This is a genomic window from Psychrobacter glacincola (genome assembly GCF_904846215.1).
GTDB lineage: Bacteria > Pseudomonadota > Gammaproteobacteria > Pseudomonadales > Moraxellaceae > Psychrobacter > Psychrobacter glacincola.
Genome location: NZ_CAJGZK010000015.1, coordinates 1 through 57,671, shown reverse-complemented (window position 1 = coordinate 57,671; position 57,671 = coordinate 1). Strand labels below are relative to the sequence as shown.

General features: G+C 42.4%; 45 protein-coding genes (1 of these 45 running past the window's edge). 23 read left to right on the top strand and 22 right to left on the bottom strand.

Annotated features, from left to right (window positions below; translation table 11 throughout):
- The 7 genes from JMW90_RS09525 to JMW90_RS09495 form a co-directional block, all read left to right on the top strand.
- Positions 1 to 422 carry the 3' portion of a class I SAM-dependent methyltransferase gene (locus JMW90_RS09525; RefSeq protein ID WP_201563567.1) on the top strand. The gene continues 283 nt to the left of window position 1, outside the view, so 422 of the gene's 705 nt are visible here — the last part of the coding sequence; its start codon lies off the left edge, out of view; the stop codon is at positions 420 to 422.
- Between the two features lie 2 nt (positions 423 to 424).
- The gene (locus JMW90_RS09520; RefSeq protein WP_201563565.1) at positions 425 to 1,531 is read left to right on the top strand and encodes a DegT/DnrJ/EryC1/StrS family aminotransferase; all 1,107 of its coding nucleotides are present in this window, start codon (positions 425 to 427) and stop codon (positions 1,529 to 1,531) included.
- Between the two features lies 1 nt (position 1,532).
- On the top strand, positions 1,533 to 2,774 hold the full coding sequence (locus JMW90_RS09515; protein WP_201563563.1) for an O-antigen translocase: 1,242 nt from the start codon (positions 1,533 to 1,535) through the stop codon (positions 2,772 to 2,774).
- Positions 2,775 to 2,845: 71 nt separating this feature from the next.
- Positions 2,846 to 4,252: a hypothetical protein gene (locus JMW90_RS09510; RefSeq protein WP_201563561.1), complete on the top strand. Its 1,407-nt coding sequence runs from the start codon at positions 2,846 to 2,848 to the stop codon at positions 4,250 to 4,252.
- A gap of 26 nt (positions 4,253 to 4,278) precedes the next feature.
- On the top strand, positions 4,279 to 5,214 hold the full coding sequence (locus JMW90_RS09505) for a glycosyltransferase family 2 protein (RefSeq protein ID WP_201563559.1): 936 nt from the start codon (positions 4,279 to 4,281) through the stop codon (positions 5,212 to 5,214).
- The gene (locus JMW90_RS09500) at positions 5,215 to 6,030 is read left to right on the top strand and encodes a glycosyltransferase (RefSeq protein ID WP_201563557.1); all 816 of its coding nucleotides are present in this window, start codon (positions 5,215 to 5,217) and stop codon (positions 6,028 to 6,030) included. It begins immediately after the preceding gene.
- 138 nt (positions 6,031 to 6,168) lie between these two features.
- Entirely contained in the window at positions 6,169 to 6,681 is a 513-nt protein-coding gene (locus JMW90_RS09495; RefSeq protein WP_201563555.1) for a pilin, read from the top strand.
- Between the two features lie 122 nt (positions 6,682 to 6,803).
- Here the strand turns inward: JMW90_RS09495 and fdxA are convergent, their stop codons facing one another.
- Complete coding sequence (fdxA, locus tag JMW90_RS09490) at positions 6,804 to 7,127, bottom strand: ferredoxin FdxA (RefSeq protein ID WP_201563553.1); 324 nt, start codon at positions 7,125 to 7,127, stop codon at positions 6,804 to 6,806.
- Between the two features lie 92 nt (positions 7,128 to 7,219).
- A complete protein-coding gene (gene mutS / locus JMW90_RS09485) occupies positions 7,220 to 10,351 on the bottom strand; it encodes a DNA mismatch repair protein MutS (protein WP_201563551.1) in 3,132 nt (1,043 codons plus the stop codon).
- Between the two features lie 278 nt (positions 10,352 to 10,629).
- On the opposite strand from mutS, the gene secA reads away from it, so the two are divergent.
- Complete coding sequence (gene secA / locus JMW90_RS09480; RefSeq protein WP_201563549.1) at positions 10,630 to 13,410, top strand: preprotein translocase subunit SecA; 2,781 nt, start codon at positions 10,630 to 10,632, stop codon at positions 13,408 to 13,410.
- Between the two features lie 345 nt (positions 13,411 to 13,755).
- Entirely contained in the window at positions 13,756 to 14,283 is a 528-nt protein-coding gene (locus tag JMW90_RS09475) for a hypothetical protein (RefSeq protein ID WP_227691926.1), read from the top strand.
- A 95-nt stretch (positions 14,284 to 14,378) separates the two neighbouring features.
- On the opposite strand, the gene JMW90_RS09470 is transcribed toward JMW90_RS09475, so the two are convergent.
- The 5 genes from JMW90_RS09470 to JMW90_RS09450 all read right to left on the bottom strand — a co-directional run bounded on the left by JMW90_RS09470 (position 14,379) and on the right by JMW90_RS09450 (position 20,310).
- The gene (locus tag JMW90_RS09470; RefSeq protein ID WP_201563547.1) at positions 14,379 to 15,047 is read right to left on the bottom strand and encodes a YsnF/AvaK domain-containing protein; all 669 of its coding nucleotides are present in this window, start codon (positions 15,045 to 15,047) and stop codon (positions 14,379 to 14,381) included.
- Between the two features lie 201 nt (positions 15,048 to 15,248).
- Positions 15,249 to 16,097, bottom strand: a complete 849-nt coding sequence (locus JMW90_RS09465; RefSeq protein WP_201563545.1) for a DUF2382 domain-containing protein — start codon at positions 16,095 to 16,097, stop codon at positions 15,249 to 15,251.
- Between the two features lie 557 nt (positions 16,098 to 16,654).
- On the bottom strand, positions 16,655 to 17,836 hold the full coding sequence (locus JMW90_RS09460; protein ID WP_201563543.1) for a thiolase family protein: 1,182 nt from the start codon (positions 17,834 to 17,836) through the stop codon (positions 16,655 to 16,657).
- Positions 17,837 to 17,894: 58 nt separating this feature from the next.
- Positions 17,895 to 19,241: a homoserine dehydrogenase gene (locus JMW90_RS09455; RefSeq protein ID WP_201563541.1), complete on the bottom strand. Its 1,347-nt coding sequence runs from the start codon at positions 19,239 to 19,241 to the stop codon at positions 17,895 to 17,897.
- Between the two features lie 211 nt (positions 19,242 to 19,452).
- Positions 19,453 to 20,310, bottom strand: coding sequence for a DsbC family protein (locus JMW90_RS09450; RefSeq protein ID WP_201563539.1), 858 nt, complete (start codon positions 20,308 to 20,310; stop codon positions 19,453 to 19,455).
- Between the two features lie 574 nt (positions 20,311 to 20,884).
- Here JMW90_RS09450 and JMW90_RS09445 point away from each other — a divergent pair.
- Positions 20,885 to 21,808 (top strand): DUF808 domain-containing protein, encoded by a 924-nt coding sequence (locus JMW90_RS09445; RefSeq protein WP_201563537.1) that lies wholly within the window; start codon positions 20,885 to 20,887, stop codon positions 21,806 to 21,808.
- Positions 21,809 to 21,903: 95 nt separating this feature from the next.
- On the opposite strand, the gene JMW90_RS09440 is transcribed toward JMW90_RS09445, so the two are convergent.
- Positions 21,904 to 26,262 (bottom strand): Rne/Rng family ribonuclease, encoded by a 4,359-nt coding sequence (locus JMW90_RS09440; protein ID WP_201563535.1) that lies wholly within the window; start codon positions 26,260 to 26,262, stop codon positions 21,904 to 21,906.
- A 495-nt stretch (positions 26,263 to 26,757) separates the two neighbouring features.
- Positions 26,758 to 26,898, bottom strand: a complete 141-nt coding sequence (locus JMW90_RS09435) for a hypothetical protein (protein ID WP_201563533.1) — start codon at positions 26,896 to 26,898, stop codon at positions 26,758 to 26,760.
- 616 nt (positions 26,899 to 27,514) lie between these two features.
- Between JMW90_RS09435 and JMW90_RS09430 the strand changes: the two genes are divergently transcribed.
- Entirely contained in the window at positions 27,515 to 28,531 is a 1,017-nt protein-coding gene (locus tag JMW90_RS09430; protein ID WP_201563531.1) for an RluA family pseudouridine synthase, read from the top strand.
- Between the two features lie 286 nt (positions 28,532 to 28,817).
- Positions 28,818 to 29,534: an HAD-IA family hydrolase gene (locus tag JMW90_RS09425; protein ID WP_379607199.1), complete on the top strand. Its 717-nt coding sequence runs from the start codon at positions 28,818 to 28,820 to the stop codon at positions 29,532 to 29,534.
- A gap of 105 nt (positions 29,535 to 29,639) precedes the next feature.
- Here JMW90_RS09425 and yihA read toward each other — a convergent pair whose 3' ends face one another.
- Positions 29,640 to 30,440 carry a ribosome biogenesis GTP-binding protein YihA/YsxC gene (yihA, locus tag JMW90_RS09420; RefSeq protein ID WP_201563529.1) on the bottom strand — a complete coding sequence of 267 codons (801 nt, stop codon included), beginning with the start codon at positions 30,438 to 30,440 and terminating at the stop codon, positions 29,640 to 29,642.
- A 410-nt stretch (positions 30,441 to 30,850) separates the two neighbouring features.
- Between yihA and JMW90_RS09415 the strand changes: the two genes are divergently transcribed.
- The 4 genes from JMW90_RS09415 (at position 30,851) to JMW90_RS09400 (ending at position 34,125) form a co-directional block, all read left to right on the top strand.
- Positions 30,851 to 31,186, top strand: a complete 336-nt coding sequence (locus tag JMW90_RS09415; RefSeq protein WP_201563527.1) for a c-type cytochrome — start codon at positions 30,851 to 30,853, stop codon at positions 31,184 to 31,186.
- 335 nt (positions 31,187 to 31,521) lie between these two features.
- Positions 31,522 to 32,190 carry a c-type cytochrome gene (locus JMW90_RS09410; RefSeq protein ID WP_201563525.1) on the top strand — a complete coding sequence of 223 codons (669 nt, stop codon included), beginning with the start codon at positions 31,522 to 31,524 and terminating at the stop codon, positions 32,188 to 32,190.
- Between the two features lie 227 nt (positions 32,191 to 32,417).
- Positions 32,418 to 33,560, top strand: coding sequence for a hypothetical protein (locus tag JMW90_RS09405; protein ID WP_201563523.1), 1,143 nt, complete (start codon positions 32,418 to 32,420; stop codon positions 33,558 to 33,560).
- 253 nt (positions 33,561 to 33,813) lie between these two features.
- A complete protein-coding gene (locus tag JMW90_RS09400) occupies positions 33,814 to 34,125 on the top strand; it encodes an RnfH family protein (protein WP_227691925.1) in 312 nt (103 codons plus the stop codon).
- A 55-nt stretch (positions 34,126 to 34,180) separates the two neighbouring features.
- On the opposite strand, the gene JMW90_RS09395 is transcribed toward JMW90_RS09400, so the two are convergent.
- Positions 34,181 to 34,597: an outer membrane protein assembly factor BamE gene (locus tag JMW90_RS09395; protein ID WP_201563521.1), complete on the bottom strand. Its 417-nt coding sequence runs from the start codon at positions 34,595 to 34,597 to the stop codon at positions 34,181 to 34,183.
- Positions 34,598 to 34,921: 324 nt separating this feature from the next.
- Here JMW90_RS09395 and fur point away from each other — a divergent pair, with 324 nt between their 5' ends.
- The gene (fur, locus tag JMW90_RS09390; protein WP_201563519.1) at positions 34,922 to 35,356 is read left to right on the top strand and encodes a ferric iron uptake transcriptional regulator; all 435 of its coding nucleotides are present in this window, start codon (positions 34,922 to 34,924) and stop codon (positions 35,354 to 35,356) included.
- Positions 35,357 to 35,465: 109 nt separating this feature from the next.
- Here fur and JMW90_RS09385 read toward each other — a convergent pair whose 3' ends face one another.
- Positions 35,466 to 36,587: a PilT/PilU family type 4a pilus ATPase gene (locus JMW90_RS09385; RefSeq protein ID WP_201563517.1), complete on the bottom strand. Its 1,122-nt coding sequence runs from the start codon at positions 36,585 to 36,587 to the stop codon at positions 35,466 to 35,468.
- A gap of 73 nt (positions 36,588 to 36,660) precedes the next feature.
- Entirely contained in the window at positions 36,661 to 37,713 is a 1,053-nt protein-coding gene (locus JMW90_RS09380) for a type IV pilus twitching motility protein PilT (protein ID WP_201563515.1), read from the bottom strand.
- 315 nt (positions 37,714 to 38,028) lie between these two features.
- Between JMW90_RS09380 and JMW90_RS09375 the strand changes: the two genes are divergently transcribed.
- The gene (locus tag JMW90_RS09375) at positions 38,029 to 38,793 is read left to right on the top strand and encodes a YggS family pyridoxal phosphate-dependent enzyme (protein WP_201563513.1); all 765 of its coding nucleotides are present in this window, start codon (positions 38,029 to 38,031) and stop codon (positions 38,791 to 38,793) included.
- Positions 38,794 to 38,959: 166 nt separating this feature from the next.
- Here the strand turns inward: JMW90_RS09375 and paeA are convergent, their stop codons facing one another.
- Together paeA and JMW90_RS09365 are read right to left on the bottom strand one after the other, a co-directional pair.
- On the bottom strand, positions 38,960 to 40,237 hold the full coding sequence (gene paeA / locus JMW90_RS09370) for a polyamine export protein PaeA (protein WP_201563511.1): 1,278 nt from the start codon (positions 40,235 to 40,237) through the stop codon (positions 38,960 to 38,962).
- 376 nt (positions 40,238 to 40,613) lie between these two features.
- On the bottom strand, positions 40,614 to 42,317 hold the full coding sequence (locus tag JMW90_RS09365; RefSeq protein WP_201563509.1) for an NAD+ synthase: 1,704 nt from the start codon (positions 42,315 to 42,317) through the stop codon (positions 40,614 to 40,616).
- Positions 42,318 to 43,091: 774 nt separating this feature from the next.
- On the opposite strand from JMW90_RS09365, the gene JMW90_RS09360 reads away from it, so the two are divergent.
- From JMW90_RS09360 to epmA, 3 genes are all read left to right on the top strand, one after another.
- Positions 43,092 to 44,231, top strand: coding sequence for an AI-2E family transporter (locus tag JMW90_RS09360; protein WP_201563507.1), 1,140 nt, complete (start codon positions 43,092 to 43,094; stop codon positions 44,229 to 44,231).
- A gap of 105 nt (positions 44,232 to 44,336) precedes the next feature.
- A complete protein-coding gene (locus JMW90_RS09355) occupies positions 44,337 to 45,491 on the top strand; it encodes a 4-phosphoerythronate dehydrogenase (protein ID WP_201563505.1) in 1,155 nt (384 codons plus the stop codon).
- A 39-nt stretch (positions 45,492 to 45,530) separates the two neighbouring features.
- Positions 45,531 to 46,553, top strand: a complete 1,023-nt coding sequence (gene epmA, locus JMW90_RS09350) for an EF-P lysine aminoacylase EpmA (RefSeq protein WP_201563503.1) — start codon at positions 45,531 to 45,533, stop codon at positions 46,551 to 46,553.
- A gap of 247 nt (positions 46,554 to 46,800) precedes the next feature.
- On the opposite strand, the gene JMW90_RS09345 is transcribed toward epmA, so the two are convergent.
- From JMW90_RS09345 to JMW90_RS09320, 6 genes are all read right to left on the bottom strand, one after another.
- Positions 46,801 to 47,439: an NAD(P)H-binding protein gene (locus tag JMW90_RS09345; RefSeq protein ID WP_201563501.1), complete on the bottom strand. Its 639-nt coding sequence runs from the start codon at positions 47,437 to 47,439 to the stop codon at positions 46,801 to 46,803.
- A 188-nt stretch (positions 47,440 to 47,627) separates the two neighbouring features.
- Positions 47,628 to 48,077, bottom strand: coding sequence for a YaiI/YqxD family protein (locus JMW90_RS09340; protein WP_201563499.1), 450 nt, complete (start codon positions 48,075 to 48,077; stop codon positions 47,628 to 47,630).
- Positions 48,077 to 49,432, bottom strand: coding sequence for a 5-(carboxyamino)imidazole ribonucleotide synthase (locus JMW90_RS09335; RefSeq protein ID WP_201563497.1), 1,356 nt, complete (start codon positions 49,430 to 49,432; stop codon positions 48,077 to 48,079). The genes JMW90_RS09340 and JMW90_RS09335 overlap by 1 nt, the downstream gene beginning before the upstream one ends.
- 241 nt (positions 49,433 to 49,673) lie before the next feature.
- Positions 49,674 to 50,234: a 5-(carboxyamino)imidazole ribonucleotide mutase gene (gene purE / locus JMW90_RS09330; RefSeq protein ID WP_201563495.1), complete on the bottom strand. Its 561-nt coding sequence runs from the start codon at positions 50,232 to 50,234 to the stop codon at positions 49,674 to 49,676.
- Between the two features lie 103 nt (positions 50,235 to 50,337).
- On the bottom strand, positions 50,338 to 51,309 hold the full coding sequence (locus JMW90_RS09325; RefSeq protein WP_201563493.1) for a metallophosphoesterase: 972 nt from the start codon (positions 51,307 to 51,309) through the stop codon (positions 50,338 to 50,340).
- 74 nt (positions 51,310 to 51,383) lie between these two features.
- Complete coding sequence (locus tag JMW90_RS09320; protein WP_201563491.1) at positions 51,384 to 51,992, bottom strand: rhomboid family intramembrane serine protease; 609 nt, start codon at positions 51,990 to 51,992, stop codon at positions 51,384 to 51,386.
- Between the two features lie 316 nt (positions 51,993 to 52,308).
- On the opposite strand from JMW90_RS09320, the gene JMW90_RS09315 reads away from it, so the two are divergent.
- Entirely contained in the window at positions 52,309 to 53,814 is a 1,506-nt protein-coding gene (locus JMW90_RS09315; RefSeq protein WP_201563489.1) for a hypothetical protein, read from the top strand.
- Positions 53,815 to 54,411: 597 nt separating this feature from the next.
- A complete protein-coding gene (locus tag JMW90_RS09310) occupies positions 54,412 to 56,013 on the top strand; it encodes an OmpA family protein (RefSeq protein WP_201563487.1) in 1,602 nt (533 codons plus the stop codon).
- 255 nt (positions 56,014 to 56,268) lie between these two features.
- On the opposite strand, the gene nagZ is transcribed toward JMW90_RS09310, so the two are convergent.
- Positions 56,269 to 57,354 carry a beta-N-acetylhexosaminidase gene (gene nagZ / locus JMW90_RS09305; protein WP_201563485.1) on the bottom strand — a complete coding sequence of 362 codons (1,086 nt, stop codon included), beginning with the start codon at positions 57,352 to 57,354 and terminating at the stop codon, positions 56,269 to 56,271.
- Between the last annotated feature and the right edge of the window lie 317 nt (positions 57,355 to 57,671).

Genomic DNA, 57,671 nt, shown 5'->3' with positions numbered 1-57,671 from the left:
AGTTTGACAATATTATTCTAGGTCATGTTCTAGAGCATGTTGATGACCCTGTATTTGTCTTATCTCATATTAAGAAATTTCTTAAAACAGACGGTTTAATTTTTGCTGCTGTTCCAAATGCTAGATCTATTCATAGGCAGGCAGCAGTTATAATGGGTATTCTTGAAAACGAATACTCTCTTAACTCTCTTGATATACATCATGGGCATCAACGTGTTTTTAATCCAGAGTCATTTCGAAGCGTATTCATTAAGGCTAACTTACCAATATCTATATTTGGTGGATATTGGTTGAAACCACTCTCAAACGGACAAATTGAAGCCGACTGGTCAGAAGAAATGCTTGATGCCTTTATGGATATGGGTGAAAGGTATCCAGATATATCAGGAGAAATATATATAGTCTCATACTGTGATAGATAGCGATGATTCTTTTCCTCGATCTCAAAGCAATTAATGCTCAATATCGTGATGAGCTTATCGAGGCCTGTACTCGGGTCATAGATTCGGGATGGTATATTGGCGGTCAAGAGCTAGCGCAGTTTGAGCAGGATTTCGCTGACTATTGCGGTACTCAATTTGCCATCGGTGTCGCGAATGGACTTGACGCTCTGACTTTAGTGTTACGAGCGTGGATAGAAATGGGTAAACTTAAAGAAGGCGATGAAGTCATCGTCCCTGCCAATACCTATATCGCGAGTATATTAGCCATAACAGAAAATAATATAATCCCTGTATTGGTCGAGCCTGATATCGCCACCTACAATATAAATCCTGATAATATTGAAGCATCTATTACAGATAAGACCAAAGTGATACTGCCTGTGTATCTATACGGTCAGTTGGCTGATATGCCAGCTATCATGGATATAGCCAAGCGTCACAATCTGTTAGTGCTGGAGGACGCAGCCCAAGCTCATGGGGCCAGTCTAAATGGTCAGAGAGCAGGAAGCTGGGGTGATGCGTCAGGATTTAGCTTTTATCCCGGCAAAAACCTAGGCGCATTGGGCGATGCAGGAGCGATCACGACGAATGATAGCGAGCTAGCTGATACTCTGCGCGCGCTACGCAATTATGGCTCACATGAGAAGTATAAAAATCTCTTTCAGGGCGTAAATAGCCGCCTAGATGAAATACAAGCGGCTATGCTAAATGTGAAGTTAAAACATATTAATGATGAGGTAGATAAGCGACGGTGCATAGCGCAGTACTACCTAAACCATATCGACAATCCCTCAATTCAGTTACCTACAGTATCTGCTAACCAAGAGAGTCATGTCTGGCATTTATTCGTTGTCAGGCATGCTAGCAGAGATAAGCTTCAAGCTTATCTTACCGAACAAGGTATTCAAACACTGATACATTATCCTGTTCCTCCGCACAAGCAGACGGCTTACCAACAATGGAAAGACCTGTCTTTACCGCTTACAGAGCAGATCCATGCTGAGGTATTGAGCCTACCTATTAGCCCTATCCAATCGCTTGAAGATACCCAAAAGGTAGTAAGCGCCTGTAATAGCTTTACCTTCTAAATTGAAACTGCTATCGACCAGCCTTTTGAATGGCATTGCCGTTTTGGTCAGAACGGCAATCTCCTTTATTTTGAATAAAATACTTGCGGTATACGTAGGACCGTCTGGATATGCCGCCATCGGACAGTTTCAAAACTTCATTCAGATCATCATCAGCTTCGCAGGTGGCGCTATTCATACAGCAGTCGTCAAATATACGGCAGAGTATTACGATGATGAACGACGGCAAATCCTCGTATGGCAAACGGCTGGCACGATTGTCTTACTGTTCAGCTTACTACTGACTGTCATTATTTTGGTATTCCAAAAGCCTTTGTCGATTTATCTATTTCAGAGCTTAGCTTATCAATCCGTATTTGTCTGGTTTGCCTTATCGCTGATATTCTTTACTTTTAATACGCTATTTTTGGCTATCTTAAATGGCAAAAAAGAAATCAAAAAGCTGGTCGTTGCTAGTATATCAGGTAGCGTGTTTTCTCTAGTCGTGACCGCTATACTTGTCATTAAGTATCAGCTACTTGGCGCGTTGATTGCCTTGTCCGTCTATCAGTCGATTTCATTCTTGGTGACTTTTGCATTATGTGTACGCTCTCCTTGGTTCAAAGTAGCGTATCTGTTTGGCAAGATAGATAAAAAAGTCTCAAGAAATTTTTTAAATTATGCCGCGATGGCATTGGTCAGTGCGATGTGTGTACCTGTATCGCAGATACTCATCCGCAATCATGTCATTAGTAAATTCGGTGTGGACTATGCAGGCTATTGGGATGCGATGACCCGACTGAGCGGCGGCTATCTCATGCTCGTGACTACGACACTTGGGGTCTATTATTTGCCTAGGCTGTCGGAGATAAAAGACAAGCATGAAGTCATCGCAGAGGTGATACTAGGTTATAAGTTCATCTTACCGTTTGCTATAATCAGTAGCACGCTCGTCTATATATTTAGATTTGAAATCATTACGGTACTATTCACTCGCTCTTTTTTCCCTATGGATGAGATATTCTTATGGCAACTTATAGGTGATGTCCTAAAGATAGGAAGTTGGATACTGGCTTACTTAATGCTTGGTCGAGCAATGACTAAGCTGTTTATTATTACTGAGATTTTATTTACCGTCTCATTGCTAGTACTCACTTACTTGTTTTCAGAGTATTTTGCATTTGAAGGCGTAGCGATAGCGTATATGGTCAATTATGCTATATATTGGGTTTTGATGGGGTTTCTAGTGTTTAGAGCTATATAAATTTAAGATAATTTAGTAAACGAAAATTTAAATGACAACTTGAAGTATTTTGAGAATGGAAAGATTTAAAAATGAAAGAAGTAGAAGAGATAAAAAACCTAATATTTAATTCTGAAATTCATCAAAGTATAGAATTAGCAGCTTCTTTAATTAGAGATATAAATGCTAGCGACTACTACGACCTCAATGTGACCGATATTGAAAGAGCTTTGATTAAAAAATTTGATAAAACGAATGGTATATTGGTTGAATTTGAAGGAAAAACCTACGACAGCGCTCTTTTCGTTATATCTGAAGGGTATGCGACAGGAGGTCATACTCGTTTGATGGAAAACCTAAGTCAAATGATACCTAGCAGACCTACCTTACTCGTCACAAGACCAACTGAACAAAGTGTGATAACAAGATTTGAAAGATATTTTGAGCAAATAATAACTTGTTTTAATAACAAGAATAATGTCAATTATATTAATAGATTAGCGAAAGAAATTGTCAAATATAATAAAGTAATATTAAATATCCATCCAGATGATCTGCATACCGTCATAGCTTGCGATATCGCTAAAAAATTGAATAAAGAGCTCCAAGTCTATTTTGTAAATCACGCCGATCATATAGCAACTTATGGCGTAACAGTCTCTGATATATGGTATGAAATTAGCTTAAGCGGTCATCAATTAGATAAGTTTAGAGGAATACTATCAGAGACTAAAATTAGCTTTTTAGGTATTCCAATAAACAAACCAAAAAGTAGTTTTTTTGAAAAAGTGAACTATAACTATAACCCTGATGGAAATAGGTTTTTAACGGCTGCATCAAGCAATAAGTATGAACTCGAAGATGATGCAACTATGATACCCTTACTTGATGAAATCCTCACTATGAACTCTAAAAATCGAGTTTCTATCATAAGTTCTGGTATAGAATTTAATCCTTTTTTTAAAAAATTAAAGAAGGAATATCCAAACAGAGTAAGGTTTCATTCCTCGCTACCTTATGATGAATACATTAAATTATCTGAGGATACAGACTTCTATATCGACAGCTATCCAATGCCTGGTGGCACAGCGTTTGTAGAGCAGTTTTTACATGGTAAACCTTGTATAGGGCTTCAAACCAAATTTTATGGCTATACACCTTTAGAGCTTGTCAAACGAAACACAGCTGAAGAAGCCTTGGAGCTATTGACGACAACTCCAAGTGACAGCTTCCTCAATGAGCTAAATTCAAAAATATTTGAAGTACATGGTTTTGACAAAGTAAAAGAAAGGTTTTTATCTAATTTATATGATAATATTTTATTTAAAAATCCTATGAATAACTATATAGATTTTAGGAATATAAGTAAAAAATATAATATTTATTTTTCTTGGGATATACTTAAAAAGATACTAAAATTTAGCAAGTTAAATTTTATTAATTTGATTTTATCAAAACACTTCTTAAGGTTGATCTTAAATAAAATTAAGTCATTTTAAAAATAAAATATCATTGAGGCTTCTTTTTGACTTCACATAACATCGACATTCTACTAGCAACCTATAATGGCGAAAAATATATATCTCAACAGATATATTCGTTGCTCGCTCAAACTCATAAAAATTGGAATTTATATGTAGCCGATGATGGCTCTACAGACAATACCATAGACATAATCAAATCAATTATGTCTAACGACGATAGGCTACATATTATTGATTTTAAAAAACCTGTTAAAAGTGCGGCTAAGAATTTTTGGCGTTTACTACCGTACTCGAAAGCAGATTTTGCAATATTTTGTGACCAAGATGATGTATGGTTAGACTGTAAGCTAGAGTTGTTATTGAAGAAGTCAGAGAAATGGATTAATAAAGACCTACCAAATATAGTTTTTTGTGATGCATACATATATAGTCAGAAAGAATCTAAGATAGTATCAGATACTCTTTATCCTTACTTATATTTATCTTTTAAAGACTTTATATTTCATAACGGTGGGTATCAAGGCTCATCTACATTATTTAATAAGGTTCTTAAAGAAAAGCTGCTAAATTACACGCCAGATTTCTATATTCATGATGAGATAGTCGCTTTAACTGCGCATGCTTTTGGAGAAGTCTTATTTTTATACAAGCCATTGATGCTATACAGAATTCATGAAAATAATATAATAGGGGTTAGAGAAAATACTTTGCTATCTAAGTTGAATATTATACTTAATAATAAAAGCTACATTGTATTACCTGAATCAAAAAATTCAAAAGTAAGTTTCTACAATTTTCATCGAGATAATTTTTCTAAATCTAGTGATGTTGTGTTTAGTGATTATTTCAAATTTATTGAATCTAATATTTTTATCAGATTATGGATAATTTTGAATAGTAAAATGACTAAATTTAGATTTTATTTGTTATTGAAAACTTCTATGGTTAAAGTTTATCCGATAGACAGGCTTTTATAAATGTATGTTTCCTTAGTCCTCTACCAGCATACCCTAGCAGACATCCAAACCACGCTAGACAGCTTACTGCACACCGATAGCGTAGATAAAGTCATACTAGTGGACAATGGTGGATGCAACTGGGCGGATCATTTAGGCCATACCAAAATAGCCTATATTAAAGCTGAGAGAAATGGCGGCTTTGGCTATGGTCATAATTTAGCTATACGTAAATATACCCGTTTAAGTGATTACTTCCTCATCTGTAATCCAGATATCGACTTTGACCCTAAAGAGTTAGAGAAATTGCTTGAAGTCGCGAAGTCATCATCAGCAGGGCTCTATTCACCGAAGATAATCTACCCTGACGGCACAGACCAGTACGGTCAACGACTACTGCCTACACCACTTAACCTATTTGCCAGACGTTTTTTACCTCAGTACTTCTCCGATAGGCTTGATGATAAATATCTGCTCAAAACCTTGACGGTACATCTGACATTGAATAAGCCAGCTCCTGTACCGAGTGTGTCTGGCAGCTTTATGCTGTTTAAATCTAAATGCTTACTAGCGTTAGGCGGGTTCGATGAACGCTATTTTATGTATATGGAAGATATGGACCTATCACGTCGGTGTGCTGTGAGATTTGGTGTGCTCTACGTGCCCAGTGCTTGCGTCATCCATGAGCATCAGCAAGCGTCTTATAAAAACAAAGCCTTACTCAAAGCGCATATTATCTCGGCTGTCAAATATTTTAATAAGTGGGGATGGGTTTTCGATAAACAAAGAAGGCAAATTAATAATGAGACTTTGTCTACACTAAAAGAAACAGACTAATAAATAGTTCATGTAAGATGAACGGTACATTAAGCGCAAATGATGACTATAACCTAAAAAAATAGAGGTTGTGATTATGTTTACATTGGCATGATATATGCAATATTAGAATTGCCATTCATAACTAAGCTAAATATCATGTTATTGTTTATACAAAACAATGAGACTAATTCTCAATCTGGCTTCACTTTAATCGAGCTGATGATAGTGATCGTTATTGTTGGCGTTCTCTCTGCGGTCGCGTTACCTACTTATCAAGACTACATCACCAAAACCAAAGCCTTAGAAGCAATATCGGCAGCTAATTCTTGCCGGATATCTGTAGTAGATGTTGTGCAACCTTCATCAGCAGTAGACGTGTCTATAGCTTTAGCGAGTGCTTGTGACCACTTTGTCCCTACGAAATATGTAAAGAGTGTTTCGGTGAGCATTGATGGTATTATTACTGTTTTGGCTGATGAAGCTAATTTAACAGCGTTAACTGCTACAAGTAATGCATTGACGCTTGCACCCATTCAAACTGGTAGCAATGCATTAGTGGGTATCACGGATGGTGGCAAAACTATTGCAGGCTGGCGCTGTGGTTCAGTAGCAGATGGTACGACCATTCCTGCCAAGTACTTACCTAGCTCATGCCGAGGTGCTTACTAATTATTTGAAAATTAAAATATAGATAAGCGAGTTTTCAATCGCCCCATATGACTAGATAACGAAAAAGGCTGAAGTGATGACTTCAGCCTTTTTCGTTAATCATACTTTATTGAAATTTAAACCTACTTTTCTAAATACTGAATCTTACCTTCCACACCATCCCACTTTTCAGATTCTGGCAATTGACCTTTCATCTCAGTAATGTTTGGCCACTTTTGTGCCAGCTCAGCATTCAGCTCAGTGAACATCTCTTGGCCTTTTGGCACTTCATCTTCTGAGAAGATCGCATTGGCAGGGCATTCAGGCTCGCATAGCGCGCAGTCGATGCACTCATCAGGATCGATGACGAGGAAGTTCGGTCCTTCATAAAAGCAGTCCACAGGACAGACTTCCACACAGTCGGTGTATTTGCAAAGAATGCAGTTATCTGTAACGACAAAGGTCATAGTAATGTCTACCTGTTATTGGATTGGGGCAAAATAGAATAGTGGAAAATTAGGCATATTTTAGCGCTTTTACCACTATTTGACAATTCCCTTTAATGACTAATGATTTTCTTAAGCTGATATATCAAGTCATGCGCTTGCTTGGGCGTTAGGCTATCAGGATCAATGGCGTTTAGCTCGTCTTGTAAGCTAAACAGCTGATTTTGCTGTGGATTATCATTTATATTTTTGGTTTGATTATAGCTGCTGTCGTTTGCTTGTTTTGTTCCGTCACTATAAGTCTGATGGCGTTTATCCTTTACTGACTTAGCTAATTCATTTTTGTCATCAACTTTATCAATAACAACTTTTTCATTTTCTGCTTTTAGGGTGTCTATTTTTAAGTTGTCTACTAAATAGCGCTTGGCATCATTGAGCACTTGTGTCGGAATACCAGCCATTTTAGCCACATGTAATCCAAAACTGGAGCTTGCAGCACCCTCGCGGATTTGATGTAGTAGTAACAGTTGACCGTCGATTTCGCTGGCAGCAACATGGACATTGCGGATGTTGCTGTGAATATTATTGGTGTTTTCTGCCAATTGCGTCAGCTCAAAGTAATGGGTGGCAAATAATGTCAGGCAGCCAATCTCTAGCAGTCGATTGACACAAGCATGAGCAATCGCTAGCCCGTCTGTCGTTGCTGTACCGCGCCCAACCTCATCCATGAGCACGAGCGATTTATTCGTCGCTTGATTGAGGATATTAGCGGTTTCAATCATCTCTACCATAAAGGTTGATTTACCACCTGCTAAGTCGTCGGCTGAGCCAATACGGGTAAAGATACGGTCGATATCACCAATATAAGAACTACTTGCTGGGACAAAGCTGCCGCAATGAGCCAGTAGGACAATCAGTGCTGTTTGGCGCATATAAGTAGATTTGCCACCCATATTAGGGCCGGTAATCATTAATAATCGCTCAGGATTTGCATTACTGCCTAACGCGCAATCATTGGCGACAAAATGGCTCGCAGGTTGAGGATTGTTGCTTTTATTAATGGTGTTTTGGATATTGATTGGATTTAATACCGCTTCGACTACCACATGGCGACCTGCTTTGATATTGATACTGGTTTGGCTGTCATCTTTCGATTGATTATTGTCTTTGGGTTCATTACTCATTACTGGGCGTTGCCAGTGATAAGTCACGGCGAGCTGTGCCCAATTGCTGAGAACATCTATTTGCGCAATAGCTGCGCTCAGTTGTTGCAGTTCGGCTAAATGGCTACCTAATATGGTTAATAGCTCATTATATAGCTGCTTTTCGCGAGTTAATGCTAAGGTCTGCGCGCTGAGATACTCAGTCTCGACCTTTTTTAACTCATCAGTAATAAAGCGCTCGCTGCTCTTTAGCGTCTGCCGTCTGATAAAGTGTGCCGGTGCATTTTTTGCCTGCATTTTTGGTAATTCAAAATAAAAACCGCTGACTTTATTAAAGCCAACTTTGAGGCTAGGCAATTGGCTCTCTTGACGAGCACGCTCTAGCATCTCATCTAATGTCGTTTGGATATTGTCATGCAGATGAGTGAGCCGATCAAACTCTTCATCGTAGCCAGCGGCAATCATGCCGCCATCGCGGATATGGGCAGGTGGTTCTGCGATAATGGCACGCTCAATCAGCTCGGCTACGGATTGTACCGCAGGTAACTGATTGGGTAATTGCTGCATCAGCATTGGTAACAGTCCTGCCCGCTCATGGCTAATACCAAACTTCATTAATAGCCTAGCAAGTTCGGTGCTACTGGCGATACCATCGGCAAGTTTACGTAAGTCGCGAGGCTTAGCGCTCATCAGCCCGATACGGCTACTGATACGCTCAATATCACCAATGGCATTTAAGGTTTCACGTATATTTTGTACTAATGAGTTACTTTCTAATTTTTGTTCAGACGGTGTTGAGTGCTTGTCCGTCTGCAAAAGACTGGTGATGGCATCTAAGCGCAAATTAATACGCGCATGCTGACGCAGCGGACGCTTCATCTGCTGCACCAGTAAGCGTCGTCCCATTGGCGTTTGACAATGATTGAGTACGGATATTAAAGACGTACCGTTACTACTAACAGGCGTAAATAGCTCAAGATTTTGCTGACTATTGGCATCAATGATCAGATAATCGCCACTATATTCGACGATAAGCTGATTGACTTGTGGCACATGGCGTTGCTGAGTTTGCCGTGCATAATGTATCAATGCTGCACAGCTAGATTGCGCTAATGGCGCATTGCTAATACCTAAACCATCGAGACGTTGCACCTCAAATTGTTGGCACAAAGTTTCGCTGGCATGGTCACGATGAAAGTCATTGGCAGCCACTTCGATAATAGGGCAGTCAAGATTTTGACGTAGCCAAAGTAGCCAGTCTTCTCCGTTACTATTGTTATTACCATTACTGCCACTCAGCGCTTCGCTAATGATACATTCGCTCGGGGCGAAGCGCGCTAACACCGTCAGCATTTGAGTTTGTAAACCTTCTATATCATTGTTATCTGCTGTTAGGCATTGCGTCGTCAACGTGCCCGCAGCTAAATCCATTTGACTAATGGCTGCTTGCAACGATTGTTTACTGTTCGATTTAGGGATTTCGATATCAATAGCGACGACAGTCGGGGTATGATTGGGCGCAATGAGTGCATCATCGGTAATCGTCCCTGCCGTCAGCGTTTTGACCACTTCACGGCGCATAATACTGCCAGCTGCCGATTTACTGGTATCTTTCTTTTGCTTGTCGCCCATCGTAGGTGTATTGGACGGATTATTCGCATTGCTAGTGCTATTATCATTAAAGGTTTCGTCAATTTGCTCACAGACTACTACCGTCTGCCCAGCCGCAATCAGCCGTGCCATATAACTATCTGCAGCATGAAATGGTACGCCTGCCATGGCAATGGTGTTGCCTGCTTTATCCGTACCACGGCGAGTCAAGGTGATGTCCAATATTTGAGCAGCACGCTTGGCATCATCAAAAAATAACTCATAAAAATCGCCCATCCGGTATAGCAGCAGCGCTTGTGGATAGTTGACCTTCATAGTCAGATATTGCACCATCATCGGTGTATGATCTGCCAAGTGATAGATGGCGTCACCTATGACCAATGAGTCAGAAGCCTCTATCACAGATTTTGAAGTGTTTTTTGAAGTCGATTTTATGGTCTTATTGGTTTGAGCAGAGGGTTTGACTGGCATGCGGGATCTCTTATATTGCTTTTGTCTTTCTTAAATAATCTAAGCTTATAAGCACTATTTTAACACGTCCTACTGTGTTTTTACGTCGACAAATATCTACTTACTGCCCTTGTATCCATTGCCGTCATAACCATATATAATGACGTCACACTGAATTGGGCGATACTTCATTAGGCGATACTTCATTGTGTCGCACTGAGCCAGATGATGAAAAGGCGACGAGCAAAACGTTGGCTAATTCGCACTAATTATCGAATATTTCCATAGGTCAAAAAATTATGTTATCAAAGATTATAGGCAGTGTCGTTGGCACCAAAAATGAGCGTGAACTCAAGCGCATGCGCAAAGTGGTCAGCAAAATCAACGCATACGAGGCTGCAATACAAGCCCTATCTGATGAACAATTACAACAAAAAACAGCAGAATTTAAAGCAAGACACCAAGATGGTGAAAGTCTAGATGCCTTATTGCCAGAAGCGTTTGCGGTTTGCCGTGAAGCGTCGCTGCGTGTCACTGGTATGCGTCACTATGATGTGCAGCTGATCGGTGGTATCACCTTACACGAAGGCAAAATAGCTGAGATGAAGACCGGTGAGGGTAAAACCTTGATGGGTACCTTGGCGATGTATTTGAATGCCATCAGTGGTAAAGGCGTGCATTTGGTGACGGTCAATGATTATTTGGCGGCACGTGATGCGGAATTGAACCGTCCCTTATTTGGCTTTTTGGGCATGACAGTCGGGGTGATTTACTCGCAGCAACCGCCCCAAGAAAAAGTCGATGCTTATCAAGCCGATATCACTTACGGTACCAATAACGAGTACGGTTTTGATTATCTGCGCGATAACATGGTCTTTAGTTTAAAAGAGAAAAAGCAGCGTCCATTAAACTTCTGTATCATCGATGAAATTGACTCGATCTTAATTGATGAAGCCCGTACGCCGCTGATTATCTCGGGTCAAGCTGAAGATTCATCGCGTATGTATGCGCTCATTAATACCATTATCCCCGTGCTGATTCGCTCAAAAGACGAAGAGGCCAATAAGAATAATGAAGAAGAAGATTTCTGGATTGATGAGAAAAATCGCCAAATTGAGATTAGCGAAAAAGGCTATGAGAAAATTGAGCGCTTCTTAATCGAAGTCGGTGAGCTTGGCGAAAACGAAAGTCTTTATAGCCCAAGTCGTTTGCCATTATTGGCTCACGTACAAGCTGCGATTCGCGCCCACCATGTCTTTGTCAAAAACATCCACTATATCGTCGATGATGGCGAAGTGGTTATCGTTGATGAAAACACCGGGCGTACCATGCCGGGTCGCCGCTGGTCAGAAGGTCTGCATCAAGCCGTTGAAGCCAAAGAAAACGTCGAGATCCAAGCCGAAAACCAAACACTTGCAACCACGACGTTCCAGAACTTTTTCCGTCTCTATGACAAGCTATCTGGTATGACAGGTACCGCTGATACCGAAGCGGCAGAATTTAAATCAACGTATGACTTAGACGTCATTGTGATTCCAACGCATGAGCCGATTGCTCGTATTGATATGGATGACCAAATTTTCTTAACCAAGTTAGGCAAATATAAAGGCATCATCCGCGAGATTCAAGAGATTCAAGCCAAAGGCGCGCCAGTATTGGTCGGTACGGCAACGATTGAAGCCAGTGAAGAATTGTCTTATCTGCTAGACCAAGAAGGCGTCAAGCATAACGTTTTAAATGCCAAGCAGCATGAGCGTGAAGCAGAAATCATCGCGCAGGCAGGTAGCCCAAAATCGGTCACGATTGCCACTAACATGGCAGGTCGTGGTACCGATATTATCCTTGGCGGTAACTGGCAGTCATTTATTGAAGATATTGATTCGGTCAGCCCCGAAGAAATGCAGCGTCTAAAAGCCCAATGGCAAATCAAGCATGACCAAGTCGTTGCGGCTGGTGGTCTCCATATCGTCGGTTCTGAGCGTCATGAATCACGCCGTATTGATAACCAGCTGCGTGGTCGTGCGGGTCGTCAAGGTGACCCTGGAATGTCGCGTTTCTTCTTATCACTCGAAGATGACTTGATGCGTATCTTCGCCGGTGACCGCGTCGTGAATATGATGCGTGCCATGGGTCTAAAAGAAGATGAAGCCATTGAGCATAAGATGGTCTCAAAATCGATTGAAAATGCTCAAGGTAAAGTAGAAAGCCGCGATTTTGATGCGCGTAAGAACTTGCTTAAGTATGATGACGTGGCCAATGATCAACGTAAGGTTATCTATGGTCAGCGTGATGATTTGTTGGCAGAGATGGATTTGTTAGAGGCCATTAAAATCATGCATCAAGAAGTCTATAATGCCATGATTAACCAGTTTATTCCGCCAGGCTCTATCGATGACCAATGGAATGTTGATGGGTTAGAGGATGAGCTTGAAAATGAATTTAAGATTGCAATGCCCATTAATGATTGGCTTGATGAAGATCGCCGTTTGGATGAAGAAGGGTTACGTGCCAAAGTCATCCAAACTGCCTTAGATCGTTATCACAGTCGCCGTGAGCAAATGGGCGAAAAAGATGCTGCCCAGCTTGAACGTCATTTTATGCTTCAGAGTCTAGATAAGCATTGGAAAGAGCATTTAACCCAGATGGATCAGCTGCGTAAAGGCATTCATCTGCGTGGTTATGCGCAAAAAAACCCTGAGCAAGAGTATAAACGTGAGTCATTTGAGCTGTTCCAGATGATGCTAGGTGCGATCAAGTCTGAAACGGTACAAGACTTATCACGTGTGCATATCCCAACCAAAGAAGAGCTAGAGGCGTTGGAGGTTCAGCAACGTGAAAATGCAGCCCATATGCAAATGCAGTTTGAGCACAGTGATATCGATAATATGGATGGCGGTTTGGAAAGAGCGGCAGTGCAAAGCCATAATGTCGTTGGCGCTGCTACTGGTGCTGGCGTAGCAGGTGCTATGGCGGGCAGTGGCAATGATGCAGACCCGTACGCTGGTATGAACATCAGCCGTAACGCCCCATGCCCATGTGGTTCCGCACTTAAGTACAAGCAATGTCATGGTAAAATCTAAAATGAGCTGACCAAAATTCCTTGATCAAAAATTCCTTGATCAAAAATTCCTTGATCAAAAAGTCCTTATCGGAATAGATAGGGACTTTTTTATGGGCTAAACAATGTATGGCTTAATAACATTATCATCTATAGTCAGTGAAAAGTAATATCGACACATTATGTACTACTGGTATCAATTTTTCTTGCTTGCTGTGCCCATGCAGACAGAGGCTGCAAAAAATTTGTACCAGCAGTAGCGTTTTTAGAGTATTTTGACTATACCTTGTATTGATTACTTACAAATTCAACGTAGGCGCGCATTTGTGGACACGCTATAGTGTTTAGCATAATTATTTGGGAGAGCATGATGAATGTAGCATTATTAAAACAGTGGCGTCACTCTTTAGTTGTTACGGCATTATTGGCAGGAGCCTTGTCTGTGACTGCCTGTCAGCCAAAGCAAGAAACAGAGCCCAGCCTAGAAGAGAGCATCAGCGAAGAGCAGGCGGTGCCCATGTCTGCTGAACCTGCCGAGCCAAGCGATGTGGTCGTAGATGCCCCCGCTAGTGAAGTCGCAGATGATACCGTGGCTACGGTCAATACTGGCGTCAATCAGATAACGTATTTGTGCTCTCCTGAACTAGAGGTCGAAGCGACCTATAAAGATGCCGATAGCCAAGTGGTGCTTGCAACTGCCAAAGGCACTGTCACGTTGACAAAAACCAACGATGCCAGCAATCCTGAAGTATTTGAGGGCGCAACGGCTATCGATGGTACGGCAGGCTCTATACAGTGGCGCGTCGCTCATCAAGATCGCGAAACGGGTGTGATACGGACTGCTGGTACAGATGCCGCAAATATAAGTACTTATGAATGTAAAAAGACCCAATAATAGCTATAACGTTTATAGATAAGTTAATATAAAAAAAGCAACGTTCTCGTTGCTTTTTTTGCTTCTGATTTCCAGAAAATTTAAAATTCAACAGCTTATCTTTTATGAGCCGTATTTTGCTCATGTGCCAAAAACCCTTCCTCAGTCACGTCGAGTTCTTCATGTTTAAGTTCGACCTCGATACTGTCAGTATGCGTATGCGTGGTTTTTTCAATGGCTACTTCTTGGATAACGTAAGTGTCTTTGGTAATGGTTGCGATTTGACGCGATAAAACAATCTCAATGGGCGCATCACCAATCTCAACTTGCGTGCCATTGATAGTGACGACGGCTTTACTATCTAATGATGGCTCCAGATGACGCACTATGTCTTTATCATCATAGTTCCCTGATAATAAATCCTGACTTTCGCTATCCTGATAATCAGTGCGTACTGTGATGTACTCTTCTACCAGCTCAATAGGTACTTGAATGGTTTTGGTTCGAAAATGCTTGGTGACGGTTACTTTACCCACATCCAAGCGCTCTTTATTGACCACTGGGCGCTCTTCTAATAATTCTAGATAACCACCATTACTGTTATCAGTCGCTGTTAGATTTTCTAAAAGACTACTCTTGTGATTGTCTGTTATCGCTTGCTTCTGACTATCGTCAGGTAACGATAGCTCAGATGAGGTTAAATCATCTGGCGTGCCGCTCGCGGTATTCGCGGTAAAATCAGGATAGTTGGTATTAGGATAGTTATTTTCATTATTAGCATTCATGGTCATTTCCCTTATTATTGTATATAAAAAAAGACCAGAGACGAGCTCTGATCTTATTTACTGAGTAAATCACTCAGTTACTAATGGCTGTCGTATAGTATTGATTTAAATGGTGTTGACTTAAATGGTATTGATTTAAATAGTATATAACAAAACCACAAATACCATTCAGATTATAAAACCATACGAATGCCTAGCATATTACATACCACGAGCGCGGCGTACATCATCAGCAGTGATATCATCACGGCTAAATAAATTACCATCACGATCAATCACGTTGCCATCATTATCGATATCTAACTCTTCACGTTGAATGGTTTCTACGATCGTTTCAGTTCGATGCTCTGTCGTTTTACCAACGTTTACTTCTTCCGTAACGTAAGTTTCTTTGCTGACGCGAGCACGTTCAGCTTCTAGCTCAACTTCGATAGTTTCATTACCATTGACATCACCAATACGGCGGTCAGTTGGACGATTGACATTGGTGCGTTCAATATTGGCATGCTCTTCTTCTAAGTCAATATTGACGTCACGCTCTTCAGTAACGACGTGCTTACCGACTTTTACCAAACCTGCCACAATGCGATCTTTATTGACGCTCAAACGCTCTTCTAACAGCTCCAGCGTATCTGGCGCATTGTAATTATGGTCGGCAATCTCCATACGCTCAGCTTCTGGAATGCTGTCAGCGACAAATGCCTGACGGTCTCTTTCATACTGTTCTTTGTAGCTATATTGGTAGTCATGGTCATAAACTTCCATCGCTTCGACTTGCGATTTAGTCAAGCTATCGAAGAATACGTCATCACCGACGATACGTGCCAAGCCCGCTGGTACCAATACTTCTTTTGAGCTAAACCAGCCGCCTGCATCGACGATTAAGTAGCGGATACGACCAGTGGTGTCTTCTACCAATGCACCTTCGATTTTACCGATTTTTTCTTCATTGACGCCAAAAGCAGTCTTGCCAGTTGGGTCATAATAGTCATCACCGATCAGGTCACGGTGCGTTGCTTGAATGTCTCTTAAACGAATAAGTTGGCTCATTATTATCTTCCTTTTGTATGAGTAAATTTCTTTTTATAAAATGGTTTGTTAATGTTATTAGATGAACGGTTATTAGATAGACTGTTGTTCGATGAACGCTTTAAGCAATAGCATTTATTATAGCCAGTCGCTATCTCGACTTGTTATTATCCTAACAGGACAATTTTGCACGAGATATATGAGCAAGGTAGCAAAGTGTTCGCTTGGCGTAATCCTGTGTAATAGGCTGTAAACGGCACAATCACTATATAATCTTAAGTTAAAGCATTCTTACGCAAATACACCTATAGTCAATGAAAAGTAATATCAACACATTATGTACTGCTGATATCAATTTTTCTTGCTTGCTGTAGCTAGCCGACAGAGGCTGCAAAAAACTTGTACCAGCAGTACCGTAGACCATAGACCGTAGACCGTAGCGTTTCTAGAGTATCTTGACTATAAATAGATTGTTGGTAATATTTGGACATAAAAAAACCGCATTGCTCACAGCGATGCGGTTTTCAATTCTAAAGATAAGCCAAAAATTTATGTTATACAACTCATTTTAAAATAGCTTAAGCAAGCTCAATCGCCACTGCTACCGCTTCACCGCCACCGATACATAGGGTAGCAACGCCTTTTTTGCCACCGGTACGCTTTAGAGAGTTGATAAGCGTAACCAAGATACGAGCACCTGAACAGCCAACTGGATGACCAAGCGCACAGGCACCGCCTTCAATGTTCACTTTAACATGTTCGATATTTAACTCATCCATCGCTGCCATAGTGACCATGGCGAATGCTTCATTGATTTCCCATAAATCGACATCAGCCACTGACCAGCCGGCATTTGCCAATACTTTCTTAATCGCACCAACAGGGGCGATGGTAAATTCGCTTGGGTGACGAGAGTTAGAGGCAGTCGCAATGATACGCGCTTGATACGCTAGCCCTTCTTCCTTGGCTTGCGACTCTTTCATCAACACAACCGCTGCCGCGCCGTCTGAGATAGAGCTAGCGTTTGCCGCTGTGATAGTACCGTCTTTGGCAAAGGCAGGACGCAAAGTAGGAATACGCTCAGCATTGGCTAGGGCAGGCTGCTCATCGGTATCAACCGTTTCCTCACCTTTACGGGTCTTAAACGTGACTGGCGTAATCTCATCTTCGAAATGACCATCTTTGATAGCGGTAAGCGCACGGTTTAATGACTCAATAGCAAAATCATCCATTTGCTCACGGGTATAGCCTTTTTCATTTGCCATTTCTTGCGCAAATTGACCCATCAGCTTGCCGGTATCGGCATCTTCTAGACCATCTAAGAACATATGATCTTTGATTTCTTTATGTCCCATACGGTAGCCACCACGCGAACCTGGCATGATGTAAGGCGCATTGGTCATCGACTCCATACCGCCCGCAACGGCGACATTAAAGCTGCCCGCTTTGATACCGTCGTGAGCTTGCATAACTGCTTTTAGACCTGAGCCACACAGCTTATTGATGGTAACTGCGCCCGTTGCATCAGTCAAGCCGGCTTTGCGCATGGCTTGACGCGCAGGACCTTGACCCAAACCTGCGGTTAAGATACAGCCCATAATGACTTCATCAATCTTATCGACAGTAACACCCGAACGCTCAACAGCCGCTTTGATAGCCGCTGCGCCTAAGTCTGTGGCACTTATGTCGGTCAGTGCGCCCTGAAAGCCGCCCATTGGGGTACGAGCGCCGTTTAAAATTACAATTGCATCATGTGACATCGTTGTTTCCTTTTTTAGGTATTTTGATCCAAAATATTTGACTGATTAAAGCATATATTTACGTCAGCTCATCTAAGCGTATGCGTACCACTTTATCAGTAATGGTGTCTAGCTTCTCAATTTTTTCGATGGCAAGATTCATCTGAGCCTCAACCACTGGCAGCGTCAGGATAATCACCGGAACTTGCCCAAGTTTATGCGCAGGTTTTTGCAAAATAGCATCGATATTGATACCGGCATCACTCAAGATACGGGTGATATCTGCCAACACCCCAGGACTGTCATAGGCATGTACCCGTAGGTAATATCCGCTAATCATCTGTTCAGCGCGCAATATCGGCGTATCTGATAACTTTTCAGGGATAAAAGCTAAGTGCGGCACATGATGACCATTGCTGTTTTGTTGGTCAGCATCTTTACATCCCAACACACGCACCAAATCCATCACATCTGCCATCACCGCAGAAGCCGTCGCACCGGCACCAGCGCCGTCACCGCAATATAGCGTTTGCCCTAGAGGGTGAGAGTTTACCAATACGGCATTTTTGACGCCATTAACATTGGCAAGCAAAGCGTTTTGTGGAATCAGCGTTGGGTGTACACGCAGCTCAATACCAGCGCTGTCGTCTCCGCTGCCATTGCCTGCACGGCGAACCGCAAAACCTAAGTGTTTGATACGATAACCAAGCTCTTCAGCGTAATTGACGTCCTGCAAAGTAATACCGGTGATGCCTTCACAGTAGACTTTATCAAACTGTAATGGAATACCAAAAGCGATAGAGGCAAGTAGTGCCAGCTTGTGCGCGGCATCAATGCCTTCAACATCAAAGGTAGGGTCAGCTTCAGCATAACCAAGTGCTTGTGCCTCGTTCAGTACATCAGCAAACGGGCGACCTTTATCACGCATTTCTGTCATGATAAAGTTGCCTGTACCATTAATGATGCCCGCTAGCCAATCGATTTTATTGGCAGCCAAGCCTTCGCGCATGACTTTAATAATCGGAATACCGCCTGCTACGGCTGCTTCATAGGCGACATGGACATTATGCTGTTCAGCAAAGGCAAAAATCTCATTACCATGCTCAGCCAGTAGTGCTTTATTGGCCGTCACGACATGTTTGCCATTTTTGATGGCGTGCATAATGACATCTCTGGCAAGGGTCGTACCGCCAATCAACTCGATGACAATATCGACATTGTCACTGGCAGCGGTTGCCATCAAATCACTGGTTTGCATAATGTTAGGATCGATATCATCACGCTGACGACGAACACCAACTTCGGTAATCACAATGTCGCGTCCGCTACGACGTTTTAGTTCATCTAAATTGTCATTGATTAGATTGACCACACCCGTTCCGACGGTGCCTAAACCAAGTATCGCTAGTTTGATGGATTTGCTCACAGGATCCTCAAGAGATTAAATAGTGGGATAAAAAACGCTGCTACGAAAGGATTTAAAACCACAAGAATCACTAACATAAAGAAGCGCTTATACGGCGCTATTGCCTAGCGCTTTATCGTATCATACCGACAAGCGCTTGTGGCGTCTACACAATGTCGCCACCGTCACGGATATCACAGATATCACAGATACTTAAAATATCTGGCCATTTTTAGTTAACGCCAACTGCTTCTGCCAATTGAGCCGCAGGTAAATAGCCGCCTACTTGCTGTCCTGCTTCAGTAAAGATAGCGGGCGTGCCTCGCACACCAAGTCTTGCACCTAATGCCATTTGTTCTTGTACAGGATTGGCACAGCTAGGCGCTTGCACGTTGGCACCTGTTTTCCCCTGATCCATAGCCGCCTTACGATCTTCACTACACCAAATGGCTTCCATTTTTGGCACCGATTCTTGGCTGCGTGGCCATGCCAAATAACGCACCTCGATGCCACGTGCATTAATATCATTCATCTCTCCATGCAATTTACGGCAATAACCGCAATCTGCATCAGTAAAGACGTAAATTACTGCTTTAGTCGCGCCTTTTGCTGGATAGATAACCATGTCTTTTTTGTCGACTGCTTTTAGCGCTTCTTGGGCGGTACTGGCTACCAACGCGGCGCTAATATCTACAGGGGCTTTTGCACCAACAGCAATGATTTGCCCTTGAATAATATGCTTGCCTGCCTTATCCGTAAAAAAAGAAGGCAATCCTTCAGCCGTCACCCAATAAATACCAGCCATATCCGTTGGTACCGCTGAGAGGATAGTATCTTCAATACCAGAGGCCTTTAAATTGGCTTGCAGCGACTTCACTACCTTAGCATCACTTTCCTTAGAGACCGCAGCAGTACCGGTCTTGGCTTTGGTGCTATTAATAAGATCTGTATTGCTGGTCGCGTCTGCGGCATTATTAGAGCAGCCAGCTGCTACGATGACCAGCAAAGCAGCACTCATTACGCGCGCGAGATGACTGCGAGAGAATCTATCACGGTTGAGTATGGTTTTAGAAAAAGGCGCTAAGAACATAGGGTTTTTCCTTTAGGCGGTCATGCCTAATCAAGATTTTGGTAGCAAAAAGGTAATAAGTAACTTGTGGAAGTTTGATCTAAAATGATAACTAGCTAGAGTGATAAGCGGTGATAGATTTGAATCGTTTTTTACAGTTTATTGATAATAAAAGATAAGTAATAATCAGCCCTATATTAGCATATTTTTATAAATAACCGCGAGAGCCTATATAACCGTCTTATTAAATACACAATTTGTAGCTATTCGTTAAAAAAATATAAATAAAATACATTTGTGCTATTTCATATCATTTTAAGTCTAGGTAGGCTACTGCTTATCATTGTATAGTCAGTGAAAAGTAATATCGACACATTATGTACTGCTGGTATCAACTTTTCTTGCTTGCTGTGCCCATGCAGACAGAGGCTGCAAAAAATTTGTACCAGCAGTACCGTAGCGGTTTTAGAGTATTTTGACTATATGTTGTACTATATTTTTGACTGAGCATAGTTTATGACAGAGCCATATTTTATGAAGAGCCATCTGTTATTTGAAAATTACTTATTGAACAATGTTAGCTTAAGGAGCAACTATGGCAGGTGCCAGTTTATTAACCTTACTCGATGATATCAGTGTGATATTGGATGACGTCTCAGTCATGACCAAAATTGCCGCCAAAAAAACCGCCGGGGTGTTGGGTGATGATTTAGCGCTTAACGCTGAGCAAGTCTCAGGCGTCAAAGCAAATCGTGAGCTTCCCGTCGTTTGGGCGGTTGCCAAAGGCTCATTAATTAATAAGCTTATTTTGGTGCCAGCAGCGATACTCATTAGTGCTATTTACCCGCCATTAATTACATTTTTATTGATGTGTGGTGGGTTGTTTTTGGTGTATGAAGGTGCTGAAAAAGTCATTCATCGCTTTTGGCCGCATGCTTTGCCGCATGATGAAGAGCAAGAAGCCCGTCGAAAAGCCAATGCTGATGAAACGATAGACTTGGTCGCTTTTGAAAAAGAAAAAATCAAAGGGGCAGTACGTACCGATTTTATTTTATCAGCAGAAATTATTGTGATTGCGCTGGGGGCAACTGCTAGCGCAACTTTGCTAGAGCGCAGTTTGGTGCTGTCTATTTTAGCGATAAGTATTACCGTCGGCATTTATGGCTTGGTCGCAGGTATCGTCAAGATCGATGATGTTGGTTTGCATATGATGGAAAAAGAAGGCGCATTTACCCAAAAGGTCGGTAAGGTCTTATTTACCGCAGCCCCTAAATTGATGAAGTTTTTGTCTCTCGCTGGTACCTTAGCGATGTTCTTAGTCGGTGGTGGTATCTTAGTGCATGGCGTTAAATTTTTATACCAGGGCGTTGAAGATATTGCCCATCTGACCGGTATCTTTGAAAGCTTTACCACTGCGCTGCTAAATGGCGTTATTGGTTTTATCATTGGAGCGATTATCGTTGCACTTTTGACCGTAGTGAATAAAATACGCCACAAGGATAAATCTGCTGCTCATTAATGGCTTTAGTTATTCATCACAATATTAATGAAGATAGAAGACATAAAAAAGCCCCAACGTTGGGGCTTTTGCTTTTTAGATAAAATAACTCATGATTAGCTTTCGCTATCTAAGTTATCCGAATTATCTGACTCTGCTTTTTCAGCTTGCGTCGGCTTTTTATGCTCAGCTTTTGGCTTACGCGTGCGAGCCTTTGGTACTTTAGGCGTCGTTAAGTTAAACATACCTTTTTGTGGTAGTAATTGCTCAGCCACATTTTCGATCATGTTCTTATAACTGGCTATTGTCGTTTTTGATTTGGCTGCTTGACTGTCGTCTTTGAGAGAGGGCGCTACCATTGATTCAGCATCTTGCGCAGTATCGCTTTGCTCGACAGTAACATTTGTCACCTCAGCATCGACTTCAGTCGCTTTGATTTCAGCTGCAGCATTCTCAGTACTTTCGATATCTGGACTTTCGATATCTGGACTTTCAACATCAGTGCTTTCGATATCAGTGCTTTCGATATCAGTGCTTTCAATATCAGATTGCCCGTCATCTACTTCTGCTAATGTTTGCTCAGCATCTAAAAGCTGCTTGCTTTGGTCACTAACAGCGTCCGATTGAGCTTGATTTACCAGAGCATCGGCTTCTATTTCATGCGCGTCAATATCGATATCCGTTTGAACGGACTCGTTATTTGCCGCGTCAACAACAGTGGATGAAGCTGATTCTTTATAATCAGGATGCTGACCACGTGGATCGTTGCTGGCACGTTTGCTGATAGCACGGGCTTCTACTGCAGTTTTACCTTGGGCAGCTGCAAATTGACTGACGGCTTGCGTCATTGACTCAAAGCGTATCAGGTAATCCGCTGCTAAAGGCTGATAACCGTAGTTGCTAAAGTCAAAGTCGTTATGAGTATTTTCTTTGGCAACCACTTGATGCTCATTACTGCTTACCGCGTTATTGTCAGTTGCAGCTTTAACTTTTGCCTGCTCTAGATGCATAGCGATAGCAGCATTAAAGCAGCTGATGACACCGTCTGTCGCTAAGCGATTTTCTGCTTCTGCTAAGGTTGCACGGATAAACTCGCCAACCGTACCACGAATGGTTGGGGCGCTTACAACGACTTGCGCATCCTGCTCATGTGTTTGCGACGCTTTAGTAACTGATGATTGCACTTGCTGACGACGTACTAAGCGTGGATCGTTAGTGGCTTGACCAAACTTATTTGCCGTAATGTAGCGTTTGGCAAACAAAACGTCGCGGGTAAGCTCAAGAGTTGCTTCACTACTGCTATTCTCAGTAGCAACTTCGTTAGAATCCGCGGCAACGTTTTCTTCGGTAGTTATAGCAGTAATATCAGCCTGCTGAGTGGTTTCGGTTGGTGCGATATCTTCTGCTTGTACCGCTACTGCTTCTTGAGTTGGCACAGTATTCTCGGCTTCACTGTCCGTACGGCTTTTTGTATTAGCTTGCTCAGCTACAGCAGACTTCTTATCATCGCCTTTATCACCCTCTATAGAGGCAGCTTTTTGCGCGTTGTCATCAGTAGTGTTTTTTGCTACCTCATCGACTTGGGCAGTGCTTTTTTCAGCAGTCTCAGCCTGTATGCTGATTTCTGGTGTTTCATCAACTGTGCCGCTGCTGAGATTCGTAGGCTTAGCCGTTTGCTCTACTGACTTTTGCTTATCCGCACGCTGTTGAGTGTTAGTCGCTGGATGCTCTTTTTCGGCATCAGAATGACTTTCAATGGTTGCTTGCTTGTGGGTCGCTTGGCGTGCTGCAGACTTACTGTCATCTAACGACAAATGTACCACTTCTGGTGATTTGAGCTCACTGGCAGCTTCATTCACCTGTAATACCACTTCATTAGGGTCCTGATTGCGGCGTGCATTAGATTGGCTTTTGCTAGCGTTAGCTTCTTTAGGTGCTTGCTGATTATTTTGCTTAGGGTCAGCTGCTGTTAATGTTTCACCGCGCTCAAGCTTGCCACGTGATCCACGTTGGCTGTTTGATTTGCGCTTAGTGCGAGTTTGCTCTTCTGCTACGTTATCAGAGCTGTCAGAACGACTGCTATCGCTGGTATTGGTTGCATTAGCACTGGTCGTATTAGCGTTGTCTTCAGTGGTATTGCGATTGTTGTCTTGACGGTTGTTGCGATTGCGATCGCTATGACGTCTATTATCCTGCTGACGTTTATCTTGATTGTCGGTTTTGTCATCAGTGCCAGTTGCGCTGCTGTCAGTCGTATTGCTAGCGGTGCTGTTGCCAGTTTCATCTGCCTGCTCTTTTCTTTGGCGCGGCTTAGATGGTCTTGACTTGCGCGGCTTACGTCTTCTTCTCTCTTCAGCGTCGCTGCTATCGTCAGTACTACTCTCAGCAGAGCGAGTTTGTTGACTATCCTGCTCATTCGCACTTTGCTGGTTGGTTGATGGCTGTGCTGCTGCGGCTTTTTGGCTGTTATCAGTATTCAATAAAGCCGCGTTATCCACTTGTCCAAACGAGCCTAGGCTTTGTGCACCGGTATTTACCAGCGCTTCAATAGCTTCTGCAGCGTCTCGACTACTGACACTTGATGTGATTTGAGCTTGTGGTGCTTGCGCAAATAAATTAGACAACCAAGCGACTGCTTGCGGCTGGGCAGCAGTAATGGTATTGGTTTGAGGTGTTGCTGAGGCTGATGGGGTTACAACATTCTGAGCGCTTTGAGTCTCTTGAGCCTGCGGCGCACGCGCTGATGTCACATTGTTGCTGTTACTATTATTGCTGCGATGTTCATTGCTATGGCTGGTGCTATTTTGTTGCTGCTGCGTAGGCGCATTTTGCGGCGCATTAGGACGAGACGGCGCTTGACTGCTACTATTGTTATCCACAACTTGACGAGGTTGGCGGGTTGGCTGCTGCTCAGGTCGCTCTTTTTCAGCCGTTTGCCAATCAACGTTATAACCAAGCTCGCTATGTTCTTGCAGCTGAGTATCTGTAATACGCTCATAGCTTGATGGTGCAAAGCCATCGCGGTTGAAGTGAAGTTTGAAGTTGGGCGATTCTAAATGCGCATGAGGTAAAATGGTGATACGCGTACCACTGTCTTGCTCAAGATAAACTAAGGCGTCGCGTTTTTCATTTAGCAAGAACGCTGCGATATCAGTTGGTACTTCAGCTTGTACTTCGCCTTGACGCTCTTTTAGCGCGATTTGCTCAATCTGACGCATAATAGATAACGACAATGAGCGCAAGTCACGAATCATGCCGTTACCATGACAGCGTGGGCAGATATAGCCAGTTGACTCTTCTAGCGATGGACGCAAACGCTGACGGCTCATCTCCATCAAACCAAATTTCGAGATATCACCAAACTGGACACGTGCGCGGTCATATTTGGTCGCATCAATCAGACGTTTCTCGACCTCTTTTTGATGCTTGTTGTCATTCATGTCAATAAAATCAATGACAATCAAACCGCCCATATCACGTAGGCGTAACTGACGGGCAATCTCATCGGCTGCTTCTAGATTGGTATGATAAGCAGTTTCAGCAACGTCTGAGCCTTTGGTTGATTTTGCTGAGTTGATATCGATAGACACCAATGCTTCAGTCTGGTCGATAACAATTGAGCCACCTGATGGCAGACGCACTTCACGCTGATAGGCCGTTTCAATCTGCTTTTCGATATTAAAGCGCGAAAACATGGGCTCATAATCGGTATACTTGCGCAGTTTTTCAGCCTGTTTTGGCATGACCGCATCGATAAAGCCCGCCGCTTCAATATAAGCGTTTTCGTTATCAATCCAAATCTCTGCAATATCATCACGTAGGTAGTCACGCACAGCACGCGTAACCACGCCGGCTTCTTGATGAACCAAGCGCGGTGATGGATATTTTTGGTTTTGTTCTTGGATGGCTTGCCAGATATTCAGCAAATGATTTAAATCGTGTTGCAAATCTTCTTGTGTCTTACCAATACCGGCAGTACGAATGATGACGCTCATGCCTTTTGGCAAAGCAAGACTGCCTAGCATACGTTTCATATCTTCGCGCAATTTACCTGAAATTTGACGAGAGATACCACCACCGCGAGGGTTGTTTGGCATCAATACCAGATACCGTCCTGCTAATGACACATAAGTCGATAGGGCAGCGCCTTTATTACCGCGCTCTTCCTTTTCAACTTGGACGATGAGCTCATCGCCTTCTTTGATCAGTTTTTTGATGTTTTCGTCACGCGGATTGCCACTCAAGTATTCGGCAGAGATTTCACGAATCGGCAAAAAACCTTGGCGCTGTGAGCCATACTCGACAAACACCGCTTCAAGCGATGGCTCGACACGGGTTACATGACCTTTATAAATATTGGATTTTTTTTGTTCGCGGGTACGGTTTTCAAGATCGAAATCATACAGATGATTGCCTGTGCAAAGGGCAACACGAATTTCTTCGTTTTGGGTAGCGTTAATTAAAATGCGTTTCATAATAGTATCCTATGAGTACGCACAACAACGACGAGACAGGCTTTAGGGCTAAGTGGCAAGCGCTGCTAATGGCAACATTAGCGTGAGCAGATGCTAGTTAACGAGAGAACGTAAAGCAGAGTAATAAAGCATAGTAATGCTTTTCAAAAGCTTAACTCTGAACCAGTGGTATTAACATCAATATAGAGGGTATAGGGTGTAAGACTATGTCTATATCTTAATATAAGCAGGCTTGTCATAAAGATTAATGTATAAGCAGGTCAGTGATTGTTTATCATCAGTATTTTGAACCAGGTGGGTGGTCAGCGCACTTTGTCATTTCGTCATAGCGGCGGCTGGTTACTGATATATAAAGGCATTACTGATACCAAAAAAGCATCGTGCTGTCACATAATCAATCAAGGTCTAGCAATCATATCGCTGTCGATTATATATAAAATGAAATCATATAAAATAGTAACGTTCAGCGGTTATCCATCCAGATTAAGCAATTGGTCATTCTTTATTTATCGTTCTTTTGTATATCACGTTAATAATATCTTGGGCGTTTAAAAGCGAGTTCTTGCTGCGTTCGTCATCAGCGGGGCGTACTTGGCAAACAGAATAAATGACCGGCTTATCGGCACGGTGTCTCATGTTTATCCTACTTATCGTCCTCTGTTTGACCGCCAATACTCAGGCAGTTATCGAGATACATGGTGTTGATTCTCGATTGCGCTCTTAACGACCCATACTTGCTCAACTGCACGCGGCTAAAAAACTGTTAGATAATAAATCATCAAATCAAGTCGTTATCATGCGGGTAGTGAGTAAAGGGTGTATGGTTGATCATCGCTTAATAAAGGGCTAATGCCATTTCTATCAAGTCGATGCTATCTATCTGTTTTGCTATCTATTTTATTGTCACAATATTCTGTAAGACATACTTTGTGAGAATAAATAGTTTTTACTAAAAAATAATTTTTTACTGATAAATATCAGCTAGGTTCTTTCAATTCATTAGGTATTATAAAGTATATCTGTTGTTATAATATCCTTAAAATCAGATGAAACACAGAGTCTGCGCAGGATATGTAGCTTAATCAGTCTTGCTTAAACGTCATTAGCAAGCCGTAAAATCGCGATATGCTACCCAAAACAACAATCAATTAGCAATGAATTATTGTTTCAGTCTCTGCTTAATTGGTGCTCAACATGCTAAACTATAGCAAATCTTTGTGTAAATACCTAACTAAAAATGACGAACTCAAAAATGACAAAAGACGAACCTATCCACGAAGCGCCAGCTATCTTTAATAGCAAAACGCGTCCACAAAGTGCTGACGACGAGATTAGTGATTTCGGCAAGGTCAATTACCTTGAAGTCACGCGTCATCAGCACGACCAGCGCTTGGATAATTTTTTACTTAATCGCTTAAAAGGTTTGCCAAAACCGCATATCTATAAAATGATTCGCTCAGATGAGATTCGAGTCAATAATAAGCGCTGCAAGGCTCATGATAGAGTGCAGCGTGAAGATGTGGTACGTATTGCGCCAGTGGTACTCGCCACTCGCGAAAAACCTATCATCAGCACCGAATTTGCCAAAAGCTTATTGGCACGTGTGGTCTACGAAGATGAAGGCTTGATTGTGCTCAACAAACCATCAGGCATCGCCGTTCATGGCGGCAGTGGTCTTGCCTTTGGGGTCATTGAAGCCATGCGTGAAGTCACAGGCAAAAAATATTTAGAGCTTGTGCATCGTATTGACAAAGATACATCAGGTTTATTGATGATCTCTAAAAAACGCTCTTCGCTGAAAGTTTTGCAGCAGCATTTGGTCGACAAAACCATTCAAAAGCATTATTTATGTATTGCAAAAGGTCAGCCAGTGCTCAACGAGCAACGTATCGATGCGCCATTACTGCGTTATACGCTTGCAAGCGGTGAGCGCCGCGTTAAAGTAGATACGCAAGACCCGCAAACCAAAGAGAGTCAGACTGATATCGTCGTTCATGGTCGTTTTACGATTGCTGAGCAGCCTGTCAGTTTGATTGAAGCCAAGCCGCTCACCGGACGTACCCATCAAATTCGTGTGCATTTGGCTCATATCGGTCATGCTATCTTAGGGGATGACAAGTACCATGTACATGACAAATCTGGCGTTCATCGCCTGTGCTTACATGCGTGGCGCTTAGATATTCCAGGTTATGAGACCATCACTGCGCCTCTACCAGATGAGATGCTCGATTGGATGCCAGAAGATATTAAAGCCAATCTGCCTAAATAAGCGGCTCGTTATAGTCAGTTCAAAATAAAAGCGATACGATTATAATAACGTGCTATTGGCTATAATTTTTCTTGCTTGCTGTTCGCAGGCGTGACAGAGGCTGCAAAAAATTTATAGCCAATAGCACTGTATCGTTTTTAAAATGAATCGACTATATATGGACTTTACAGTAGATGCTATCTATGTAGATTAAGCATTAATCCCAAACGTCACGATCGCTTATAAACAATAAGTCGCCGTGACGTTTTGCTATCTGCCATTTATTATTATTCATGAAGGTCTATTTATGAGCCAAACTATTACAAGAACTAAGACGACAATTGCTGTTGAGAGTTCTCAATTATCTAATCCGCATCATTTAGCAGATAAGACCTTAATCATATTTGATTGGGATGGTACGCTGATGGATTCGATTGGCCTAATTGTTGAGTCTATGCATATAGCTGGCGAGGCGCATGGATTTACGACGACCGATAAAGCCGTCAAAAATATTATCGGGTTAAGTTTAATGAATGGCATTGAGCTTTTATATCCACAGGCAAGCGCTGAGCAAAAGCTATTCATCCAGCAAAATTACGCGGATTATTATATTGCTAACAGTCATCGTACGCCGTTTTTTGCGCCGATAGAAAATATGCTACAAACCTTGCAGCAACAAAATCGTCAGCTTGCGGTCGCCACAGGCAAAAAACGTAAAGGTTTAGATCGTGTCTTGGATGCATCAGACAGCCATCATTATTTTGTCATGACGCGCTGTGCTGATGAAGCAGGCTCCAAACCGGATCCGCAAATGCTGACGGATATTTTGCAGTATACCGAGCAGCAAATCTCTGATGCCGTATTTATTGGTGATAGCATCTATGATATTCAAATGGCAAACAGGCTGGGGATGACCAGTATCGCGGTCAATTATGGTACAGCGAGCAGCGACGAGCTTGCCGCACAGCAGCCCACGTATCAGGTCGACACGCCACAAGTATTGGCTGAGTTACTATGTGCTTAAATACAAATCAGCGTAAATGATAATCTGCTTAAATGGTAAAGAATGACAATAAAAAGGGCGTATCGATAATAACGATACGCCCTTTTTTATGAAAAACTATAAGGTTTATTTGCTTTTTTCTTGAGAACTATCTTCTTGAGAGCTGTCTTTTGAAACATTATCTTTTTGAAGCGCATCCTTTTCGATAGCATCTTCTAGCTCATCGCCTTCTAGCAACGCAAAAGAGGATTCAATAATTTTGTCTGCATCGAGCTGATACTCATACCAGTTGCCCATAACGCCTGCCAATTCATCAAGGCCTTCTTTTCTCAAGGCTGAAAATAGCTGAATACTACAGTTTAGCCCCAGTTCTTTTAGTTTTTTACGGGTATTAAGCAACGCATTTTTAGAAGCACCATACTTCAGCTTATCTGCTTTCGTTAACAAGATATGAACCGGCAGCTCACCATCTTTTGCCCAACGTAGCATTTGCTCATCAAAGAACTTCAATGGATGACGGATATCACTCATCAGTACCAGACCTGCAAGGCTTGAGCGCGACACCAAATACTCTTCTAGCTCAACCTGCCATTCTTTTTTCATCTCAAGCGGCACGGCTGCATAGCCATAACCTGGCAAATCTACCAAACGTCTATCGGCATCACCAACATTAAAAAAGTTGATCATCTGCGTACGACCGGGCGTTTTAGATGAGCGTGCCAATTGGCGCTGATTGGTAAGCGCATTGATGGCAGAAGACTTACCAGCGTTTGAGCGACCAGCAAATGCTACCTCTAAGCCTATATCTGCAGGACAAAGGCGAAAGGTTGGTGCTGACATCATAAATTCAGTTTGCTGAATACGCTGACGGGCTTTGGTATTAAAAGCCGCATGCTTAGCGGCGACATCGTTGAACGGGGTACTCATAAATGACTCATTACGGTTAAAATTTAGATACTTAAAATTAAAATACAATAGTGAAAAATTTTTCAGTTGCCCGGCCAATAGCATAGCCTCTTTGGCTACTAATAACCAACTACGAATCTTTCATAAAATAAGGGTTTTAAATTATCGACTATTCTATACTATTAATGTGTTTAGTTATTGAAATAACGGCTATTAACCGCATATTAATTATAGTAGGGTTATAAAATAAAGTAGCCTTAAGCTATTGTTTAAGGCTCCATCAAGCAGCATTGACAAAGTTAAACTATATTCATATATATTAATTTGACATCTATTGTTACAATATCCATGAGAATAGGTTCACTCACAGACGTTAACGCACAGAAGCAATGAAGCAAACGTTTGGACGAGTGAGTTAATGGAGGTGTCTTATGTTATCGATGACGATGATTTTTGCCAGAGGCAATCGCTCTTTTGCCAGTAGTATTAGCGCGCTTATCATTAGTGCGGCTATGATAACTGGTGCAGGGGCGGCTAATATTGCAACAACTTATAATGAATCATGCGCTGCGTGTCACGACAGTGGTGCCTTGAATGCGATTAAAAAAGGCAATAGTGCCAAATGGCAGCTGCTGATAAAACAAAAAGGCATGCCTGCACTTATTGATTCGGTCAAAAACGGTATGATTCAGATGCCGGCTGGCGGCTTGTGTGAAGCGTGTAGCAATGATGACTATCGCAAGCTTATTGAGTATATGAGCAAATAATTAGTTAGGTATCTATTCAATCTTTATTTGCTAAAACACATAAATGAGGCGCAAGGGTCTATTGCCTTTTGCGCTTTTTGCTATTTATAAAGCAGGGGCTGAGTCAGTGAGTAGAAAAACTACCCAATGCTACGATTAAGTAGGCAAATAGTAAAAAGTCTTGCTATAATAATCCAAAATAAACCCTGATATTAGTAAGTGCTTTCGGGCTGCTTGTGATAAAGACGATAGAACATATGGCTTAGCGACTAAATAATGGCTTGGTGAATATGACGCGTCTAAATAATGCAACCACTCTAAACAATACTTACATCGAGTTAGTAGGATTTGTATCAATGAAAAAGTTAATCGCTGCCGCCAGCTTATGTGTTGCAAGTTTCAGTGTACAAGCTGCTATCACTGTTCCTAAATATGATCTTAATGCCGGCAAACAAATCGCAGAAACCGTCTGCGCTGCTTGTCATGGTGTTGATGGCGTGAGCCCTGTGCCAGCCCAGCCGAATCTTGGCGGTCAAAATGTCAAATATTTATATAAGCAATTGGTCAACTTTAAAGCAGGCTACCGCAAAAACGGTATCATGCAGTCGCAAGTGGCCAATTTGTCGCAGCAAGATTTAGCCAACGTCGCAGGTTATTACTCAAGCCAAAAGCCTTGGGGCGTGGCGTTTGGCAATCCTGCCACCACGCAAGAAGCCAGCAAGTTGTTTTTAGGTGGTGATAAGTCGCGCGGTGTCATTGGTTGTGCAGGCTGTCATGGTCCAGATGCAGCCGGTAATGTATGGGCAGCATTTCCACGTTTGGGTGGACAACATGCTGAATATATCGCCACTCAGCTAAAGCTTTTCCGTGCCGCGGGTCGTGTAGATGATATCGATAGCGACGATCAAAAGCGTGTCAATGATGCCGCAAAAGAAGGTGAGATGGGCATGATGCAGACCGTTGCTTCTAAACTGTCTGATCGCGATATCCGTATCTTGTCAGATTATGTGAGTGCTATTCACTAATCTCAGATAGAGTCGGTTTGCCTTATTCATATTATCGATAAAAGCGCCGCTTGTATTTTTATAACTGAGTTATTAGACCCCGATTTCGGGGTTTTTTTATAACTGTCAGTCCTTATATAATGGCATATCTTTATCTTATATAAATGGACTGTTAATAGATTAATGGCTATTTATACTTAATTAGTATGACTCAATGTTATTCACCTTAAATCGCCTGGATTTAAATTATGATGATTCGCTATGCTTCTTATTTTATTGCAGCGCTGCTACCATTATTGCTATTTCGCTGGTTTGCACCGGCTTCAATCGGTGAGATTGATTTTTGGTTGTTGTGGCTGCTTGCTATGGTAGTGGTGTCGCTACCGGTCATTTATGCTGAGATAGCCCTAGCTTATCGCAGTGCTGAGGCGCCTCTAGCGGGTATGCAGAAGCTCACTCGAGAGGCAGATGCCAGCGCCTTATGGCGTGGCTTTGGTTGGCTTGCTGCGCTCGTATCTATCATCATTGCAGCGCTTGTGATATCGGGTGCGAGCACGGGCATATTGACGGCACTCACAGAATTAAATAGCGCGCCTGAAGTACCAGGCTTTGCGATTGCCGCAGGTTTGATGGTCATTGCTGCATTGTTAAGCTTACTGGGTGTGACACCTTTGCCGATTGGTTTGGGCTTAATGCTAATTGGTTTGTTCTTTGGGCTAGCAAACGGTTTGCCAAATATTACTTTTGCGATGACCAATATCAGCCTAGGCGAATGGGCAAGAGCAGTTGCACTGGCGCTTGTCAGTGTTGGCGCAGGTACAGGTTTATATTGGTTTGGTCAAAACCGTATCACTAAGCAAGCAGTAACGGCAGTAGGTATAGACAATCACTATGCGCAAAATCCCTCTCGTGCTCAGGCATCAAGCGAATATCGAGCAACCAAGCTTGTGCTACCGATTTGGATATTACAGTTATTGGTCGGGGTAGTGGCTTTGTTTATTAGTGGTATGACGCTACCGCCAATCGGACAGCTACTGTATTGGGCAGGGGTAATTTTTGTCGCCAGTTACTTACTACATTATAGTACGCAGCAGCTCGCGCATAAATTTGGTCTGCTGGTCAGTTTGGTCATAACGGCTGTCATAGCGATAGTATTGGTCGTTGCCATACCGACTATTTGGCTGGTAGGCATACTAGTCATTATCAGCAGCATTGCCGTGTTATTGCTGTCCGTTTTTGCAGGATGGCAGATGAAAATCAGTCATTTACGTAAGTCTTTGAATTTTGGCAATGAAGCCTTTTATAATTTATGGCGTGTGGCAATACGTTTGGTTGTGCCAGTAGCACTGTTATTAGCCTTGATAGGTTGGGTGATGCAGTGGTTAAGCTAACAGTTGATGAAGTTCAAGTTAATAGCCTAAATACTGTTCAATAAGGCACTGTTCAGCAAGGCACTATAGTTGATCCACTTTTAAAAGAGCACAACATTACAGAGCACAACATTACAGAGCACAACATTACAGAGCACAACATTACTGGGGTTAATGATTCGCAGCCTCTGTCTGCATAGGCACAGCAAGCAAGAAAAATTGACCCCAGTAGTGACTTATAACATTTGTATTTCTCTTATTTAGGACTGACTATATGATAACGGTATATTTGGCCTATGCGGAAGACGCCCAGCGTCAGCATTACTTAACTTTGCCAGTGATTGATGGTACAACCCTGTATGAAGCATTAAAGCAAGCTGGTTGGTTAACACAGTTTGAAGGACTAGCAAAATGGTGCGATGAGGTGATTGATGTGGCAGTGCCGACAGCCAAACGTTGGTATGTCGGCGTCTATGCGCAAAAGCAGCCACTCAGCTATCGGTTGCAGCCTCTTGATCGGATAGAGGTATATAGGAGCTTAAGCGCTGATCCTATGTCTCAGCGCAAAAGCAAATCTCGAGTTTGATGGTTAACGCTCGCTATTGAAGCGATTGTTCAAGAAGAGGCTACTTAGAAAAGAATTATTTAGGAAGAGACTCTAAGCCTTCAATGCGAGTCACTATACCATTATTATCAAAGTAAACCTTTAGATGCTGACTGGCGTTTTTAACGTCAGCGATACCTTTACGTTGACCTTCAGTCCCTGCTTGATAGTCATAAATATAGTCCCAACGGTTCGGCTCTAGGGTATCTCTAATCGCTGGACTACCAAGAAGATAAAGCACCTGATTTTGATTCATACCCACTTGTATTTTTTGTGCTTGGGTTTGAGTAATAGGTGTCCCTTGTGGCAAATCGATTTTATAAACACTGAGCAACGAGCAGCCAGACATCGTAACAGCGACGCCCAATATGCTGGTAATGACCATCTTGCGTAATGCACTTGTAGAATGAAACGGACGTAAATTTAGGGTCTTTATCATGGTAAGATGACTCATAAAAAATGGGTTGGGTACGGCTAAGCACAGTAGATGCTGGTCTTACCGAAAATCTTAGATAAATGATACGTCATTTACTTGCAATTGCCTACCACTTACGACATTATTTACCAAACGATCTCTTGCGTCATTTATTATTTATATTTTAAATTCATAGACTTATGGTTATATTTTTTGGAAAAAATGTACTGGAAATGCATTTGATAGTGACTGATTTGTTATGAGTATGATTTTTTACAATCACCTATTCATCAGCACTGATGATTATTCACCTTATATTTTTTGAACTTATTTGCTAAGACTTTCATAGTCAGAAGGGATATTATGGCTTCTTTTACCAACCAAGATTTACGTAGAGCGGGTTTGAAAGTAACGTTACCGCGTATCAAAATTTTAGAGCTGCTTGAGAGTGCAAAGCTGCATCATATGAGCGCAGAAGAGGTTTATAAAGCCCTGATCGAGCAAGGCGAAGATGTGGGTCTGGCAACTGTCTATCGCGTGCTGACTCAGTTTGAGCAGGCAGGTATTGTCGAGCGTCATAATTTTGAAAACAATCTGTCAGTGTTTGAAATTACCCAAGAAGAGCATCATGATCATCTGGTTTGTGATAACTGCGGAAAAATTGTCGAATTTCATAATAAAGTGATTGAAGAAGAACAGCTCAAAGCAGCAGCAGAACATGGCTTTAAGTTATCGGGTCACTCACTGGTACTATATGGTATCTGTAATGACCAAGCGTGCAGAGACAGCGTAAAATAGTGATCAAAATATCGATAAGTTAAAAGTAAAAAAGCCCTCATATTATGATGAGGGCTTTTTTGTGGTTTTTTAGGCATGAAACACACTAACGGTGGTTAAAAATACCTATTTAGGTAATGTCTAACGATAAACTATCGGCGCCTTCATCCAAATTTGCCAAGCCATTTTTGCTGCTGAGCTTGATTTTTAAGCGCAAATCATTGGGAGAATCAGCATGGAGAATCGCTTCTTTATAAGTAATCTCACCGTGCTCATATAAATCAAACAGCGCTTGGTCAAAGGTTTGCATACCGCTATCACGCGAGCGTGTCATGACATCTTTGATCTCATGTACTTCACCTTTACGGATATAATCGCTAATCAGCTGTGAGTTTAACAAGATTTCAATAGCAGCGCGGCGTCCTTTGCCATCAGGCGTTGGAATTAATTGCTGGGCGATAATGGCTTGCAAGTTAAGCGACAAATCCATAAACAATTGATTATGGCGACTGGTCTCAAAAAAGTGAATAATACGGTCGATTGCTTGGTTGGCATTATTAGCGTGCAAAGTTGCAAATACCAAATGCCCCGTTTCAGCATATTGAATCGCGTAACTCATGACTTCGCGATTACGAATCTCACCAATCAAAATGACGTCAGGCGCTTGGCGCAAGGTATTTTTTAGACCAGCTTCAAAAGAGTGAGTGTCGATACCGACTTCGCGCTGGGTAATAATACAGCCACGATGTTTATGAACAAACTCGATAGGGTCTTCTATGGTAATAATATGACCGTGAGAGTTTTGATTACGATGTCCTATCATTGCTGCAAGCGTGGTTGATTTGCCAGTACCTGTTGCGCCAACCAATAGAATAATACCGCGCTTTTTCATCGCCAGCTCTTTTAGGGCTGGTGGCAAGCGCAACTCTTCAACGGTTGGGATATTATTCTCAATTTTCCGTAAAATCATTCCTGCCATGTCACGCTGTATAAAGGCACTGACTCGAAAACGTGCTTGCTGCGCTTGGTCGGTAATGGCAAACTGACACTCATTGGTCTCATCAAATTCCTTTTGCTGATTGACGGTCATGACCCCTTTGACCAGTCTCATGGTTTGCTCAGCAGTCAAAGGCGTTTTTCCAACGGGCATTATTTTCCCATTAATTTTCATGGAAGGGGCAACATCGGCGGTAATAAAAAGGTCGGAGCCGTTTTTATTAATCATCAATTGTAAAAGTTTATCAATGTCCATAGCGTCCCTGCATCTGCAATAAATAGAGTAAAATTTGTTTCGATATACTTTTAAAGATTGCCAATAACTGCTTTTATATAAATGCTTCAGGCTGCTTGGCATAAGGTCGTGCAACGTCTTTGCTAATAGTGCCTTTGGCTACCAAGTTTTTAAGGGTTTGATCGAGAGTAATCATGCCATCACCAGCACCGGTTTGGATAGAAGAATACATTTGGGCGATTTTATTTTCACGTATCAGGTTACGAATGGCTGGCGTACCGAGCATAATCTCATGCGCGGCAATTCGCCCGCCTGTTTGACGACGTAACAGCGTCTGTGAGATAACGGCTTGTAGTGACTCTGATAGCATCGCTCGAATCATGTCTTTTTCAGCGGCAGGGAAGACGTCAATGACGCGGTCAATGGTTTTGGCCGCAGAACTGGTGTGCAAGGTACCGAAGACTAAGTGTCCAGTTTCAGCGGCAGTGAGTGCCAAGCGTATGGTCTCAAGGTCACGTAGCTCACCAACTAGAATAACGTCTGGATCTTCACGTAAAGCTGAGCGTAGTGCTGGCTCGAAACCTAACGTATCGCGATGTACTTCACGCTGATTAATTAAGCTCTTTTTTGACTCATGAACAAATTCAATCGGGTCTTCGATAGTCAAGATATGCTCTTTACGGGTTTCATTGATATAATCAATCATGGCTGCCAGCGTGGTCGACTTACCTGAGCCGGTTGGACCAGTGACCAATACCACGCCACGCTTAAAGTTTGAGACACGCTTAAAAACTTCGCCCATACCTAGATCTTCCATCGTCAAAACTTTGGATGGAATGGTACGAAAGACCGCGCCAGCACCGCGATTTTGATTGAATGCGTTTACCCGAAAACGTGCTAAATTTGGAATCTCAAAAGAAAAATCCGTTTCAAAAAACTCTTCAAAATCGGCACGTTGCCTATCATTCATGATGTCATAAATGAGTTGATGCACCACTTTATGGCTCATCTCTGGCATATTAATTCGAGTCATCTCGCCATCGACTCGAATCATCGCAGGCATACCGGCTGAAATATGTAAATCTGAAGCCTTATGCTTGACGGTAAAACGTAGCAAGTCTTCAATGCTTAAATTTTGTTCAGCCATAATCGGATATTCCTATTAATAAATAAGGTATGGTAAAAGCAACACATGAAGCAGGCGATAAGCAGGATTCTATGACATTGTTTGAGCCAACCTCATCAAGATAGGGTAGGTCTCACTATAATTATTACCATTGCTATAACTTTTAGTAGCATGTGTTAAACCATGTAACAATATCATAACAAGACTGTACTGATTTAACCATCTACTAACTGGATAAAATGCAAAAATAGACTGACGGGCTTTCCAAATAGCAACAATGCATCGCTATAATCACCTCTCTTCTATTTCAAACTCATTACATCAACCAGAGTTTCTATGACTATGACTTCTCAGCAAGCACCCAATCATGTCGCGAATAACCTTATCAATAATAATGAAGCAGAAGCTCAAAACCTGACTCTGATTGAGAACTGGCAGCAGGCAAAGGCACAAGTAGTACAAGCTTGCGAACAAGTGTTGCGGGTGCCGAGTAGTATGACTTTGCTTGCAGTGTCCAAAACCAAATCTGCTGATATGGTGGCGACATTGGCGCGTCAAGGTCAATGTGATTTTGGCGAGAACTATCTACAAGAGGCGATTGAGAAAATCCAGTTGTTACGAGAGCAAGCGCAATGCGAGCATATTGTCTGGCACTATATCGGTAGTATTCAGCGCAATAAAACCCGTGATATTGCTGAGCATTTTGATTGGGTGCAAACGCTTGAGCGTGACATCATCGCTAAGCGTCTCAACGACCAACGTCCAGATGGAATGCCACCTTTAAACGTCCTAATTCAAATTAATATTGACAATGAAGACAGTAAGTCGGGGTGTTTGCCAGAGCAGCTTCCAGAATTGATAATAGCAATGAAAGCTTATGAGCGTTTGCAATTGCGCGGGCTGATGATTATTCCTGCTAAGGCAAACACAGATGCTTTTAAGCGAACCAAACAATTATTTGACGACATTAAGCGTACCCATCCTGATCTCAGTCAATGGGATACGCTGAGTATGGGTATGAGCGACGATATGGGCGATGCGATTGCTGGAGGTTCCACTATGGTACGCGTTGGTACAGCAATATTTGGTGCGCGTGCTTGATCGAATTTTAAGAAAGTATAGCGCTACTTTTATTGGTTTTTCGTAGCCTCTGTCTGCGCAGGCACAGCAAGCAAGAAAAATAATAATAGTAGCGCACTATGATATTCGCTTTTCTTTTATTTAAGACACCAGCTAATAAGCAATTATCAAAGATGAAATGCAGCATTTAATCAATGACCTCTTCAAACTTTGTCACCAGTAGCTGAGTTATTTTGAGATTATCGGTTGCGATAATCTCAAAACGATAATTGGCATACTCGACGCTGTCTGTTTTTTTAGGAATTTTACGCAGCATATACATCATAAAGCCGCTGATGGTTTCGTAATTTTGGCTATGTGGTAAATTGACCATGCCCAATGAACGAATCACATCTTCAATAGGTGTCATGCCATCAATCAGCCAAGAGTTGTCCGTGCGCTGGACAATCGGCTGCTCTTCTAAAGTGACCAGCTCGCCCATCACGATGCTCATTACATCTTTGAGCGTAATAACACCAACGACCAACGCATATTCATTCACAATCACGCCGAAATCTGCACCCGTTGACTTAAACGTTTCCAGCACTTCAAACAACGATAAGGTATCGGGAATAAACAAGGCAGGTTTTAGCAACGCTTTATCTGTCAAACAAACTTCTTGCTGTTCAAGTACTGATGCTAAAAAGCTGCGTGATTCTACATAACCGATGATATGTTCTAAGTCATCGTCATTACAGATCAAGAATTTATTGTGCGGCTGCTTAATCATGACCTCAACCACTTGTTCGGTGCTGGCTTTGGTATCAAAATAGACAATATGCTCACGTGGATTCATAACTGAGGTCACGGTACGCTCTTGCATCTCAAAGATATTTTCAATCAGATGATGCTCTTGATGCTTAATAACACCGGCTTCCGCACCGGCATCCATCACCGCATAAATATCTTCTGAGGTCATTTCATCTTGGCGGACGGTTGACACACCGATGAGTTTAAACAGTAGGTTTGCCGCCCCATCAAATACCCAAATAATGGGCTTAAAGATAAAAATCAAGAAAATCATCGGTCGAACCATTTTGATGGCGATAGGTTCAGCATTAGACATCGCCAAACGCTTGGGCATCAAGTCTGCAAACAACACAAAAACACTGGTGACCAATATAAATGACACCACAGACGCTGCCGTCTCATTACCAAACAGACGTTGTAAATAAGGACTGACAGCGGATTCACCTATGACCCCTGCCAAGATGGCGACCGCATTGAGCGCCACTTGTACCACGGTAATAAAGCTGCCGGGTTGCTCTTGCATATTGAGCACATCGAGTGCTCGTACTTCGCCTTCCTTGGCCATGACTTGTAGCTTGATTTTACGGGCGGAGGCGAGCGCCAACTCAGAACTGGAAACGACAGCGCTTAGCGCAATTAATATAAAAATAAACACACCAGCGGTTAGCAAGCTCATGACATACTCGGATAGAAATAGGTAAGGTAGATAGAGTGAATATAATGATTGAAATTAATAATTGGTAGATTTTGAGGTATAGTCAGTGAAAAGTAATATCGACACATTATGTACTGCTGATATCAATTTTTCTTGCTTGCTGTGCCCATGCAGACAGAGGCTGCAAAAAATTTATACTAGCAGCACTGTAGCGTTTTTGAGATATTTTGACTATACAAGACATTTATTATTAGCATTTATTTAGGCACAAAAACTAAAAAAGCTGGGCAAGCACCCAGCTAATTATAAAACAGTTTTATGATATTAGATAAAAACTTAAATTTATCAAACCCTTAAAAGAGTACTCTAAAAGGTTTGATAAATTCAGTGTCAAGGCTTAGCCTTTTATTGACCATTTATTAACGAGAGGATAGCGGCGCTCACGACCAAAGGCTTTATGGCTAATCTTGGTACCAATCGGTGCCTGCGAGCGCTTGTATTCACTATTATCAACCATTTGAATCACCTTAGCGACCAAATCAGCATCAAACCCTTTATCCACAATATCTTGATAGCCCATATCTTCATCGATATATGACATTAAGATACCGTCTAGCACATCATAATCAGGCAAGCTGTCTTGGTCTTTTTGATCAGGACGTAGCTCAGCAGATGGTGGACGCGTAATGACGCGCTCAGGAATAACAGGCGTATCTTCTAAACGGTTACGGTAGGTGGCCAATTTATAAACTTGTGATTTGTATACGTCTTTTAAGACGTCAAAGCCGCCCGCCATATCGCCATATAAAGTTGAGTAACCAACGGCTAGCTCTGATTTATTGCCAGTGGTGATGACCAAATGGCCAAATTTATTGGACAGAGCCATTAGTACCACACCGCGTGCCCGTGCTTGGATGTTCTCTTCGGTGGTATCGGCAGGCGACTTGTTGAATAGTGGCGCAAGCGTATGACGGATACCTTCGACCGCATCAAAGATAGGACAAACGGTATAAGAGACATTGAGACGGCGTGCTTGAGCTTGCGCGTCCTCTAGGCTGATTTGCGAGGTATATTCATAAGGCATCATGACCGCGTAAACCTTATCAGCACCTAGCGCGTCGACCGCGATACATAATGTCAATGCTGAATCAATACCGCCTGATAGACCGACGATGATGCCAGTAAATCCTGAAAGATTGACATAATCACGCAAACCAACGACCAATGCTTGATACATCTCTGATTCACGGCTTAATGACAACGGTGCTTTTGCTTGTGTATCAAATTTTGCTGTTTTTGTATCAAAGCTTGCCAGTAGCAACTGATTCATAAAGCGTGAGGCTTCATGGGCGACGCTACCATCTGCTTGAATGGCCATAGAGCCGCCGTCAAATACCAAATCATCTTGACCGCCAACGGCATTAAGATAAACGATAGGTAAGTTATTTTCGCGGCTACGCTTGGTCAGCATGGTTTTACGGGTATCTTGTTTTTCGATCTCAAATGGTGAAGCGTTTAAGCTCACAATAAGGTCAGCACCTTGCTTTTTGAGCTCAGCAATCGGACCTTTTTCCCATAAATCTTCACAAATCAGCAGACCAATGGTGATGCCTTTATAATCAAATAAGACTTGATTACGTCCTTTATCAAAGTAACGGCGTTCATCAAACACGCCGTAGTTTGGCAAGATTTGCTTATGATAAAAGCCTTTTTGATGACCGTTATGCAAGATAGCGGCTGAGTTAAAGGTGCCATGATGATCAACATGCGGATAGCCAACAATCATGACGATATTATCAATGTCGCTTAGCGTCGATAATGCACTTTTGATACGTCCTGAAAGACTAGGACGTAGCAATAAATCTTGCGGCGGATAGCCTAATAAAGCCAGCTCCGGAAAAACAATCACATCAGCACCTTGCTCGCGTGCTTGCAGTGCTAGGGTACGCATTTTTTCAGCATTGGCTTTGATATCGCCAACTAAGAAGTGTGATTGGGCTAGGGCAAACGTAACACTATCTTGCGATTTTGAAGCTTGATTGCCTTTATTAGAAGCCGTAAGGTTGGGGTTGTCAGTGTCTTTTGCAGTGTCTTTTGACATTGTTATTGTTCCTATCAATAGGTTATGTAAATCTGTTAGATGTTTCTTAGTTTCAAATAAAACCAAATGAAACTATGTTTCCGAAATCCACTCAAAATATGTATTTTCAATCACTCACTCAAAATAAGATGCTTAAATAGGGCATCAGTATCAAACATGTATAGGCATGAATGTCAGGCAGAGGTACCATCTCAATTTATGCAGCGCTACTCTAAACACAATGCTAAATATCGTCTAGAGCAGGATAACAGGCAAGAAGTTGTTTTAAAAACGCTAGGGGCTCATCTTGATAAAACCAAACCAACAGAGCGCCATTTAAAAGCGTAAATGAATACCTTTAGTATAACATCAATTGATGCTACTAATAGAACCAGCCAGTGATTTAGCCCTCTAGATGACAGATATAAAAATACATAGAAAGCGCATATTCCCTATGTTTTTGTTAAGATAATTCTGTTCTATAGGTTTTGGCAATCAACATCAGTGACGATACAGGCACTATCAAAACAGGCACTATCAAATTTGCTCCTAAGAAAGTTGTAAGTAAAGGTTACAACATAGCCTTATTTATTTGAGTGGTTTTGCTGCATAATACGCTTTTGCTGTTGGTTTGCTTAAGCCTATAAAAGCAGATATTTTATCCAAATCCGTACTGCCCAAAACCTTCGCTAATGGTTGAAAATTACAAACATAAACTGTGATTTGACAACCCATTTATAAATTTTATAGTAGAGCCTTATTAGGTTTCTGCTGGTCACCCTTGGTTTGTACGCTATGATTGAAAACTGGACAAAAGAATTTATTATTCAGCGCTTGCTGGCAATTACCTTATTGGTCGTGCTGTTTGTACTGTGTTTTCAAGTGGTACAGTTTTTTATTGTGCCGGCACTGTGGGCTGCAATTTTGGCGTATGTCACCTTTCCTGTTTATAACTTTTTTCATCAAAGGGTCAGGTTTAGCTCAAACTTTAGCGCGGCGATTATGACCCTCAGTATTACTTTGATGATAGGCGTGCCCTTGGTGGCTGGTATTTTTATCTTACAGCAAGAAGCGTTAAGCCTGATCAGTAATTTGGTCTATCGTATTAAAGTAGGTTATCTGGATGTACCTGACTCTGTCAAAGATTTGCCAATAATAGGGCAACAGGTCAAAGATGTGCTTTGGCGCATTAATAAGAACCCTGAAGGGACGCTAGAGGCTTTTCGTCTTTGGGTACAGTCTCATCTGTATTATGGCAAAATCGCCTTTGACGTTGTGTTCAGTAGTCTTGCCAAACTTGGTATGGCGCTTATGACCTTGTTCTTCTTTTATCGTGATGGCACAAGCTTGGTTCGCCAAATCCGCCAAGCGCTGCGTAATATCATCGGCAATCGTATCGATGGTTATATTGATTCTGTCGGTACTACCACGCGTGCGGTGGTTTACGGTATTGGGCTGACAGCTTTGGCGCAGGCGATATTAGCAGGTATCGGCTATTATTTTGCCAGTGCACCAAGTCCTATTTTGATGACGATATTAACGTTTATCATTGCCTTGATCCCGTTTGGTACCCCATTCGTTTGGGGCAGCGTATCACTTTTTCTGCTCAGTCAAGGGCATACCGTTGAAGGTATCGGCTTGGCACTGTGGGGCATCTTAGTGATTAGCTGGGTTGATAATCTTATCCGTCCTATCGTCATTAGTGGTGCGACCAAAATCCCTTTTATTATCATCTTTATTGGGGTTTTAGGCGGCCTGACTGCTTTTGGTTTTGTTGGTTTGTTTATCGGTCCTGTGGTACTGGCAATCGGACTTGCGGTATGGCGTGAATGGATATCGCAGCATAAAAATGATCTGTTTGCCCAACAAGAAGAGCTGGATCAAGGTAAAAACCTGATTAAAGTGAATCGGTCAAACCAAGACACACTTTTATAAGCGCGTTTATAGTAAAGCAATCATCTAAAACGCTTAAAGTCATATATCAGATTATCCATATTCAATGAGACGGTAGCGAGTACTATGAAAAACAAGGTAGATACGATGAAAAATCTCACTATTGTGGCTGATAGTAATATCGCAAGCCTTGATGAGTTCTTTAATCCTGTAGCACTGGGTCAAAATACTGAGCAACAGGTGCAGGTTATACGTGTTGCTGGTCGTGATATCAATGCACAATTACTGGCAGATGTGCAGCCTGACGTATTGTTGATACGCTCTGTCACTTCAATAAATGAATCATTATTAAGCGATAATAATAGCGTCAAATTTGTTGGTTCTGCGACCATTGGTACTGACCATGTCGATCAAAAATATTTGGCAGAACGCAATATTACCTTTGCCAATGCCGCTGGCTGTAGCAAGCATTCAGTCGCACAATACGTAGTGACCGCTATTTTGACCTTGCGTCCGCAGTATGGGGCAAAATCTATGACGCCATTAACAGTGGGCATCATTGGGCTTGGTAATATCGGTAGTACGCTCGCTCAGTATGCTAGTGATTTGGGCTGGAAAATATTGGGTTATGATCCATTGTTAACCACATCCGATATCAATAACGCCAGTCTTGAGCAAGTATTGAGCCAAAGCGACATAGTAAGTTTACATCTCCCTTTGACGGATAAAAAAGATACCGATACGCAAGGCGCAGTTAGCATTAGCAATAATGTCAGCGACTATCCAACGCGTCATTTAATTAATGCAGAAACGTTGGCACTGATGTCGCCGCATACCATGCTGATCAATAGTGCGCGCGGACCTGTGATTGACGCCGCCGCTCTCGAAGCCGATATCGATGCGACTGAACGCCAAGTGGTATTGGATGTGTTTGAACATGAGCCACAGATTTCTGAGAGTTTGCTATCAAAGCTTGCTATTGCCACGCCGCATATTGCTGGTTATACCTTAGAAGGTAAGCTGCGCGGCACGCAAATTATCTATGATGCCTTATGTGAAAAATTGGCAGTACTGCCTGTATTATCGATGCAGCAGCTGCTACCACTCAATACCTATCTATGGTCTGAGCTAAAAGAAAATCCAGACATACTACCAAAGTTTTATGATATTAAAAAAGACGATGCGGCATTAAGAAGTAAAATAAAGAGTGGTAAAGTGAAAGGGCCTGATTTTGATCAGCTACGCCGTGATTACCATTTGCGCCGTGAATGGCAAACATCAATGGTCAATGTGACTGTTTGAGTATCTGTTTTTATGATTTATGAGGCACTGTAATCCGCTATGAGTGACGCCAATAATCAGCCTTTGTCTAAGCCGAGCTATGCCCCAACGATGACCCTTGTGATGGCGCAGCAGCGAGCGCAATTGATGAGTGCCATTCGTCAGTTCTTTGCCATGCGTCAAGTATTAGAAGTGCAGACGCCATTATTATCGCAAGCGGGCAATACCGATACCTTTTTGCAATCCGTAGCCGCACATGTAACTTATCAAGACAAACCTTGTACTTATTATCTGCATACGTCACCTGAGTTTGCCATGAAGCGTTTGCTTGCCAGCTGGCAGGTGCCTATGTATCAAATTTGCCCCGTATTTCGAGATAATGAGATAGGCGCGCGCCATAATATTGAATTCACGATGCTTGAATGGTATCAGCCGAATTATAGTCTGGATGATATGGCGGCTGAGCTTGGCGAGCTATTAGAGCTGCTCTATGGTCATCCGATAATCATGAGTCATTATCGCTACGTTGATGCTTTTATGGATTTTGTTGGTATTCATCCGCTGACAGCCAGTCTAGCGGCGCTACAGGCGGTGGCAGAAGATAAAGGGCTAATAGGTTTTGATTTTAATAGCGTAGAGAGCTGCGATAGCGAAAAAGACCGTCGTCAAAGCTGGTTGGATTTATTATTTAGCCATGCTGTTGAGCCAAATTTGGGTCACGATTTGCCGACGTTGGTGATTGAATATCCGCCTGCAACTGCCGCTTTGGCAAAGACCGCTGTTGATAAAGAGGGGAATATAGTTGCCAAACGCTTTGAGCTTTATATAAAAGGCATTGAGATTGCCAATGCTTATGATGAGCTAGCAGACGGGCAAGCGTTAAGGGAACGATTTGAACAGGATAATGCATTGCGAGGGCGTCATAACTTGCCACAAATGCCTATTGATATGCATCTATTAGCCGCATCTAATGACTTAATACCTTGTAGTGGTATCGCCGTTGGTATCGACAGATTATTCATGGTAATCACAGGGGCAAGTAGCTTAGAGGAAGTAATCCCTTTCCCTAGTGGTTTGGCTTAGGCACTCTTTGATAGACTTACTATATAGTGAAAATGTCTCAAAAACGCTACAGTGCTGCTGGTATAAATTTTTTGCAGCCTCTGTCTGCATAGGCACAGCAAGCAAGAAAAATTAATATCAGCAGCACTTGATGTATCGATATTACTTTTCTCTGACTATATTTACTACTTATTTGACCAGCCTATTATAAAAAAGCGAGTAACCCATTAGGCTTACTCGCTTTTTTCTTTTTTACCGAAGTTGCTTATTATAGTTTTGTGATAGCTTGCTCAATCGCTGTCTCACCATTATGCATACTAAAGATTTTCTTAGTTGTATTACTTGCACCAAGTACAGCAACGAGCGTAGTTGCAACATCTTCGATTGAGTTTTCACCGGAATGATCATCATTGATCATAATTTTTCCAGTAGCAGCTCGCTCTTTTAACGCCCCTGCTTGTACGATGGTATAATTAAGACTGCTATTATTGATTAACCACTGATCCGCATAATGCTTGCAGATATAGTATTCTTTTAAATCTGCAATATTTGGATTGTCCCATTTGCTGGTATCTAAGGAAAAGACCGTGCTTAGCATGATATAGCGTTTGATACCTTTATCTTGTACTGCTTGCATGGTTTTGACCGCCCCATGTAAATCTACCTCTAATACATCTTTACCACCAGAACCGGCGACGAAATACACGGCGTCGATATCTTGATCAATTTGCTTTTGGATTGTATCTTTATTGGCAGTGATATCTAAATCTAGTTGGCTGTAATTATCGTCATTGAATAACTTTTTTTCTTGACGGGTAGTGCTGATTACTTGATGGTCATCTGCTAATAGCTGTTTAACCAAATCAGTCCCCACTCGACCACTCGCGCCTATCACTAAAATTTTCATTATTATTCCTGTTGTTATCTGCTTTATCGTAATTTTAAAAACGGCTTGTCTTAAACGTTGAATATAGCGTAACAAGAAAAATCGGCACGCTTCGTTATGAAACGTGCCGATTGAATAGTGTTTGGTTATGGAGTGTATACGGTTTGCAAGGTGATAAAAAAACCAAACTAAACATAAAGCGTTTGAAATTAGCGTACTAACTTGTTTAGCCCATCGGCAAAGGCTTTTTTATCACGATCGCCATAAGGTTTCTGTCCGCTCATTTCTTGCAGCTCAAGCACGCCAGTACCACGCATGGTATCCATAAAATCGCGCATATTGAGCTTCTGCTTGATATTATTTTTGTCATAGACCACACCGCGTGTGGTCAATACCATACCGCCTTTGTCCAATATATCATTGGCCAAAGGGATATCGCTGGTAATCGCCAAATCACCCGGCTGAATCTGCTCAACGATATAGTCATCGGCTTTGTCAAAGCCTGAGGGCACGACAGTCATCACCAGTAGAGGCGATTTCCGCAGCTTGATGGGCTGATTGGCGACAAAGATTGCCTTCGTTTGTGTGCGCTCAGCGGTTTTGATAATCAAGTCTTTGGCAATCAAAGGCACTGAATCGGCATCTACCCAAATCTGCATTATTTCTTATCCTTCTCTGCTTTAGAGTTGGCTGACTCAAAATTTTGTTGCTCATTATCATCATTTACTGAGCTTTTTTTATGTTTAACGTCAGCCTTTACTTTAGCAGTTATTAGGTCATCTTCTGCCGTTGCCGGATTATTGAGGGGCGTTACCTTTTTATCAAGACCGACTTTATTAGGCAGGACGGCGATAAGCTTTGCCAATGCAGGCTCTAAGTCTGCGACATCATTTGGCATCAAGGTAATATGGGCAATTTTACGGTCATCGCGCTCTGCTTTATGGTAGCTGTGATAATGGACGCCATCGATATTGAGTACTTCGCTGATATCAGGATATTGTCCTAAGATATTAATCATAATTGCTGGATAGACGTTGTCAGTGTCGCCTAGTGGCAGATTGACTACGGCACGAATATGATTTTCAAATTGGCTGGTGACAGCACCTTCAATACTCCAGTGACCAGAATTATGCACGCGCGGCGCTATTTCGTTGGCAAGTAGAGTGTCATTGCCGCGCGCATTTTTGGTCACAAATAGCTCAAGCGCCATCACGCCAACATAGCCCAAATGATTCATGACGTTGGTAATGGCATCAGTTGCTTGCTTGAATAAATGACTGGTACCAATAGCTGGTGCTTGGGTTTTGGCCAAGATACCCTGATGATGATGGTTTTCGACCAAATCATAACAGCGTACCTGACCGTTTTGACCTCGTGCGGCGATAATAGAAAGCTCACGACTAAAGTGAATAAAACCTTCTGCAATCAGTGGTGCTGGCGTTTGCGTCAGTGAGCCTTTACCTGTAACGGCATCTTTGAGCTCTTGCCAAGCAGCTTTGATATCACGGTCGGTTCTAATCACAAACTGACCTTTGCCATCATAACCGCCTCGGCTGGTTTTTAGGACAATAGGCAATCCAAGCTCATGACAAGCTTGCTGTAACTCTGCCTCTGAGCTAACGGATATAAAAGGCACTGTTGCGATATCAAGCGAATTAAACATCTGCTTTTCTTTTAAGCGATCTTGCGCGATATCTAGGGCAATCGTTGGTGGAAACATGCCTTGTTTGCTACCCGATTTTGATAAGTTTGCTAGTTGTTCGACGGTCGCAGTTGGGGTATTTTCAAACTCCAAAGTGAAGACGTCAGCTGCTTCAATAAAGGCATCTAATTGCTCGCTGCTAAAAACGCGTCCATATAGACTTGCCGGACAGTCAGCGCTGTCTTCCAAAAACACACACTGATAGCCCAATGGCATCGCCGCTTGTGCCAGCATCATGCCAAGCTGACCACCGCCTAAAATCCCAATGGTACGGATAGTTTGAGTAACAGGGTAAGCGTTCGCTATGGTCATGGCAGGCTCTTTGATTTAAATAAACAAGGGGTTAAATGCTTCAATGTAAAAAATATAAAGGCATATCGATATAAAGGGTATAAAAGTCTAACGAATTAAAATAGGAAAAGGTGCATTGTATGCACCTTGTATTTAGTAAAACCTATCTAAATTTAAATATCAAGTAAACCCGCTTATATTTAAAATGAACGATAAAAAATGCTAAATATGATAATTATTTTCCAGTCGCTTAAGTTAAATACTAAGGATTGATAATACCGGGCGTTGGACTGGCAAGAATGGTGTCAGTTTGCGCTTGACGCATATTATCAAGCTTAGTCGCAATCGATTCATCATGTAACGCCAACACTTGAATGGCAAGCAGCGCGGCATTATAAGCACCAGCTGAGCCAATCGCTAATGTGCCAACTGCCACGCCTTTAGGCATCTGAACGATCGACAGTAAGCTATCCCAACCACTCAGCATAGAGGATTTTACGGGAACACCAAAGACAGGTAGCGGCGTTTGACTCGCACACATACCGGGCAAATGGGCTGCTCCGCCAGCGCCAGCGATAATCACTTGTAAGCCATTACCTTTTGCGCTTTTGGCATAGTCAAATAACCTATCCGGCGTACGATGCGCTGACACTACTTCACATTCAAAAGCGATATCAAAGTCTGCAAGCAATTGTGCCGCCGCGCTCATGGTCGCCCAATCAGATTGTGAGCCCATGATAATGCCAACTTTTGGTTGACCAACAGGGGAGGTGATAGGTGCGTTCTGATCAATAGCGTTAACCGTCGCTGAGATGATGCTCATGCTTTGATATCCTCAAAAAGACCATCATACAAAAATTTTGCTGCATTCGTAAAGCCAAGTTTGCGCTTTCATAGCAAACTAACAGTAAAATCACTTATATATCTTAAAGAGAACCCAGTATGTGGCTATCCTGATCGTGACAATATTGGATAAAGTTACTGGCTTTTAGTGGTAGTGGTTGCTCAGTATCAAGCTGATAGCAAGTCAGATAACCGCTGTCTACCGCCGCTGAATAATCAGTACAGGCAACTTGTGAACTCAGTGGCTCAGGCGTGCCAGTTAGCCAATAATGACCGACAAATACAGGCTTTTGGGTCTTTAATGCAAAGTCGATGTTTTCAGCCAATGCATCTTCAGGGATTTGCGCCAACGCCGATAAAGGTGCGCGCGCTACTTCATGAATGCTGCGTGTATTCAGGGCATCAAGCCACCAGCATACTCGCACGCGCGTGCGCTTGGTTCCTTCTTTATCGACCATCACTAAGCCATTAGGTAAAGGAGTTTCGACACCCTTTAATACGCGCTCTAATGCATCAAACGCTACAGTACCTTCTTTAGACGTTGCGAGCAACCCTTGTACTGTCAGGCAATTATTATCTGTCAATAATGGCTGTAACATTGCCATGCTATCGACATCCCAGCAAGCATGGACAAAACAAGCATAGTCGGTTTCAAGCCACAATGGGATCTCATACAAGCGCTGCAGCCAGTACTGATGTGTCTCTGATCCAAATGGCACTTCTGTCAAAAACGCCTCATGCTGGCGGGTATGTGCCTCATTATGTGAGCGCAGATATTGGCGGGCAGCATCGGGATCAGGCGTGGCAAAGGCGAGGGCATTATATTCATGATTGCCCATTACGGCACCAGCGACATCGGCATCTAGCATAGCAAAGACCAGCTCTAACGTTGTGACCTGCTGTGAGCCGCGGTCAATCAAATCACCGATAAACAGCGCGCGATGACCAGATGGCGGCACAAAGTACTGACCGTTATGCACATAACCCAGTTGTTTTAACAATCCGATCAGCTTATCTGCATAGCCGTGGATATCACCAATAATATCTATAATCATAATAAAGCATCAACGTTAACTATAAAGCTATTTAAAAATATCCAAGATATAAAGTAAATCCATAATAGCATTGCCTAAAAACCTGGCGACAATAACGCATTTAGAAAATGCGGCAGGACTTGTGGCTCTAAAATAATCGTGGCTATGACACCGAATGCGCCGCCCCACATATGTGCCATATGATTGATGTTTGAGCCGCCGCGTTTATCAGCATAGATACTGTAAGCGACATAGGCCACTGCAAATAAGATAGCTGGGATAGGGATAATCGCAAACAGATAGATTTTTTCCCAAGGAGCAAGCAATATAAACGCAAACAATACAGCAGAGACACCGCCTGATGCGCCAAGACTTAAATAACTGGCACTTTGCTTGTGCTTAATATAACTTGGAATCATCGCAACAATAATAGCCAGTACATAAAAAAGCAGAAAGCCATAGCCGAACAAAAATTTCTGGTATAAACCCTCAATGGCACGACCAAAAAAGTATAAAGTGAACATATTAAAAAGCAGATGCATGCTATCAGCATGGATAAATCCATGAGTAACAAAGCGATCCCATTGACCATTGTTCACGGCTGGCGGATAAAAAATCAGTCGATTAAACAGTGCTTTGTTTTGCCACGCCAATAGACTGACAATAACCGTAATAATAATGATAAGCGTCGTCTGGTTAAACAAAGGAGCGTCCTTAGGTTAAGTCTGATAGATAGCAGTAATAAGTACGACAATGTTTATAGCTTGGCTTTTATTGGTCATTGTCATCCAGATATGATCGATAGATAGTCACGTACCCATGCTAATAATATTAGCGGCAATCAGGGTGCAAAAACCAATATGCGACAAAATTGTGCTTTAATGCTTGTTTATATCGAATAATATAACATCGTGCGAGCGACAATGAGTAATGCTTCGTATAGTGACAGTAACGACTGTATTACCAATCAAAATATATCGACTATATGTATAACATTAACGCTGACAGAGGCAGTAACTTATGAGTATCATCGACCAACTAGAGCAAACGGTGACCCCAGCTATATTGGGTAACAATGGTAGCGTCTCCCATGTCAGCTTATTAGAGCAATTTTATGCGATTTTGGCGTCGCGTTTGGCATTGCCACATATATACTCACAGTTAGTGCGTATTGATGCCACCGTTATCAGTGAAAATGTCGCACAACCACCATTATTTGAGCAACTTTGGCAAACCGCCAGCTTACGTCGGTTGATGATTCAAGAGCTGGCATCGACCCATCATATTGATGAATTTACGACGATGCAGCTGCTGATAAATGCCGCGCCACTGGCCTATCAAGAGTTAAAAATACTGGCAAATGGACAGTTTTTGCCAGCGTTTTTACAAGGTGAACAAGCCTCATTGCGCCCTTATTTGCCAATATGGTCTGCACCTATCATTGGTGCGCCGCAGCATACTGATGATGAGCTGTTTCAGAGCCAGAGAGTATTGGCAGGGACTGTGATACCAGCTGTTGCTTTAAATAACTACGAGCCCGCCGCTGTCGATATTATTGCTTCACCGAGTTTCACAGCAGAATCGCCGATACCAACTTTAGATGAGCGTCTCAGCACTGATTCGATTCATGTCAGTCCAGCAGAGCATCATTTGGCAGAAAATAGCAGCCTACGCCGAGAAAAAACCCGTACCCGAAATCAACGTAATGACATGTTGCTATGGACGTTTGTATTACTAGGGGCAGTGACCGCTATTGGACTTGTGTGGGCATTATTAATCAAGCCCAATGACACGCCGCCCGTTCAAGCAGTAGTGACAACGCCAATTGTCGTGCCGCCTGTGATTGAACCGCCAGTACAAGTATCAACGCCGATTGAGCTGATAGTTGCGGTAGATAATAATGGCAGTCTTTATACCTGTAGTGGGTCTGTGGGCGATGTCGCGCTACAGAGTCTTTTGCAACAAGCGCTGAATACCAGCTTTGGTGAGCAAGCGGGGATGTGTCAGCTGACCGTCAATGGAGGCGTTGCCAGCAGCGTTGCCAATATGCCAATAGAGGCATTACCCAATGTGCTGACATTATTGAGATCAGTGCCGTTTGCGCGCTTACAATTACAAAATGATCGCATTACGGTAGAAGCGCCAGACACCATGCAGCTGCAGCGTTTAATGACGGATATGCGTACATTGCTACCAGCGATGATGATTGAGAGTACTGCGCCACTACCATTACCTAGCAACCCTAACAATATGAATAATGGCGTCTTGGAACAACAAGGCATGGCGACCAATAATTTTGATAATCAATTTGCAAACGCCCCTACAAATAACAGCGCTAATAATGTGGAATATCAAGCGCCAGACGATGATACCAACGATAGTGTGATGCCAGCACCTGTCAGAAATAATAATACTAATGATTTTAATAACTCGCCTTCAGGCTCAAATGGATCTATCTCTTTATCTGAAGTTGATGACATGGCAAACAATGTCATTGTGGTTGAACCCGCTCAAGTGAGAAGATAGACCGCTATCGCTTTTGAAGACTATAAGAGTTTCAAAAGTGTCTTATATTTTATAGGGCACTTTTTTGTTTATACTAATAAGCAACTTTTTAGGCAATATTTGATTGGCACTGTTCTCATATTGAAAGTGAATAGTGAGCTGATTATATGTTAGCAATTTTTACTTTATAGGCGTTATAGTTACGAGTGACAACTGAAAGATTACTTATTGTAGCATTTGCACAACATCCTGTTGATTGTGAACATCTTCTTAATAGTTTTATAATAACAAAAGCTGAATTTGGTCATCGCCTATTTTATAGCGTGGCTAGGTGTTATTTCAGACGATTAGATTTTAGATTACTACTGATATAGATGACCGGTGTTATATAGTTAAAATATCTCAAAAACGCTACAGTGCTGCTGGTATAAATTTTTTGCAGCCTCTGTCGGCTAGGCACAGCAAGCAAGAAAAATTAATATCAGCAGTACTTGATGTATCGATATTACTTTTCCCTGACTATAGATTAGCACTGTTATATATAACGCTCTGTGTTTTGAGCGCATAAACGATATAAAACAAACCATATAAAATAATGATAAATTGAGGAAGGATGTTATGGATATTATCAGTCATTTGACACGGACAGTCAGTCCAGCAGTACTTGGAGACGATCACAGTCCTGCCAAGAAAAACTTGCTTGAACAGTTTTATGCTATTTTCGCGGCGCGTTTAGCAGACCATCAGACCCATGACCGTTTTGCCAATGAAAATATTGCTCGCGATGACCAAGGTTTTTATGACCGTGTGTGGACAGAAGACGCCCATCGCGACCAAATTGCCCGTGAGCTTGCGGGTAAGCATAACATCGATGTCACGGCTGTTCGTGGCTTAATTGCTATGGCAGCACCGCTTGCTTATCATGAAATCAAAAGTTTGGCAGGCACGACGCCTGTATCACAATTTTTAAATGATAATAGTGACAGTTATCAGCGTCATATCCCTGTATGGGCAACGGCTGTATTGCCTGTTGGCGCGATTGCTGCTGCTCCTGTTTCTACGGGTACGCGTATATCAGATACCGTGAGCACCGCGCCGCTACAGCGTGAAGAAGAAAAAGACGGCAGCTTTATGAAGGCGCTATTACCTATTATTGGTTTGATTATTTTAGGTGCTTTGGCATGGGCGTTATTAAGAGGCTGCCAAGACAAGCCTGAGCCGGTCGGCAAGCCTGTTGTAACAGAGCAACAAGCAGCAGATAGTGATGGGCAGGCAGTTGCAGCCGATATTGCACCAGCATCCTTGCGTATTGCTACTGATGAGAATAGTGAGCTATATGCTTGCCGTATGGATGTGGGTAATGACACGCTACAGAGCAATGTCATGACTGCACTGACTGGCGTGTTTGGTGATGCCGCCAATAGTTGCCGTACAGATATCGATAATAACTTCTCAATCGATATGCCAGCGACTGCGCAGCTTGCCACTATTTTGCCTATTTTCAAAAATGTTCCAAATGCTAGTATGCTGGTTAAAGGCGATACGATTACGGTCAATGCTGCTGATACTGCCGCTTTAACCAAATTGGTATCTGATTTACAAGCTGCTGCGCCAGCGATGACGGTCATTGCTGAAGGTCCACTCGATGAGCAAACTGAGATTGCTGATAGTCTAGCAGCGTCTGAGGCAGCCATGGATAATTTGGGGCAAAACCCAGATCCTCGTGATGTCGCTCGCGCCTTAAGTCTACAAGTGGTCAATTTTGAAGTAGATAAAGCGGTGATTCCTGATGCCAATAAAGCGATATTGGACCGCGCTGTGAAGCTAATGGAGCAAGTGCCTGATATGACGCTGATGATTATCGGTCATACCGATAAAACAGCGGATGCTGCTTATAATCTGAAGCTGTCAGAAGAGCGTGCTCAGGCAATGAAGGCGTATTTGGTCGCCCAAGGTGCGGATCCTAGTAAGCTTATGACCAAAGGTATGGGCGAGACCGATCCTATAGCGGACAATACGACAGACCAAGGTCGTTTCCGTAACCGCCGTATTGAGTTTGTGGTCTATGATGAAACGACTCCGGCAAACGATGGCTTAGCGCTTAATAGTGATGCACTTGATCCAGACCTAAATCCATTAGACAGCGATAATGACGATTTAATGCCAGACGCTGATGATGCTAGCCGTGGTACAGCATTGGATCCAGCCGCAACCAATTAAGCGAAGTGTTAAAATATATTGAATTTATCTATAAGTCAGAAAACGCAAAAACCGCATCTTAATCAAGGTGCGGTTTTTATTTTGTCTAGCTTGTCATATCAAATTAACTTGATTGCCACTTATTAGATGTATAGTCAAAATACTTTAAAAACGCGACGCTACTGCTGGTATAAAGTTTTTGCAGCCTCTGTCTGCATGGGTACAGCAAGCAAGAAAAATTGATACCAGCAGTACATAATGTGTCGATATTACTTTTCACTGACTATAGCTAGTCGGGTCTTTTAGCTCAAGGTTAGCGGGTGCTTGAGAGTCTAATGCAGTAGGAAAGAACGTCTGCGAGATATTTTCTTTTGCTTGTTGCCAATAGTCAAACTGCTGACAAGTCGCTTCAAGGTCGCCTTGCCAAGCGGGTATCTGTCCACACATAGTCTTGATACGTTTTTGATTGGGATAGGGCAGCTCTTGCGCCGCTTTTGCTGCTTCATGAGCCGCGACACGGTCATTACAGACCAAAGCAATATCACAGCCAGCGTTAATCGCTGCTTTGACACGTGCACTGACATCACCCGCAGCTTTTGCCCCTGCCATAGACAAATCATCAGAAAACAATACCCCGTCAAAATTCAGCTGCTCACGAATAATGTCTTTGAGCCAAATCTTAGAAAAACCTGCCGGTTTATTATCTACTTGCGAAAAAATCACATGTGCTGGCATCAAAGCATCAAGCCAAGGCAACGTTTGCGCAAATGGCTGCATATCACTGTTCATAATCTCATCTAAGCTACGATCATCGATGGCTTCCGCAACATGCGAGTCGGGGGCTATTGCACCGTGACCAGGGAAATGCTTGCCTGTCGTTGCCATGCCAGCGGCTTTCATACCACGCATAAACTGTGCTGCCAAAGCAATAATAGCTTGCGTCTCATGATGAAAGCTACGATCGCCAATAACTTGGCTGATACCATCTCTATCGAGCACTGGTGCAAAGCTCAAATCAATCCCGACAGCCAATACCTCCGCTGCCATAAGATAACCACAATCATAAGCGCACTCTAGAGCGCGATTAGGGTCTTGATTAAATAATTCACCAAGTCTTCCCATCGCTGGCAGTGGCGTAAAACCGTTACGCAATCTAGCAACGCGTCCGCCTTCTTGATCGACCCCGATGAGGATATCAGCATTGTGACAACGTATATCGTCACACAGCGCGCGCACTTGCGCGGCATCGGTCACGTTTCTGGCAAATAATATGACCCCACCTACTTGTGCTTGTCTAATTAAGCTGACATCTTCAGCCGTCAGCGCGGTACTATCGATATCAATCATTAAAACGCCGTACATTGCGTGATCCTTATGAGGTTATATATTGTTATATGCTACGCTAAACTAAAAAATCATGAGAAATGACAGCTATTATTCATCGCTATTAGGGTCTTATTATGACAGTAATTGCGAGTCGAGCCTAATGTATCACGGGAAGGCATTTTAATACATCCTAGATTAACACATGAAGTGCAATATCAAATGCGAGGGGGAAAAAAAGACCTAGATGCGCTAGCATCAAAGTCTTTATCCACCGACCAAAGTGAGATTGCAACCATGAACTATACACATCTAAGCCTAGGGGAACGATACCAGATTTATGCCCTTATAGGGGC

Coding starts and splice junctions, on each gene's coding strand:
- JMW90_RS09520 (WP_201563565.1), top strand. CDS start 425: ATGATTCTTTTCCTCGATCTCAAAGCAATTAATGCTCAATATCGTGAT.
- JMW90_RS09510 (WP_201563561.1), top strand. CDS start 2,846: ATGAAAGAAGTAGAAGAGATAAAAAACCTAATATTTAATTCTGAAATT.
- JMW90_RS09500 (WP_201563557.1), top strand. CDS start 5,215: ATGTATGTTTCCTTAGTCCTCTACCAGCATACCCTAGCAGACATCCAA.
- JMW90_RS09495 (WP_201563555.1), top strand. CDS start 6,169: ATGTTATTGTTTATACAAAACAATGAGACTAATTCTCAATCTGGCTTC.
- fdxA (WP_201563553.1), bottom strand. CDS start 7,127: ATGACCTTTGTCGTTACAGATAACTGCATTCTTTGCAAATACACCGAC.
- mutS (WP_201563551.1), bottom strand. CDS start 10,351: ATGCCAGTCAAACCCTCTGCTCAAACCAATAAGACCATAAAATCGACT.
- secA (WP_201563549.1), top strand. CDS start 10,630: ATGTTATCAAAGATTATAGGCAGTGTCGTTGGCACCAAAAATGAGCGT.
- JMW90_RS09475 (WP_227691926.1), top strand. CDS start 13,756: ATGATGAATGTAGCATTATTAAAACAGTGGCGTCACTCTTTAGTTGTT.
- JMW90_RS09470 (WP_201563547.1), bottom strand. CDS start 15,047: ATGAATGCTAATAATGAAAATAACTATCCTAATACCAACTATCCTGAT.
- JMW90_RS09465 (WP_201563545.1), bottom strand. CDS start 16,097: ATGAGCCAACTTATTCGTTTAAGAGACATTCAAGCAACGCACCGTGAC.
- JMW90_RS09460 (WP_201563543.1), bottom strand. CDS start 17,836: ATGTCACATGATGCAATTGTAATTTTAAACGGCGCTCGTACCCCAATG.
- JMW90_RS09450 (WP_201563539.1), bottom strand. CDS start 20,310: ATGTTCTTAGCGCCTTTTTCTAAAACCATACTCAACCGTGATAGATTC.
- JMW90_RS09445 (WP_201563537.1), top strand. CDS start 20,885: ATGGCAGGTGCCAGTTTATTAACCTTACTCGATGATATCAGTGTGATA.
- JMW90_RS09440 (WP_201563535.1), bottom strand. CDS start 26,262: ATGAAACGCATTTTAATTAACGCTACCCAAAACGAAGAAATTCGTGTT.
- JMW90_RS09435 (WP_201563533.1), bottom strand. CDS start 26,898: ATGAGACACCGTGCCGATAAGCCGGTCATTTATTCTGTTTGCCAAGTA.
- JMW90_RS09430 (WP_201563531.1), top strand. CDS start 27,515: ATGACAAAAGACGAACCTATCCACGAAGCGCCAGCTATCTTTAATAGC.
- JMW90_RS09425 (WP_379607199.1), top strand. CDS start 28,818: ATGAGCCAAACTATTACAAGAACTAAGACGACAATTGCTGTTGAGAGT.
- yihA (WP_201563529.1), bottom strand. CDS start 30,440: ATGAGTACCCCGTTCAACGATGTCGCCGCTAAGCATGCGGCTTTTAAT.
- JMW90_RS09415 (WP_201563527.1), top strand. CDS start 30,851: ATGTTATCGATGACGATGATTTTTGCCAGAGGCAATCGCTCTTTTGCC.
- JMW90_RS09410 (WP_201563525.1), top strand. CDS start 31,522: ATGAAAAAGTTAATCGCTGCCGCCAGCTTATGTGTTGCAAGTTTCAGT.
- JMW90_RS09405 (WP_201563523.1), top strand. CDS start 32,418: ATGATGATTCGCTATGCTTCTTATTTTATTGCAGCGCTGCTACCATTA.
- JMW90_RS09400 (WP_227691925.1), top strand. CDS start 33,814: ATGATAACGGTATATTTGGCCTATGCGGAAGACGCCCAGCGTCAGCAT.
- JMW90_RS09395 (WP_201563521.1), bottom strand. CDS start 34,597: ATGAGTCATCTTACCATGATAAAGACCCTAAATTTACGTCCGTTTCAT.
- fur (WP_201563519.1), top strand. CDS start 34,922: ATGGCTTCTTTTACCAACCAAGATTTACGTAGAGCGGGTTTGAAAGTA.
- JMW90_RS09385 (WP_201563517.1), bottom strand. CDS start 36,587: ATGGACATTGATAAACTTTTACAATTGATGATTAATAAAAACGGCTCC.
- JMW90_RS09380 (WP_201563515.1), bottom strand. CDS start 37,713: ATGGCTGAACAAAATTTAAGCATTGAAGACTTGCTACGTTTTACCGTC.
- JMW90_RS09375 (WP_201563513.1), top strand. CDS start 38,029: ATGACTATGACTTCTCAGCAAGCACCCAATCATGTCGCGAATAACCTT.
- paeA (WP_201563511.1), bottom strand. CDS start 40,237: ATGAGCTTGCTAACCGCTGGTGTGTTTATTTTTATATTAATTGCGCTA.
- JMW90_RS09365 (WP_201563509.1), bottom strand. CDS start 42,317: ATGTCAAAAGACACTGCAAAAGACACTGACAACCCCAACCTTACGGCT.
- JMW90_RS09360 (WP_201563507.1), top strand. CDS start 43,092: ATGATTGAAAACTGGACAAAAGAATTTATTATTCAGCGCTTGCTGGCA.
- JMW90_RS09355 (WP_201563505.1), top strand. CDS start 44,337: ATGAAAAATCTCACTATTGTGGCTGATAGTAATATCGCAAGCCTTGAT.
- epmA (WP_201563503.1), top strand. CDS start 45,531: ATGAGTGACGCCAATAATCAGCCTTTGTCTAAGCCGAGCTATGCCCCA.
- JMW90_RS09345 (WP_201563501.1), bottom strand. CDS start 47,439: ATGAAAATTTTAGTGATAGGCGCGAGTGGTCGAGTGGGGACTGATTTG.
- JMW90_RS09340 (WP_201563499.1), bottom strand. CDS start 48,077: ATGCAGATTTGGGTAGATGCCGATTCAGTGCCTTTGATTGCCAAAGAC.
- JMW90_RS09335 (WP_201563497.1), bottom strand. CDS start 49,432: ATGACCATAGCGAACGCTTACCCTGTTACTCAAACTATCCGTACCATT.
- purE (WP_201563495.1), bottom strand. CDS start 50,234: ATGAGCATCATCTCAGCGACGGTTAACGCTATTGATCAGAACGCACCT.
- JMW90_RS09325 (WP_201563493.1), bottom strand. CDS start 51,309: ATGATTATAGATATTATTGGTGATATCCACGGCTATGCAGATAAGCTG.
- JMW90_RS09315 (WP_201563489.1), top strand. CDS start 52,309: ATGAGTATCATCGACCAACTAGAGCAAACGGTGACCCCAGCTATATTG.
- JMW90_RS09310 (WP_201563487.1), top strand. CDS start 54,412: ATGGATATTATCAGTCATTTGACACGGACAGTCAGTCCAGCAGTACTT.
- nagZ (WP_201563485.1), bottom strand. CDS start 57,354: ATGTACGGCGTTTTAATGATTGATATCGATAGTACCGCGCTGACGGCT.